Below are 56,312 nucleotides of genomic sequence, written 5' to 3' on the forward strand. Positions count from 1 at the left end.
CCGCTGCCGCGCGCGGCGCGCTCGCCGCGCTGCTGTCACCGCCGCTGGACGCCGAGCACCCGGCCAGTGCCAGGGCCGCCGCCAGGATCCCTGCGGCTACGGAGGCCCCGAGCCGGCATCTGTGGCTCCTCTTTCGCATGTGTCCGCTCCCCTCGTCGCGTACTCGCGCATTGGATGCGCGGAGCCGGCCGCGGGTTCCCGACACCGTGTCAACAAGGCGGTAACGAAAGGGTTGAGGCCCGGCCGCGGTCGGGCGCCCGGGGGCGTGTGCGAGAGTGAGGGACATGCACAGCACGACGCCCGCCCAGCCCGGCGACCCGACCGGATCCCTCCCGCACGTCCTGGTGATCGGCGGCGGGATCGCCGGCCTCGCGGCCGCGGCGCGGCTGCGCGGGATCGTCGACGGTCGCGAGCGGGCGCGCGTGACGCTGCTGGAGGCCTCGCCGCGCTTCGGCGGCAAGCTGCTCCAGGGCGAGGTCGGCGGGGTCGGCGTGGACCTGGGCGCGGAGTCGATGCTCGCGCGGCGCCCGGAGGCGATCACGCTGGCACGGGCCGTCGGCCTCGGCGACGCGCTGCAGCCGCCGACCACCGCCAAGGCGTCGATCTGGACCCGCGGCGAGCTGCGCCCGATGCCCACCGGGCACCTGATGGGCGTCCCCGGCGACCTCGACGCGCTCGCCGCCAGCGGCGTGCTCTCGCCCGAGGGCCTGGCCCGTGCCGCCGAGGACGCGACGCTGCCGCGCACCGAGGTCGGCGAGGACATCGGCGTCGGGGAGTACGTGGCCGCGCGGCTGGGCCGCGAGGTCGTGGACCGCCTGGTCGAGCCGCTGCTCGGCGGCGTCTACGCCGGTCACGCTGACGCGATCTCGCTGAGCGCGGCCGTGCCGCAGCTGCTGGCCATCGCCCAGCGCGAGCGCTCCGCGGTCGAGGGCGTGCACGCGGCCCTGGCGGCCGCTGCGGCGAACCCCGACCCGGCCCCGGTCTTCACCGGCATCGACGGCGGCATCGGCCGCCTGCCCGGCGCGGTCGCGGACGCCTGCCGCGCCGCCGGGGCGGAGCTGCGCACCGACACCCCGGTCGCGTCGCTGCACCGGACCGCGGACGGCTGGACCGTCGTCACCGAGACCGGCCCGTCCTCCGGCCGGCCGTCCTCCGGCGGCCCGTCCTCCGGGGGCCGGACGCTGACGGCCGACGCGGTGGTGCTCGCCGTCCCCGCGCCGGTCGCGGCGCGACTGCTGGCCGAGCTCGCCCCCGACGTGGCCGCCGAGCTGCGCGAGGTCGAGTACGCGGGCATGGCGCTGGTCACCCTGGCCTACCACCGCGCCGACCTCGGCCCGCTGCCCGGCAGCGGCTTCCTGGTCCCGCCGGTCGACGGTCGGGCGATCAAGGCGTCCACCTTCTCCAGCAACAAGTGGGGCTGGCTCGACAAGGCCGCCCCCGACAGCTTCGTGCTGCGCACCTCGCTGGGACGCCAGGGCGAGGAGGCGGTGCTCGACCTCGACGACGCCGAGCTGGTCGCCCGCTCCCGTGCGGACCTGCGCGAGGCGGCCGGCATCACCGCGACCCCGTACGCGCACGCGGTGACGCGCTGGCGCGCGGGCCTGCCGCAGTACCCGGTCGGGCACCCGGCGCGGGTCGCCCGGATCGAGGCGGCCGTCGCCGCGCTGCCGGGCCTCGCGCTGTGCGGCGCGGCCTATCACGGCGTCGGCATCCCCGCCTGCATCGCGGACGGCTGGCGCGCGGCGGCTGCGGTCACGACGGACCTGGTGTCCGGAGCAGAGTGAGCAAGGGAGACAATGACCCCATGAGTGACGAGCACACCGATAAGGCGAAGCCGAAGGCTCGCGAGCTGAACGACGTCATCCGCTACACCCTGTGGTCGGTCTTCCGCCTCAAGGACGTGCTGCCCGACGACCGCGCCGCGATGGCCACCGAGGTCGAGGAGCTGTTCGCGCAGCTCGCCGAGAAGGACGTCACCGTGCGCGGCACCTACGACGTCTCCGGCCTCCGCGCCGACGCCGACCTGATGATCTGGTGGCACTCCGGCGACAGCGACAACCTGCAGGAGGCGTACAACCGCTTCCGCCGCACGGAGCTCGGCCGCCGCATGGAGCCGGTCTGGTCGAACATGGCCCTGCACCGCCCCGCCGAGTTCAACAAGTCGCACATCCCGGCGTTCCTCGCGGACGAGACGCCGCGCGGCTACATCTGCGTCTACCCGTTCGTGCGCTCGTACGACTGGTACCTGCTGGAGGACGCCGAGCGCCGCGAGATGCTGGCCGAGCACGGCAAGATGGCCCGCGGCTACCCGGACGTCCGCGCCAACACGGTCGCGTCCTTCGCCCTCGGGGACTACGAGTGGCTCCTCGCCTTCGAGGCGGACGAGCTGCACCGCATCGTCGACCTGATGCGCCACCTGCGTGCCAGCCGCGCCCGCCTCCACGTCCGCGAGGAGGTCCCCTTCTACACGGGCCGCCGCCGCGCGATCGGCGAGCTCGTCGCCGGCCTGGCCTGAGACACCCGAGGCTCGGGGGACTGCGCGGCAGTCCCCCGAGCCTCAGTCTTCGCGCGGACGAACGGTCAGCGCGGCCCGGAGCCGCGGGTCGTGGATCGCCGAGGGCCCGCGAAGGACGATGGCGAGCAGCGGGTCCGCCACCCGGCGGAGACGACGGCGCCGCGGACGGAGCGCGCGCAGGACGTCCTGACCCGCCGGCGCCGCCCACGGCGTGATCGGGTGGAACTCGGCGCGGGCCATCAGCAGCGTGCCGCCGCTGAGGATCATCGGCAGCACGAACCAGGCCGCGGGCAGCAGCAGGCTTTCGTGCGCGCCGGTGAGCAGGTTGCGCGCGCCCAGCACGGCCAGCGCCGTCACCAGCAGGGCCCCCGAGGCGACCAAGGCGAACCGCACGCCGGCGACGGCCTCGGCGAGCGCCGCGCGGGCGCCCGGAGGGACCGCGAGGCCGACGTCGGCCAAGGAGCGGGCGAGCGCGGCGACGGCTGGACCGGCGGCGACCTCGCCGCGGACCTCGTCCGTACGGCGCTGGCCCTCGGGGCCGAGCGCGGCGAGGACCTCCGACTCCAGCTCGCTGTCCGGGTGCGGGCGGGCCACCGAGGTCCAGCCGGTGTGGGCGAGGTGGAGCAGGCCGCGGCCCGTCATGTCGATGAGGGTCACGTCCACGACCCGCCTAGGACCACCCGCGAGGTAGGCCGCCTCGACCGGAGCGGGCCCGCGCGGCGCGGGCGGAAGCGGTGCGGACGCGAGCAGCTCGGACGAGGGCAGCGCGGGCGGGAGCGGCTCAGGCGGCGTGCTCGGCGCCGACGCGTCGTGCGGCAGCGCCTCCGGGCCGGGGCCCGGGAACGGGTCGCTCGCCGCGGCCAGGCGGCACAGCCGGAGCGACGACAGTGCCGCGAGCAGCACCGCGGGCACCAGGAACAGGTACGGCATGTCCGCCAACCAACCCGAGCGGCGTCCCTCGCTCAAGATGCGCAGGTCGACGGATACGCAACCGTGATCCGGCGTCACTGCGGCGACATGCGGCCACGAGCCGCGCGAGCCCGGCCAGCACGGCCAGGACGACGAAGCCGGCGAGCGGCGGGAGCCCCGACGCGGGCGCCGGCTCGCCCGTCAGGACCGTGCTCGCGCCCATCGTGGCGTCGGACCAGCGGAACGTGGCCACTGCCGCCAGCAGCAGGGTCAGCAGCAGCGAGCCGCCGAGCAGCCGCCGGGCGGCGAGGAAGACCCGGGCGCCGCACCTGGATCGGGAGCTGGTCCACAGGTGCAGCGCGGCCGCCGGAACGACGGTGAGCGCCGCGGCGACGAAGAGTGGATCGAGGCTCATCCGGACACCTCCTCCAAAGAGGGAAGGAGCCAGGTCCCCCGCACCTGGCTCCATGGGGAGAGCATGTCGGCTGGGCCGTTCACCGGGAAGGGCCGGACCCCATTCTCAGAGCTAGATTTGAGCTTTCCTCACCTGCCCGGAACGGGCCCGGCGCCGAACTCCTCCGGCCCCGAACTGGTCCGATGCAGGTGGCGGCCCGATTCCGTCATCCGGTGCAGCAGGTCGTGGGCCTCGGCGGGGGAGAGCAGCCGCTCACCGACGGCCGCGGCGACCAGATCGTAGGTCTCCAGGGTGGTGATGCCGCGACGGCGGGCGTAGCGGGCGGCGTCGCGGTCGTCGGAGATCCAGACGGAGCGGCGGAACTCCGGCGCCCTGGTGATCAGCGCCAGTGTCTCGGCCTCGCCGAGGTGCTGGGTCGGACGACGCCGATCGCCGCCGAAGACGGCCCGGCGCAGGCGCTCCACCTCGACCCGAACGTCCGCGTCCGTGATCTCGATCGGCTCGCCCAGCGCGCCGCGGTCCACCAGGCCGCCCAGCGGCGGCAGTCGGCGGGCGGAGAGCCGGGCCTCCCGGGCGACCGCCTCGGACCAGCGGCCCCGTCCGTCGAGCACCTTCTCCAGCAGCGGCAGCCGGTCGACGGCCGCGAAGTTGCAGAGCACCGTGTTGTCGGGGAACCACCACTGGATCCGGCCGGTCATGGTTGGTAGACCAACTCCCCCTCGTCGGCGCGGGGTTCCGAGGGGTTCGGCGGGATCTCGGACGTCGCCAACCGGCCTTCCAGCTCCGCGGGCGCCATGCCGAGCAGCGCGGCGAGCGGACGCAGCGTCGTCTCACCCGCCTCGAAGGCGGACCAGAGGCCGTCGGCCAGGCGTGCCGGGGGACGCTCGGCGGCGGCGAGGGCGGCCTCGCGCAGGTAGGCGTCCATGGCGGCGGCGGCCAGGTGGCACTCGGCGGTGGTGCGCCGCCGCAGCCGGGCGTGCTCGGCGGCGTCGATCAGGCCGAGACGGCGCAGCCGGGCGGCGAGCGCGCTGGGCGAGACCCGGAACCGGACGACGACCTCGGCGAAGTCGAGCACGGCCGCCGCCGCGCGGACCTCCGGCTCGGGCATGAGCAGCGCGGCCGCGAAGGCGTTGGCGCGCACCTCGTCCGGCTCGGCCTGGCGGCCGGGCGCGACGGGGGACTCGGCCAGCGGCTCGACCGCGTCGCCGGCGAGCAGGTGGCCGAGCTCGTGGGCGAGGGTGAACCGCTGCCTGGTCCAGCGCTCGTCACGCCGGGCCAGCGCGAGTCGGAAGCCGTCCTCCTGCCAGGCGAACCCGTCGACGGCGGCCGGGAGCTCGGTGACGGCGAAGTCCACGCCGAAGGCGTGCTCGAGGACCGCGAGCAGGTCGCCGGTGGGCAGCAGGGCCGGGTCCGCGCCCGCCGCCGCGCGGACCCGGGCACGCGCCTCGGCGGCCAGCAGCGAGCCCTGCTCGTCGGCGCTGCCGTCGGCAAGCGGCGGCGGTTCGGGCAACGCGGGCGCGCGGCCCAGCAGTTCGAGCACGTCGTAGGCGGCGGTGAAACGCTCGGCGCGGTCGGTGAGGCTCTGGCCGTGTGCGAGGGCGTCGCCGCGCGCCGCGACACCGGCCGGGGCGTGCTGTCGGCCGGTCAGCAGCCAGTCGACGCTGACCCCGGCCGTCTCCGCGATGAGCGCGAGGTCGAGGGAGCTGAAGCGGCGGACGCCGCCGAGGGACTTGGAGAGTTTGTCGGGCGTGATTCCCGTGCGCGCGGCGAAGGCTGCCTGGCTCAGGCCGGCCGCCCGGATCACCTCGCGTACCCGCCCGGAGACGGATTCGTCCATGCCTCCACGGTACGGCCGCATTGCGAGAATCGCAACGCTGCTACGGTTCACCGGACGGGCCCGCCGACGGGCCCGCGACCGAAGGGGGAGGCGGCATGAGCACGCCCGGGTATCAGCAGGTCCAGGTCTCCGACATCGCGCGCGGCCGCCTCGACGGCTCGCGGCAGGGACGCCCCTGCTTCACCTCCGACTTGTCGGTCAACGAGTTCGTGCTGGTCACCGAGTCGGGCTTCGAGCCGCTCGGCATGGTGATGGGCACCAGCGTCTACCACGTCGGCGTCCAGTACGGGAACTGGAAGGTCAGCCAGGAGCTCGGCGTGCTCACCCAGGCCATGTACAACGTCCGCGAACTGGCGATGGCCCGCATGGAGGCGGAGGCCGCCCAGCTCGGCGCGGACGGCATCATCGGCGTCGAGCTGCGCCCGATGCACTACGGATTCCTCGCGGACGTCGTCGAGTTCATCGCGGTCGGCACCGCCGTCAAGGCCAATGACGGCGCGAGCTACCGCGCCCCGAACGGCAAGCCGTTCACCACCAGCCTTTCCGGCCAGGACTTCTGGACGCTCTGGGAGCACGGCTGGCTGCCCCGTCGGCTCGTCCTCGGCAACTGCGTCTACCACGTGGCCCACCAGACGCTGCGGCAGACCCTCTCCCAGGTCGGCCAGAACGCGGAGATGCCGCAGTTCACCCAGGCCCTCTACGACGCCCGCGAGCTGGCGATGGCCCGCATGCAGTACGAGGGACAGCAAATGGGCGCGGACGGCGTCGTCGGCACCTTCGTCGACGACTTCCGTTACTGGGGCGAGCACGCCGTCGAGTTCTTCGCACTCGGCACGGCGGTCAGCAAGGTCCGGCCGGACGCCAATCCGATCAAGCCGACGATGACCATGCCCCTCAACCGCTGACCTGCACGGACGGCCTCCTGGCGCGGCGGGCGGTGGCCGCCGCGCCGGAGCCGCGCCAGGAGCCGCGCCGGCCACGCGCGGGCGCCTTGGCCGTGGGGCCCCTGTGAACGCCTCGCCGTGCTCTCCTGGCACTGGATGGGCGTCAGGAGATCGGCTTCGAGGTCGTCAACCGGCTCAGCACCTACCCTGCCGCCCTACGCGACGGTCGCCGTGTCGCTGAGCGTCATGGTGACGGCCTGGCTGCTGCTGCACCGTCTGGTGGGGCACCCGCTCGGCCCGCTGCTCAAGCGCGGCATGGCGCGCTCCTTCGCCCAGGTCCGCTCGAACGGTCAGGCCACTGCCGGCTCCTGAGCGCCTGCCCCCACGCACGACTGCGGCCCCGGGCTTCGCCCGGGGCCGCAGTGCTTCGCGCCGCGTTCGCGGCGGTGTGGCCGTCACGCGTCCGCGGGACGCAGCTTCAGCGAGATGGAGTTGATGCAGTACCGCTGGTCGGTCGGGGTGCCGTAGCCCTCGCCCTCGAAGACGTGGCCCAGGTGCGAGCCGCACTTCGCGCAGCGCACCTCGACCCGGCGCATCCCGTGGCTGTCGTCCTCGATGTACTCGACCCGGTCCTCGGCCAGCGGCGCGAAGTAGCTGGGCCAGCCGCAGTGCGAGTCGAACTTCGTCTCCGAGCTGAACAGCTCGTTGCCACAGGCGCGGCAGGAGTAGACGCCCACCGTCTTGGTGTCGGTGAACTCACCCACGAAGGGGCGCTCGGTGCCGGCCTCGCGCAGCACCGCGTACTCGGCGGGCGTCAGTTCCTCGCGCCACTCCGCGTCGGTCTTCTCGATCTCGTAGCCCATGATCGCGCTCCTTCGGTCAGCCGAGGGTGTCCAGGCGGGAGAGGATCTCCGGACCGAGGAAGGTCACGTCCCCGGCGCCCATGGTGAGAACGAGGTCACCCGGCTTCGCGATTCCCGCGACGAGGTCCGGGACCGCCGCGAGCGAGTGGGCGCCCTGCACGTCGGCGCCCTTGGCGCGGGCCGCCTCGATGACGATCTCGCTGGTGATGCCCGGGATCGGGTCCTCGCGCGCCGGGTAGACGTCCAGCACCACGACCTGGTCGGCCAGCGACAGCGCCTCGCCCATCTCCAGGCCCAGCTCGCGGGTGCGGCTGAACAGGTGCGGCTGGAAGACCACGAGCACGCGGCCCTCGCCTGCCGCCTCCCGGATCGCCTGCAGGTCGGCCGCGATCTCGGTCGGGTGGTGCGCGTAGGAGTCGATCACCTGGACACCGGCCGCCTCGCCCTTGAGCTGCAGGCGGCGGCGCACGCCCTGGTAGGTGCTGAGCGCCGGGGCCAGCTCCGCGGCGGGAACGCCGAGCCTGACGCCCGCGGCGAGCGCGGCGACGGCGTTGTGTGCGTAGTGCCGGCCGGGGACGTTGACGGTGAAGGTCAGCTCCTCGCCCGTCGGCAGCAGCACGGTGACCTCGCTGGTCATGCCGCGCGGAGCGATCTTCACGATCCGGAAGTCCGCGTGCTCGGTCTCGCCGACCGTCACGATGTCGAACCGCCGCCCTGAGACCCGCGCGGCCAGCTCGGCCGCGCCCGCGTGGTCGATGTCGACGACCAGCGCGCCGCCCGGGGTGATGCGGTCGGCGAACGCCTCGAACGACTCGTAGATCTCGTCCATCGACGCGTAGTTGGCGTGGTGGTCCAGCTCCACGTTGAGGACGATGGCGACCTCGGGCGTGTACTTCTGGAAGCTGCGGTCGCTCTCGTCCGCCTCGGCGACGAAGATCTCGCCGGTGCCGTGGTGGGCGTTGCTGCCGGGCTCGTTGAGGTCGCCGCCGATCGCGAAGGACGGGTCGAGACCGAGCGCGGTGAGACTGACCGCCAGCATGCTCGTCGTCGTGGTCTTGCCGTGCGTGCCGGCGACGGCCAGCGCCCGGCGGCCCTCCATCAGCGCGGCCAGCGCGTCGGAGCGGTGCACGATCGGCAGGCCGCGACGACGGGCCTCCGCGATCTCCGGGTTGTCCTCGCGGATCGCGCTGGAGACGACGATGGCGCTGGCGCCGGCCGGCACGTTCTCGGCGGCGTGCCCGACGTGCACCTCCGCGCCGAGCTGGCGCAGGGCCAGCACGACGGTCGACTCCTTGGCGTCACTGCCGGAGACCTGCGCTCCGCGCAGCGCGAGGATCTTCGCGAGCCCGGACATGCCGGCGCCCCCGATGCCGATGAAGTGCGGGGCGTTGAGAGGCGCGGACGAGTCGGTCATGGTGTCGGGCTCCGGGGGTCGAGTCGACGACAGGCGGTCGCCTCGATTCTGCCGTATCGAGGCAGTCGCACCGTCCAGGGGCGCGGGGAGTTCCTCGCGCCCCTGGGGTAGCGCCTAGTCCTGCTGGGAGAAGAGCTGGAGCACCGGGACGCCGACCTTGTGCCGGGCCTGGGAGGCCCAGTCGCGGTGGAAGAGGCCCTCGACCCAGTGCGGAGCGGCAAGCACGATCACCTCGTCCGCGGAGACCTCCTTGACCAGGTCCTGCAGGCCTTCCAGCGGGTTGTGGTCCACCACCGCGCCCTCCGCGCCGGCCGCGCCGGCGTGCCGGAGCGCGCGCAGCGTGTGCTCGAGCGCCGCGTCGGCGGCGCCCAGCGCCGCCTGCCCGTGTGGCTCCTCCCTTTCCCTGGTCGCCTGTTCCAGGTAGCCGAACGCCACGTCGTCGATCGCGCGCAGCAACTCGTCCTGCTTGCCGCGCGGCTGCATCACCACGTGGAAGAAGACGTTCTCCTCGGCGTGGAGCGTGGTGACGAGCTCGACGTCGGCTTCCGACAGCGCCTTCTCGATCAACAGAACGGTAGTGAACACCTGAGTCCTTCTTCCCTCGTCAGCCGGAGAACCTGTCGTCCAACCGCCACGGCGTGCTGCTCTGCGCTGCCCCTGCATCCTCTCGCAATATCCGGAGGCAACCCCTCCGTTATTGCGCAATCTTCACGCTACGGGCGTAGCGGGCGAAGAGGAAACCTTTCGCCTCCAGCAGGCCGACCAGTTCCATACGCTGGGCGATCGACTTCGAACCGTGCGCGATCCGGGGCGCGTCCCCGGCCGCGAGCAGGGGGGCCAGGGTGAGGCAGAGTTCGTCGAGACGGTCCGCCTCCGCCAGCTGACCCAGGAGCCGGGGACCGCCCTCCGTCAACTGCCGCGTCCAGCCGCGCTCCGCGAGCGCGGCGGTCGCCCGCCCGACGTCGACGTGCTCCTCGCCGGCGACGACGACGTCCGCGACCCGCCGCGTCGCGGCCAGCGCGTCCGCCGGGGCGGCCTCCGCCGTCACCACCACGGTCGGCACCCGCGGCGAGGTGAAGAGCGGCAGGGTGAGGTCCAGTTCCAGGCTCCTGCTGACCACCGCGATCACCGGCGCCGGCCCCTGGCCCCGCGCCGCGCGCTCCGCGGCGAACTCGGCACGGGCCATGGCCGGGCGGTACCCCTCGGCCCGCACCGTCTGCGCGCCGACCAGGACCACGTCCGCGAGCGCCCGCAGCACGCCGAAGATCCGCTTGTCGTCGGCGGAGGAGAGGCCCTCGGAGAGCCCGTCCAGGCGGGCGGCGCCGTCGAGGCTGCTGACCATGTTCGCCCGCAGCCACGGCCGGCCGGCGTCGACGACCTCGGCCGGATACGCATAAGCGTCGGCCAGCGCCTCGAGGCTCCACGGGTCCTCGTCGGCACCGGCCGGTGCGGTCTCGCTCTGGCCCGGTCTGGAGGTGAGGTCCGTCACATCCGGGTCGTACGGAAGCAGTCTGCGCACATGGGGCAGTCTTCCACGCCCCCGCGGAACGTACCCTTGGGACTCGTGTCGCCTGCCCCTCACATAGCCCTGGCCGAGCGCCGGCCCGTCGTCGCCGCGGAGCGGCTGATCGCGGAGATGGTCCCGCCGCCCCGCTTCGAGCAGGCGCGCTTCAGCACCTACATCCCGGACCAGCGGCAGCCCAGCCAGGCCGAGGCCGTCCGGGTGCTGGAGTCCTTCGCCGCCGGCCTCACCCCGCGCGACGCCGCCGCCAAGCCCGCCAAGAAGCGCTGGTTCGCCCGCTCCGCACAGCCCGCGCCCACCGGCCCCGGCGGGGTCTACCTCGACGGCGGCTACGGCGTCGGCAAGACCCACCTGCTCGCCTCCCTGTGGCACGCCACCCCCGGCCAGAAGGCCTTCGGCACCTTCGTCGAGCTGACCAACCTCGTGGGTGCGCTGGGCTTCCAGCAGGCCGTGAAGGCGCTCTCCGGCCACACGCTCCTCTGCATCGACGAGTTCGAACTCGACGACCCGGGCGACACCGTCCTCGTCTCCACCCTGCTGACCCGCCTCGCCGAGGCCGGGGTCAAGCTCGCGGCCACCTCCAACACCCTGCCCGGCAAGCTCGGCGAGGGCCGGTTCGCCGCGTCCGACTTCATGCGCGAGATCCAAGGCCTGGCCTCCCGCTTCCGCAGCCTGCGCATCGACGGCGAGGACTACCGCCACCGCGGCCTCCCCGAGGCCCCGCCGCCCTACAGCGACGCCCAGGTCACCGATCTGGCCACCTCCTACGGCGACGGCGCGTCCCTGGACGACTTCGACCGGCTGCTCGCCCACCTCTCCGACGTCCACCCCTCCCGCTACGGCGCGTTGCTCGACGGCGTCGACGCCGTCTTCCTGCGCGGCGTCACGGCCGTGCCGGACCAGAGCACGGCCCTGCGCCTGGTGGTCCTGGCGGACCGGATGTACGACCGCGAGCTGCCGATCGTCGCCTCCGGCGCCGCCTTCGACTCCATATTCAGCGAGGAGATGCTCAACGGCGGGTACAAGAAGAAGTACTTCCGCGCCATCTCCCGTCTCGTCGCGCTCGCGCGCGACAGCCGGCAGATAGCCGCCGCGAGTTGATCCACCCGCTGCTGGCCGCGCGCTTCAGCCCCGACACGTTCGACCCCGCCGCCGGGCGTCGCCGTCCGCGCCGGCGAAGGTGCCGTGGCGCGCGGCCTGAGAACGGTGCAGCGGCACCCCCCAGCAGGCGGGCGGTCTCGTCGTAGGCGTCGGTGAGAACTCGATGATCTCCGACCCCACGCTCATGACGGGATGCTGCCAGCGTCGACGAGGGGCCGCCTCCCCGTTTCGCGGCCGTTTGTCAGCGGCGGGTCGTACGGTTGGTGGCGTGAGACCCATCACCGAGCTTCAGCGGTCCGTGGCGCCCTTCGAGGTCGTCAGTCCCTACCAGCCCAACGGCGACCAGCCCACCGCTATCGCGGAGCTGGAGCGCCGGATCCGCGCGGGCGAGAAGGACGTGGTCCTGCTCGGCGCGACGGGCACCGGCAAGTCCGCCACCACGGCGTGGATGATCGAGAAACTGCAGCGCCCCACGCTGGTCATGGCGCCGAACAAGACGCTCGCCGCCCAGCTGGCGAACGAGTTCCGGGAGCTGCTGCCGAACAACGCGGTCGAGTACTTCGTCTCGTACTACGACTACTACCAGCCCGAGGCGTACATCGCGCAGACGGACACCTACATCGAGAAGGACTCCTCGATCAACGAGGAGGTCGAGCGGCTGCGCCACTCGGCCACCAACTCGCTGCTCACCCGGCGCGACGTCGTCGTGGTCGCCTCCGTCTCCTGCATCTACGGCCTGGGCACGCCGCAGGAGTACGCGGACCGCATGGTCCAGCTCAAGGTCGGCGACGAGATCGACCGGGACGCGCTGCTGCGCCGGTTCGTCGAGATCCAGTACAACCGCAACGACGTCGCCTTCACCCGCGGCACCTTCCGCGTGCGCGGCGACACGATCGAGATCTTCCCGGTCTACGAGGAGCTCGCGATCCGGATCGAGATGTTCGGCGACGAGATCGAGGCGCTCTCCACCCTGCACCCGCTCACCGGCGAGGTGATCAGTGAGGACGAGACGGTCCACGTCTTCCCGGCATCCCACTACGTCGCGGGGCCCGAACGGATGGAGCGGGCCATCGCCGGGATCGAGGCGGAGCTCGAGCAGACCCTCGCCAAGCTGGAGAAGCAGGGCAAACTGCTGGAGGCCCAGCGGCTGCGCATGCGCACGACGTACGACATCGAGATGATGCGTCAGATCGGCACCTGCTCCGGCATCGAGAACTACTCCCGCCACATCGACGGCCGTACCGCCGGCAGCGCGCCCAACACCCTGATGGACTTCTTCCCGGAGGACTTCCTCCTGGTCATCGACGAGTCCCACGTCACCGTGCCGCAGATCGGCGCGATGTACGAGGGCGACGCCTCGCGCAAGCGGTCGCTGGTCGAGCACGGCTTCCGGCTGCCCTCGGCGATGGACAACCGGCCGCTCAAGTGGGAGGAGTTCGTCGAGCGCATCGGGCAGACGGTGTACCTCTCCGCCACGCCGGGCGAGTACGAGCTCTCCCGCGGCGACGGCCATGTCGAGCAGATCATCCGCCCGACGGGTCTGATCGACCCGGAGATCGTGGTCAAGCCGACCGAGGGGCAGATCGACGACCTGGTCCACGAGATCCGGCTGCGCACGGAGAAGGACGAGCGCGTCCTGGTCACCACGCTGACCAAGAAGATGGCCGAGGACCTGACGGACTACCTGCTGGAGCTCGGCATCCGGGTCCGTTACCTGCACAGCGACGTCGACACACTGCGCCGCGTCGAGCTGCTGCGCCAGCTGCGCGCGGGCGACTACGACGTCCTGATCGGCATCAACCTGCTCCGTGAGGGCCTCGACCTGCCCGAGGTCTCGCTCGTCGCGATCCTGGACGCGGACAAGGAGGGCTTCCTGCGCTCGCCCCGGTCCCTGATCCAGACGATCGGCCGCGCCGCGCGTAACGTCTCCGGCCAGGTTCACATGTACGCCGACCGGATCACCCCGGCCATGGAGCACGCGATCTCGGAGACCAACCGCCGTCGCGAGATCCAGCAGGCGTACAACACCGAGCACGGCATCGACCCGCAGCCGCTGCGCAAGAAGATCGGCGACATCCTGGACACCCTCACCCGGGAGGACATGGACACCGCCGAGCTGCTCAGCACGGGCTACCGGGGCGGCGGTGGCGGGCGCGGCCAGAAGGCGGCGGTCCCGGTGCTCGGGCTCAAGGCGGACGTCAAGGAGGCGAAGAGCCTGCCGGCCGCGGAGCTCGCCGAGCTGATCGGGGAGCTGACGGAGCGTATGCACACCGCGGCGGCCGAATTGCAGTTCGAGGTGGCCGCCCGGCTGCGCGACGAGGTGAACGAACTGAAGAAGGAGTTGCGCCAGATGCGCGAAGCCGGAATCGCCTGATAGTCGGACGCCCGCTTTTACTCCACCCCAAGCTCCCGCCGAGCGCCTATGGTGCTCGATAGGAGCTGCATGGAACGGACACAGGTCCACGGGCGTCCGACAAAGGGGAGGGCCGAGCCATGTCGGTGAGTCTGAGCACGGGCCAGAGCATCCGCCTCGACCACGCGGACGGGGAGGGCGGCCCGCCGGTGATCCGGCTCGACCTCGACTGGCAGGCGACACCGCGCCGGGGCATGTTCGGCTGGCGCCGGCGCGAGGTGGACCTCGACGCTTCCGCGGTGCTCTTCGCCGACGGGGTCCTCACCGACGTGGTCTTCTTCCAGCACCTGGTCAGCAACGACGGCTCGGTCCGGCACACCGGCGAGAGCGAGTCGATCACGGTGGACCTGGGCCGGGTGCCCGACCGGATCACGCGGATCGTCTTCACGGTGAACTCCTACAACGGCCAGAGCTTCGCCGAGCTCCAGCACTTCCACTGCGAGCTGGTGGACGAGAGCACCGGGGCCGAGCTCGCCCGCTTCACGCTGAGCGGCGGCGGTGAGCACCGCGGCCAGGTGCTGGCCAAGGTCGGCCGGGACGAGGGGGGCGCGTGGGAGCTCACCGCGATTGGCGTGCCGACGCACGGGCAGACCTTCCGGGAGATGCTGCCCGTGATCGAGAAACACCTGTGAGCACGCACATGTCGACGTCACACCCGACCCCCTCCTCTCCCGGCACCCCGTCCACCCCGGACACTCCATCTGCCCCCGACACCCCCTCCACGCCGTTCGTTCCGTCCCCGGCGCCCGCTCCCGACGCGTCCGCCGCACCGATCCCGCCCGGGGTGGCCTCCTCGGACACGCCGGTCTGGGCGGAGGAGTTCAGCGGTCCGATCGTCTGGGGCCGACGCTGGGTGGGCGACACCACCTCGGCGTACCAGTACGGCAACCACAACCCGGGCGACAACAAGCTCGACTGGCTCGACCCGAACGCTGTGTCCGTGGCCGCCGGCGTCGCCACCTTCACCGCCCGGCCCGGCCCGCACACCCTGCGGAACGGCCGGCGCGCCTGGACCACCGGCCTGCTCACCACCGAGGGCTCCCAGGAGGGCTTCCAGGTCAGCACCGGCGACTACATCCAGACCCGGGTCCAGCTGCCGACCGGTCTCGGCGCCTGGCCGGCGCTGTGGACCTGGAAGGACGGCAACGGGGAGATCGACTCCTTCGAGTACCACCCGGACAACCCGAACCTGCTGGAGCTGACCAACCACGTGGGTGGCGGCGGCGACTACTACACGGACGCGACCGCGATCCGGCCGGGCGGCTGGGTGACCATCGGCACCGCGTACGGCGCGAGCTCGGTCGACTGGTACGTCGACGGTGTCGAGGCCTACTCGGACGGCACCGGCGTGGGCCAGGACTGGTCCGCCTACCTGATCCTCAACCTCTCGGTCTGCGCCGGCCGGTACCACCCGGCGCCGAGCGGCAGCACCCCGCTCACCTTCGCGGTGGACTACCTGCGCGTCTATCGCTGACGGCGGCCTCCCGGCCGTTCCGCCTCGTTTGTTAGGCTGGCAGGGCAAGCGGAGGGGAGTACTCCCTGAAGCGGCGCATCCGTCATCACGACGATCCACGGACCGTCCGGGTGCGTCGGCCCGGCTCGTGACGAGCGGGTGGAGGAGACCTCCGGCAGACATCTGTGTCTTCTGCCGGAGGAAGAACCGTCCATGGACGTTTCCCTGACCATGTGGGTCGCCACCGTCGTGGTGCTCGTCGTCCTGATCGCCGTCGACTTCTTCGTCGGCGGGCGCAAACCGCACGAGGTCTCGCTGCGCGAGGCGGGCATCTGGTCCGCGATATGGATCGGCCTCGCCGGGCTCTTCGCGGGCTTCCTGTGGTGGCACTCGGGCTCGGCCCCGGCCGGGCAGTTCCTGGCCGGGTGGGTCACCGAGAAGTCGCTGAGCGTCGACAACCTCTTCGTCTTCGTGCTGATCATGGCGAAGTTCGCCGTCCCCCGCGTGCTGCAGCAGCGGGTGCTGCTGATCGGCGTGCTCATCGCCCTGGTGCTGCGGGCGGTCTTCATCGCCGCCGGCGCGGCCGTCATCGCCTCCTTCTCGTGGATCTTCTTCCTCTTCGGCGCGTTCCTGATCTGGACCGCCTGGAAGCTGATCAAGGAGGCCAGGGCCGGGACGAAGGACGAGGAGTACGAGGAGAACAAGCTGCTCCGCTCCGTCGAACGGCGCTTCCCCACCGCCGACGGCTACCGCGGCACCCGGCTCACCGTGGTCGAGGGCGGGCGACGGCTGATCACCCCGCTGTCGCTGGTGATCCTGGCGATCGGCACCACGGACGTGCTCTTCGCGATGGACTCGATCCCCGCGATCTTCGGGCTGACGCAGGACGCCTACATCGTCTTCACGGCCAACGCCTTCGCGCTGATGGGCCTGCGTCAGCTCTACTTTCTCGTCGGCGGCCTGCTGGACCGCCTGGTCCACCTCTCCTACGGCCTGTCGGTGATCCTCGGCTTCATCGGCGTGAAGCTCCTGCTGCACGCCCTGCACGAGGCGGGCGTCCACGGCGCGCCGGAGATCGGCACCCCGCTCTCGCTCGCCGTCGTGGTCGGCGTGCTGGCCGTCACCACCGTCACCTCCCTGATCTCCTCGCGCCGGACCGCGCGGGCCACGCGGGCCGCCTCCGGCGAGGAGGTGGAGGAACGATCAGGCGCGCGGCAGCGCTAGCTGCTCCAGCTCCGCGGCCGGCACGATCCCGGCGACGTGTGGCGGATCGGCCGGCTCAAGCAGCCGGCTGGGCTGCCCGTCGACGTCGACGGGGACGTCGCCGTCGAGGGTGATCCGGCGGACCAGCCGCGGCTCGTCGCCGTAGTCGTTGACGGCGTAGTGCTGGGTGGCCCGGTTGTCCCAGATCGCGACGTCGCCGACCTCCCAGCGCCAGCGGACGGTGTGCTCCGGCTTCTCGACGAAGCGCTGGAACAGCGCGATCAGCTCCCGGCTGTCGTCGCTGGAGAAGCCGACCAGGCTCTGGGCGAAGGCGCCGAGGAGGATCGTCCGCTCGCCGGTCACCGGGTGGACCCGCACCACCGGGTGCTCGGTCTTGAACGCCGTGGCCACGAACACCCGCCGGAACAGCTCCGCCACCTCGCGGTTCTCCGCGAGCTCCGGCCGCAGCCCGAGCCGGGCGGCGTAGTCGAAGTCGTTGGTGTGGATGGCGCGCAGGTGCTCGGCGAAGACCTTCAGCGCGCGCGGCAGCGAGGCGTAGGCGGCGGCCGTGTTGGCCCAGACGGTCTCGCCGCCGTAGGGCGGCAGCTCGATCGCCCGCAGGATCGAGGCGGCGGGGTAGGCGGGGACGAAGGTGACGTCCGTGTGCCAGTTGTTGGCCCGCACGCCCTTGGTCGCGTCGAGCTCGAACACGTAGCGCCCGTCGGCGGCGGGCACGGTCGGGTGGCCGACCGGCTGTCCGAGCAGCCGGGCGAAGTCCTCGTGGCTCGCGTCGTCCAGGTGCTGCTGGTTCCTGAAGAAGACCACCTTGTGGGCGTGGAGCGCGGCCCGGATCGCCTCCACGGTCGGGCCGGACAGCTCGCCGCCGAGCCTGACGCCCTGCGCGAGGGCGCCGATGCGACCGCCGAGTCGCTTGATCTGCAAGGGAGTTGGTGCCGTGGCCATGGCCTTCGTCCTTCCCACGAGAACGTGTTTCAGGACATCGTGGACCCGTGCTGTTGCAGAGTCATGGCCCGTGCATGAAGGATCACCCGGCGCCTTCCGCGAGGATGGGGGCATGAGCGAGAAGGAAGAGGCCCCAAGACCCGCCGCAGCCCGCCGGACCGGCCGTCGGCCGGGCGGGGCGGACACGCGCGGAGCGGTGCTGGAGGCGGCTCGCGTGGAGTTCGGCGCGCGCGGCTACGACAAGGCGAGCATGCGCGGCATCGCGCGGGTGGCCGGGGTGGACGCGGCCCTGCTGCACCACTACTTCGGCAGCAAGGAGCAGTTGTTCCTCGCCGCGCTCGACTTCCCGATCGACCCCGCCGCCGTCGTCCAGCTGATCACCTCCGGCGATCCGGACCAGATGGGCGAGCGGCTGGTGCGGTTCCTGCTCATGATCTGGGGCCGGCCGGAGGTCCTGGACCGGCTGCTGGCTGTACTGCGGACCGCCGTCGGCAGCGAGCAGATCGCCGCGCTGCTGCGGGACTTCATGGTGCGCGAGCTGGTGACCCGTCTGGCGGCCGAGCTGGATCTCGAACAGGCTGAGCTCCGGGTCGAGTTGGTGCTCTCCCAGATCATCGGGCTGGCCGTGGCCCGCTATGTGATCCGCGCGGAGCCGATCGCCTCCGCCGCGGAGGAGGAGCTGCTCCCGCTGGTGGCGCCGACCATCCAGCGGTATCTGACCGGGCCGGTGGGTTGACGGGCGCCTTCGCCGCGCGTAAAACTCAACACATGATGAATTCAGCTCCCGCCGTCGACGTGCGCGCACTGCGCGTCGTGCGGGGCGGCAGACCCGTGCTGCAGGGGATCGATCTGACCGTCGCGCGGGGCTCGGTCACCGGGCTGCTCGGGCCGAGCGGGTGCGGGAAGACGACGCTGCTGCGCAGCATCGTGGGGGTGCAGCGGATCGAGAGCGGAGAGGTGCGCGTGCTCGGGCTGCCCGCCGGAGCGCCCGCCCTGCGCGCCCGGGTCGGGTACGTGACCCAGGCGCCCTCCGTCTACGCCGACCTCTCCGTGCTCGCGAACCTGCGCTACTTCGCCGAGGTGCTGGGCGCCCCGCGCACCGATCCGGACCGCGTCCTGGACGAGGTCGGGCTCGGCGGCCACGCGAAGGACCTGGTCGGACGGCTCTCCGGAGGCCAACGGGCGCGGGTCTCGCTCGCGGCTGCGTTGCTCGGCACACCGGAGCTGCTGGTGCTCGACGAGCCGACCGTCGGGCTCGACCCGGTGCTGCGGCAGGAGCTGTGGCAGCTGTTCCACCGGCTCGCCGGGGGCGGCGCGACGCTGCTGGTCTCCAGCCACGTCATGGACGAGGCCGCGCGCTGCACCGCGCTGCTGCTGATGCGCGAGGGGCGGCTGCTCGCCCACGACACCCCGCAGGCGCTGCTCGCCGCGACGGGAGCCGCGGACATCGAGGGCGCGTTCCTGTCGCTCGTCGCCGAGACGGCGGCCACCCGCTCGGAGGGCGTGCGATGAACATCCGCCGGACCCTCGCCACCGCCCGCCGGGTGCTGCTCCAACTGCGCAACGACCCGCGGACCGTGGCCATGCTGCTGCTGGTCCCGTGCCTGCTGATCGTGCTGCTCAAGTACGCCTTCGACGGCCGCCAGGAGGTCTTCGACAGCCTCGGGGCGCCGCTGCTCGGGATCTTCCCGATGATCGTGATGTTCCTGGTGACGGCCGTCGCCACGCTGCGCGAGCGCACCACGGGGACGCTGGAGCGGCTGCTGACGATGCCGCTGGGCAGGCTGGATCTGCTGCTGGGCTACGCGCTCGCCTTCGGCCTGGTCGCGCTGCTCCAGGGGCTGTTGGCCTTCGGGCTGACGGTGGGGCTGCTGGGGCTCGGCATCGCGGGGCCGAGTTGGGCGCTGCTCGCCGTCGCCGTGGCGGACGGGCTGCTGGGGATGGCGCTCGGGCTCTTCGTCTCCGCCTTCGCCGCCACCGAGTTCCAGGCCGTCCAGTTCATGCCGGCCTTCCTGTTGCCGCAACTGCTGCTGTGCGGGCTGTTCACGCCGCGCGACACCATGGCGGGCTGGCTGCACGCGCTCTCGGACGTGCTGCCGCTGAGCTACGCCGTGGACGCGATGAACCGGTTGACCTCCGAGGCGGGCTTCGGCGGCGCGGTGGCCCTGGATCTGGTCGTCGTGGTGGGCTGCACGCTGCTGGCGCTGGCCCTCGGGGCGGTGACGCTGCGGCGACGGACTGCGTGAGCGGACGGCCGCCTGGGTAGGCGGCCTGAAGCGGACTGGCCGCGCCCTCGCGGGTGGCCTAAGGTCCGAAGAGACCGTTGGGACGAAAGGGGCCAAACGTGAAGATCCTCGAGATGATCGCATTCTCGATCGTCGTCATGGCCTTCTGCGTGGGACTGCTGGTCTTCTTGATGGGCGGCCTGAAGTTCCCGAACGAGGCCAAGCACAAGGGCACGCCCCCTCACTGAGCGAGAACGAAAGAGCCCCGCACCGGGCAGGCCGGAGCGGGGCTCTTTCGCGCGTGCTGCTGAGATCAGCCCTGCGGGACGATGTTCTCGGCCTGCGGGCCCTTCGGGCCCTGCGTGACGTCGAACTCGACCTTCTGGCCCTCGAAGAGCTCGCGGTAGCCCTGGGAGCTGATGTTCGAGTAGTGAGCGAAGACGTCGGCGCCGCCGCCGTCCTGCTCGATGAAGCCGTAGCCCTTTTCGGCGTTGAACCACTTCACGGTACCGGTGGCCATAGGTTTCCCCATTCTCCAGAGTTGGTCGGCGCGCAGGATCGCGCAGGCCGAGTCGCCGGAATGATCACCCTGGTCGGAGAGACCTTAGAAAGCACGAACGCCCGTGATCGGGACCACGGGCGGTGAAGCTTAGGGAACCACGACTGCAACTGCCGCAAGCCTACAGGATGGGCTGCTATCACTCTTCGGCGTGGCGTACCGCGAGCTTCGTGGTGACGTGATCGTCGAGCGTGTACCGTCGTGGCTTGCATCACCGCAGAACGGAGAAAGACACATCATGGCGACCGGTACCGTCAAGTGGTTCAACGCCGAGAAGGGCTTCGGCTTCATCGAGCAGGACGGCGGCGGCGCCGACGTCTTCGCTCACTACTCGAACATCAACGCCCAGGGCTTCCGCGAGCTCCTCGAGGGCCAGAAGGTCGAGTTCGACGTCACCCAGGGCCAGAAGGGCCCGCAGGCGGAGAACATCACGATCATCAACGCCTGAGCCGTCGTCCGACGGTCCGGTTCACCACGACGCCCCGCCCCGGTTCTCCCGGGGCGGGGCGTCGTCGTTGCCGCGGGGAACGCCAGGAACGCCGGGAGGGCTCAGAGCGCGTAGCGCAGGAATCCGTTGGTCGCCCGCTTGGGCAGGGCCGGGTCGGGGAGGATCGCCAGGGCTTCGAGCCCGGGCTGCCGACCGGCCCAGGCGAGGCCCTGCTCCGCGCCCATCGCGAAGGCCGCCGTCGCACACGCGTCGGTGCGGGCCAGGAGGCCCGGGCCGGAGCTGACCAGCGTCAGCGAGAGCAGACCCGTCGGCGCCTCGCCCGTGCGCGGGTCCACGATGTGCGCGCCGCGCTCCGCGGTGCCGGAGGTGGCCACGACCAGGTCCCGGCCGGCCAGCACCGCCGCCAGCCCGCCCGGCCGGAACGGATCGGCCACGCCGATCCGCCAGGGGCCGCCGACCGACTGCACGTCGCCGCCGCCGTTGACGCAGTGCTCCGTCGAGCCGGCCTCGCACAGCAGTGCACAGGCTTGCTCGACGGCCCAGCCCTTGACCCAGCCGCTCGGGTCCAGCCGGCCCTCGGGGTAGGCGCTGAACCAGCCGTCGGTGAGCGTCCCGATCTCCGCGCAGCGCTCCATGACCTCGGCCAGCTCCGGGCTCGCGTCCGCCAGCTCCGACTCGCCGCGGGCGATCCGGCTCACCTCGCTGTCGGCGCGGTAAGGCGAGAAGCGCGCGTCGATCGCGTGCAGCCGGTCGACGGCCGCGCGCAGCGCCTCGTCCACGGCCGGGCTCGGGTCGCGGACCACGAAGGAGAAGACGGTGCCCATCACGTGCTCGGCATGGCGGGTGGTCACTTGAGGCCCGCCTGGTCGAGTGCGCTCTGCAGCGACTGCGTGTACCCGTCGCTGGTGTAGGTGGCACCGGAGACGGAGTCGATCTGCGCGCTCTGCGCGGAGAGCGCCTCCTGGTTGAGGACGGGCAGCGCGTAGCTGTTGATGTCCTGGTCGCGCTGCAGCCCGTCGGGGTACTGGAGTACGTCGATCTTGCTGATCTTGCCCGCGCTCACGTCGATGCGGACCTGCACCGGACCGTAGCGGGTGTCGACGGCCTGGCCGGTGTAGCTGGCGTGGCTCGCCTTGCCCGAGGAGCTCCCGCCGCCCTTGGCGGAGGGCGAGGCGGACGGCGCGGTGGTGGCGGACGAGCCGCTGCCGGAGTTGTCGGTGCCGCCGGTACCGCTGGTGCCGCCGGTTCCGGTCGTGCTGCCGGTGTCGCTCCCCGAGCTGATCACGGGGGCCTGGGCTGACGCGGTCTGTCCGCCGTGCGGCTTGAGGGACAGCAGCAGGACCACGCCGGCCGCCGTGGCGGTGGTGGTGACGATGGCGCGGCGCATGGGGACTCCCGGGGGGCGCTGGGGCGGAACAGAAGCTTGAGCGGGTCAGAACTTGAGCGCGTCAGAAGCTGAAGGACTCGTGGTGGATGTGGTGGCGCGGGACCCGCGCCTGGCGCAGCGCCGTGACGGCCTGCTCCATGAAGGCCTCCGGCCCGCAGACGTACACGTCGTGTCCGGGCAGGCCGGGGACCAGGTTGCGCAGGACGGTCGGCTGGATCGGGTCGCCGACCTCGCTGCGGCGTCCGACGAGGAACTGCAGCCGTGCGCCGCGTGCCTCGGCGATCGCGGTCAGCTCCCGCCGGAAGAGCAGTTCCTCCTCGGCGCTCGCCCGGTAGAGCAGGGTCAGCTCGCCGGGTGCGGCCGGGAGGGTCTCGAAGAGCGCGCGCAGCGGGGTGATGCCGACGCCGGCCGCGAGCAGCAGCACCTGCCGTGAGCGACGTCGCCGCGCGGTGAACGCCCCGTACGGGCCCTCGGCGCGGACCTTGGTGCCGGGCTGGAGCCGGGCCACGGCGGCGCTGTGGCCGCCCAGGTCCTTGACCGTGAAGCGCAGGTAGTCGCGGGTCGGCGGGGCCGAGAGGGAGTAGGGGTTGGCGGCGAGGCGCAGGCCCTTGGCCTGGAACTGCAGCCGGAAGAACTGGCCGGCCTCGGCGCCCAGCTCGTCCAGGTGGCGCCCGGTCAGGAAGAGCGAGACGGTGCCGGGGCCCTCCGGGCGGACCTCGGCGACGCGCAGCTGGTGCCGCCGGTCGAGCCGCCACGGGAGGAGCAGCCGGTACCAGGCGACCAGCCCGGCCGTGCCCACGTAGAGCCCGTACCAGAGCAGCCGCTCCGGGCCCTCGCCCAGGTCGGCGCCGTTGCTGAGCTGGTGGGCGAAGCCGAGGGTGACCGCCAGGTAGGTGGCCAGGTGCAGGTAGTACCAGGTCTCGTAGCCGAGCCGCCTGCGCGCGGCGCGGGCGGAGAAGAAGCCGGTGGCGAGGAGCAGCAGGGTTCCGAAGGTGGCCTTGAGCATGTCCGGGTAGGTCAGCACCATGGTGACCCCCTCGCCGATCACGTTCTTGTGGGCGGTCAGCGAGTAGCCCCAGATGATCGTGATCACGTGCGTGGCCACCAGGCCGACCAGGTACCGGCCGCCCATGGCGTGCCAGCGGGCCAGCCGGTCCGCGCCGACCTCGCGCTCCAGCACCGGGATGCGGGCCATCAGCAGCAGCAGGACCGGCGCGGCGTACCCGGCGAGCAGGCCGGTGATCCGGCCCGCGTTGGTGAGCCACTGGTCGAGGCCGACGACGCCGAGGGTGTTCTTCCACCAGATCGCGACCACCGCGAGGGCCCCGAGGCCGATCGCGGCCAGCACCAGCCGGGGGACGGTGTCCACCGGCAGCTGTGACCCGGAGGGGGCGCCGCGGTGCGCGCCGGTCCGTGCGGCGCGCTGCTGCGTGACAGCGCTCATGGTGCGGCTCCCTCTGTCCCTGACTGTCCTGGTTCGCTACTGCGGCAACCCTGACAGCGCAGACTCAGAATTCCCTATGAGTAAGACATGGCCAGGGGGTCCACAATGTGATATCTGTGCAGGTCAGAGGCTTGTTCGCGCGGAATCTGGCAGGCGGTCCGGTCGCGGTGATCTCATTGCATTCTCATGGCACCTCGTCCGACTGCACCACAATGGCCCCCATGTCCCAGGAGACTCTCATGTCGACCCCGGCGCGACGCATCCTCGTCGTCGACGACGAGCCCGACCTCGTCGAGGTGCTGTGCGGAGCCCTGAAGTACGAGGGCTGGGAGACGCGCACGGCCGGCAGCGGGGAGGAGGCCGTGGCCATCGCGGGCCACTGGCGCCCGGACGCGATCGTCCTGGACGTCATGCTGCCCGACTTCGACGGGCTCGAGGTGCTGCGCCGCGTGCACGCCGAGCAGCCCGAGGTGCGCGTGCTCTTCCTGACCGCACGCGACGCGGTCGAGGACCGGATCGGCGGGATCGCCGCCGGCGGCGACGACTACGTGACCAAGCCGTTCAGCCTGGCCGAGGTCGTCGTTCGGCTGCGCGGCCTGCTGCGGCGGGCCCAGCCCGCCGCAGCGACGCCGGAGGCCCGCGTCGGGGGCGGCTCGGGGCCGTCCGCGGAGACGGAGACGGAGGACGTGCTCACCCTGGCCGACCTGGTCCTGGACGAGCGCGCCCACGAGGTGGTCCGCGGCGGCGAGCTGATCGAGCTGAGCCCGACCGAGTACGCGCTGCTGCGCTACCTGCTGCGGCACCCGCGCCGGGTGCTGAGCAAGGCGCAGATCCTGGATGCTGTCTGGTCCTACGACTTCGGCGGCCAGGCCCACGTCGTCGAGCTCTACATCAGCTACCTGCGCAAGAAGATCGACCACGGACGCGAGCCGCTGATCCACACCGTCCGCGGCGCGGGCTACCTGATCAAGGCCCCCCACTCGTGAGCGTCGCGTGAGCGTCCAGGCAGGCCCGAGGCCCGCGCGCCTGCGCTTGGTGCGCCTGCCGCGCACGCTGCGCGGGCGGCTCGTCGCGGGCCTGCTCGCCCTGCTCGTGCTGGCCGGCACCGCGATCGGCCTGGTCACGATCTCCGAACTGCACCGCTTCCTGGTCGACAAGCTCGACCAGCAGCTTGTCGAGACCGGCGGCCGCTACGCCATGAGCCTGGAGACGGACCCGCACGGCGACACCCGGGCCCAGGCCGTCGGCACCCTCGGCGCCGCCCTGCGGAACGGGCGGGTCGAAGCCGACGGGGTCGTCGACGGGGACGCGGACGACGCGGTCGGCGGCAGCGTGCGCGACCATCCCGTCTTCGATGCCAGGATCAAGGCCGCTCTGGCGACCATCCCGGTCAGCGGCGCTCCCACCACCCGCGACCTCGGGCCGCTGGGGAGGTACCGCGTCCTCGCGCAGCGCGGCCAGGACGGCGACACGCTCGTCAGCGGCCTGCCGCTGAACCAGGTCGAGAGCACGGTCCGCCGCCTGCTCCTGGTCGAACTGCTGGTCTTCGCCGGGCTGTTCGCCCTCACCGCGGCGGCCGGCACGTTCTGGGTCCGGTTGGCGCTGCGCCCCCTGGAGCGGGTCACCCGCACCGCCGAGCAGGTCAGCGCGCTGCCACTGGCGAGCGGCGAGGTGACGCTGCGGGAGCGGGTCCCCGACGAGAACCCGCAGACCGAGGTCGGCCGGGTCGGCGTCGCCCTCAACCTGATGCTCGGTCACGTCGAGGACGCCCTCGCGCAGCGTCAGGCGGTCGAGGAACGCCTGCGCGAGTTCGCCGCCGACGCCAGCCACGAGCTGCGCACCCCCGTCGCCGCGATCCGCGGCCACGCGGAGCTGGCGCTGCGCAGTCCCGAGCCGACGCCCGAGTCCGTGCGGCACTCGCTGCGCCGGATCGAGGCGGAGTCGCAGCGGATGGGCGCGATCGTGGAGGACCTGCTGCTGCTCGCCCGTCTGGACGCAGGCCGCCCGCTCGCCGCCGCCGAGGTCGACCTCACCCGGGTCGCCCTCGACTCCGTCAGCGACGCCCGCGCCGTCGGCCCCGACCACACGTGGCAACTGGAGCTCCCCGAGGAGCCCCTGCTGGTGCGTGGCGATGCGAACCGGCTGCGCCAGGTCGTCACCAACCTCCTCGCCAACGCCCGCGTCCACACCCCGCCGGGCACGCGGGTGGTGCTCTCCCTCCAGCCCGTCCCGGAGGGCGTCCGCCTGACCGTCACCGACACCGGCCCCGGCATCCCGGGCCACCTCACCGCCCACGTCTTCGAGCGCTTCGTCCGCGGCGACCGCGCCCGCTCCCGGGCCACCGGCTCGACCGGCCTGGGCCTCGCCATCGTCCACGCGGTGACCACGGCCCACGGCGGCACGGTCTCGGTCGAGTCCGAGCCGGGCCGCACGGCCTTCGAGGTCCGGCTGCCGGTCTAGGCAGGGCCGCCCGGGATCGTCGGGTCCGGTCAGGCCCGGCCGGGTTCAGCCGTACAGCTGGCCTTCGGCCGCTCCGGCCAGCGCGAGCAGGGCGTGGAGTTCGCGGAGGCGGACGTGCTGTGCGCCGAAGGTCTGCTCGGCGGGCGTCAGCACGGCGCGCAGCACCTGCAGGGCCTCGTCGCGCCGGCCCTGCGCGAGCAGCGCGCGGGACTGCGTGATCGCGGTGGCCGCGGCGGTCTCCGTGGTGACGCGCGGGGGACGGGGCATGACCGCGAGCAGGTCGAGGGCCTCCTGGTGGCGTCCCTGCGCGTTCAGGGCGTCGGCGAGGTTCACGTGGAGCACGTGCGCGTTCGTCGTGGCGGCGAAGCCGCTCTCCGACATGGCGATCACCAGGCCCTGCCGGGCCGCCGACTCCGCCTCCATCGCGCGGCCCTGGCCCGTGAGAGCGACGGAGAGCAGGATCAGCCCCGAGAGGCGGATGGAGACACCGCCCGGGTCGGTCCTGGTGGCCGCGGACTCGAGCAGCCGATGGCCCTCCGCCTCCGCCTCGGCGAAGCGCTCGGCGTGGCACAGCGCGGCGGCCCGCTGTGCGCCGCAGATCCGGACCAGGTCACCGCGCTCGATGCAGTTCCTGGCCAGCTCTCCGAGCCCGCCCCAGGCCTCCGCGGCCTCGTGGTGGCGGCCCTGGTTGTCCAGCGCCTCGGCGTACAGCGCCCATGCCTGCAGCAGCGTTTCGTTCGTGCCGAGCCGTTCGCGGGCGGCCACCACTGCCGCCGCGTGCTCGCCGGACTCCGCGATGGCTGCCGTCGCGCGCAGCGCGGCGGCGAGCCGGTAGCGCAGCTCCAGCGTGACCTCGTGCTCCGCGCCCAGCCCGGCGACGGCCTGCTCCAGCCAGGCCCGCAGCGGGGGCACCAACTCGCCCTGGCGCCCGGCGTCGACGTACGGCTGCGTCCCCGCCAGCTTCATCGCCAGGTCGGCCCTCAGCCGTTGCCGCGCCTGCCGTTCCTGCCAACGCCCCATGCCCACCCCTCCTTGATCCCCGGCGCGCCATTGTGCCAGTCCGGCCGGACAGCGCAGGCCGCGGAAGGTGCGGGCGTCTCAGGCCCGCGTCACGCCTCGGAGCCGCTCAGCTGAGCCCGACTCAGCAGACCGCGGAGTTCGCGGACGCGCGCATGCTCCGCGCCGAAGGACTGCTCCGCCGTCGTCAGAACGGCGAGCAGGGCCTGAGCGCCTCGTCGCGACGGCCGAGGGCGAGCAGCGTGCGGGCCCGGACGACGGCCGTGGCCGTCGCGTCGTCCACCGACGCGCGCGGGGGGACGGGGCGTCGCGGCGAGCAGGTCCAAGGCCTCGGCGGGGCTTCGTCCCGAGCACCTTGGCGGCCAGCTCCGACGCCGGCCGCTGACGCCCCCTCCAGCTCTGAAACCGGCCCATGGCCGGGGCCCTCCTCAGGACGCGGCGGACGGAACGGCGGACTCGAGGAGCGCGCGGAGTTCGCGGACGCGGGGGTGGTCCTCCCCGTAGGCACTGAGCGCGGCGGTCAGGCCCGCGCGGGCCGTGTCCTGCGCCTCCTCGTTCCGGCCGAGGGCCAGCAGCGCGGTGGCTCGCGCCTTCGCGATCGCACTGGCACCGCCCAGGTTGGCGACAGTGTCGCGGACCTCCTCGGCCTCGACGAGGGCGTCCAGCGCCTCCGCATGGCGGCCCTGGGCGTTGAGCGCGGAGGCCAGGTTGACGCCGAGCGTGCGTTGGAAGCTGCCGGCGGCGCGGCCGCAGGCGCCCGCCTCGGCGAGACCTTGGCGGGCGAGGGCCTCGGCCTCGGTCGCCCGGCCCAGGCCGGTGAGGGCCATGGCCCGCGTGTTGAGCCCCGACAGCCGGGTGCGGACGTCGTCCGGCGCCGGAACGGTCCCGGCTGCCTCGAAGACCTCCTGAGCCTGTGCGTCGGCTTCGGCGAACCTTTCCAGGAAGCAGAGTTGGGCCGCGCGGTTGGTCAGGGCGAGCATCCGGATGCGTTGGGCCGCCGGGTCGGGACCGGCGGCCCCGGCCACCGCGAGGAACTCGCGGTCGGCCTCCTCGCCCCGGCCGAGGCTGCCCAGAGCGCGGGCGTGCAACTGCCAGAGCTCCAGGGTGAGCAGGTCGCCGTCGCCGAGCTCGGCCCGGGCCCGGTCCCGGGCGGCCCGCATCCGGGGCTCCGTGAGCCGAAGCCGCTCGGCCCACAGCGCCTGGCAGAACTCGTCGTAGGCGGCCTGGAGTTCGGCTCTCCCCCGCTCGCGTCGGCGGTTGCCGAACAGTCCCATCGCCGAACCCTCTCACGCCTCTGAGCGAAGACAGCGCTGCCCGTCCGCGGCAACGGGGGAATGGCGCGGACGGGCAGGCGGGAGTCATCCTGCACGGTGGATGATCATTTGTCGAGACTCTGCGGAGCCTGATCTTCCGCCGCTGCGAAGCCGTGACATGCGCGCACCGGAAGGCGCGGGTAGCGGGGCATGGTCTCGTGGCTCGCGGCCAGGCCGCAGCGCAGGTAGGCGGTGCCGCGGCGGGTCTCGTTGAGGAGCCGGTGGCGGCAGCCCAGACAGAGGCCGGGGTGCGCGCCGAGCTTGGCGAGGGCGCTCGCGGCGTCGCTCACCAGCCCCGGGCCTCCCACTCCGCCAGGTGCGGGCGCTCGGTGCCGAGCGTGGTGTCGTCGCCGTGGCCCGGGTACACCCAGGTCTCGTCCGGGAGCGGCTCGAAGAGCTTGGTGCTGACGTCGTGGAAGAGGCTGCGGAAGGCGGCCGGGTCGCCCCAGGTGTTGCCGACGCCGCCCGGGAAGAGGCAGTCGCCGGTGAACAGGTGGGGGTGGCCCTGCGGGTCGTCGTAGAGCAGGACGATCGCGCCCGGGGTGTGGCCGACCAGGTGGCGGACGGTGAGGGCGACCTCGCCGACCCGCAGCGTGTCGCCGTCGTCCAGGAGCAGGTCGGTGGGGACGGGGATGCCGTCGGCGTCGATGCGGCCGGCCGCCGTCCGCGCGCCGGTGGCGCGGACGACGTCGGCGAGGGCGTTCCAGTGGTCCTGGTGCCGGTGCGTGGTGACCACGGTGGCCAGGCTGTCGCCGATCGACTCCTGCAGCACCGGCGCGTCCGCGGCGGCGTCGATCAGCAGCTGCTCGTCGGTGGCGCGGCAGCGCAGCAGGTAGGCGTTGTTGTTCATGGGACCGACGGCGATCTTGGTGATCACCAGATGGGCCAACTCCCGGACGTCGGGCGTCCCGCCGACCTTCACCGCTCCGTGGTACGTCATGGGATCAGCCTAGCGGCGGGAGCGCCGGCAGGGCCGTCTTCGGCTCCACGTCGAGGTCGTGCCCGTCGGAGCGGCCGGTCAGCCAGGCGAGCAGGGCCGGGGCGGTGCCGCGGACGGTGAGCTCGCGCGCGGCGGAGGGGCGTTCCGCGCCGGACGCGTGCGCCGCGCCGGTCACGGAGTCGACCAGGGTCAGATGCGGCAGCTCCGGGCGCCCGGCGAACTGCGCGCTGACGCGTGCCAGCTGCTCCCGCACGAAGGCCTCCGGCCAGTCCTTCGGCGCGTACGCGTCCGGCAGGCCGAGGTCGACGTGGTGGTACTCGACCTCCTGGAGGCGCCGGGCCGGCACACCGCTCGCGGGGAAGGCGCCGAGGCGGTGCGGCACCTCGACCGCCCACGCCGACTCCGGCATCGCGGCGATTGCCGCGTCGAAGCGGGCCGCGCTTGCGCGCAGGTCCGCGGCGTGCTCGGCGAGCGAGCCCTTCGAGCCCGCCTCGATGTCGTGCTCGCGGGCCTCGGGGCTCGCGTACATCGGGGTGGGCACGCCCGTGCGCGCCCCGGTGAGCAGGTTGAGCAGCCCGTCCGCGTTGCGGGCGATGTGGGCCAGCACGTGGCCGCGCGTCCAGCCCGGGAGCAGCGAGGGCTCGGTCAGCTGCTCCTCGCGCAGGCCGTCCACGGTGGCCAGCAGGCGGGCCGTCGCGGCGGCCAGGACGGGAATGTCAGAGGCGGGTGCGATGCTCAAAGGATGTCCCCCTAGCTGTTCTGTCGTGACTCGGAGCACTTGTCCGTCGTTCCTACGAGCGGAGCCTTCCACGCGCTAGCGTTTCATCCGTTCGGGCGAACACGGTCGATTGCCTGAAAAATCGAACACGTGATCCCATTACTCTTGACTAACGATGGTTCCCCCGTACATCCGCTTTTGAAGGGCGCAGTAGCGTGGCAGACCGCCTCATCGTTCGCGGTGCTCGCGAGCACAACCTCAAGAACGTCTCGCTCGACCTGCCGCGTGACTCGCTGATCGTTTTCACCGGCCTCTCGGGCTCCGGCAAGTCCTCCCTCGCCTTCGACACGATCTTCGCCGAGGGCCAGCGCCGGTACGTCGAGTCGCTGTCCTCCTATGCCCGGCAGTTCCTCGGGCAGATGGACAAGCCCGACGTGGACTTCATCGAGGGCCTCTCCCCGGCCGTCTCGATCGACCAGAAGTCGACCTCGCGCAACCCGCGCTCGACGGTCGGCACGATCACGGAGGTCTACGACTACCTCCGGCTCCTCTTCGCCCGCATCGGGCATCCGCACTGCCCGGAGTGCGACCGTCCGATCTCGCGGCAGTCGCCGCAGCAGATCGTCGACAAGGTGCTGGAGCTGCCCGAGGGCACCCGGTTCCAGCTGCTCAGCCCGCTGGTCAAGGGGCGCAAGGGCGAGTTCGTCGACCTCTTCGCCGACCTGCAGACCAAGGGCTTCTCCCGCGCCCGGGTGGACGGCACGACGGTCCAGCTGAGCGAGCCGCCGACGCTCAAGAAGCAGGAGAAGCACACCATCGAGGTGGTCGTCGACCGCCTCACGGTCAAGAAGAGCGCCCAGCGCCGCCTGACCGACTCCGTGGAGACCGCGCTCGTCCTCTCCGGGGGCACGGTGGTGCTCGACTTCGTCGACCTCGCCGAGGACGATCCGGAGCGCGAGCGCATGTACTCCGAGCACCTCTACTGCGTCTACGACGACCTGTCCTTCGAGGAGCTGGAGCCGCGCTCCTTCTCCTTCAACTCGCCCTTCGGCGCCTGCCCGGAGTGCACCGGCATCGGCACCCGGATGGAGGTCGACCCGGAGCTGATCGTCCCCGACCCGGAGAAGAGCCTCGACGAGGGCGCGATCCACCCCTGGTCGCACGGGCACATCAAGGACTACCACCTGCGCCTGATCAAGGCGCTGGGCAAGGAGCTCGGCTTCCGCACCGACATCCCGTGGGCGGGCCTGCCGGCGCGCGCCAAGAAGGCGCTGCTGTACGGGCACAAGACGCAGATCGAGGTCACCTTCACCAACCGCTACGGCCGCGAGCGCTCGTACACCACGGGCTTCGAGGGCGCGGTGCCGTTCGTGCAGCGCCGCCACGCCGACGCGGAGAGCGACAGCGCGCGCGAGCGCTTCGAGGGCTACATGCGCGAGACGGCCTGCCCGGCCTGTCACGGCGCGCGCCTGAAGCCCGTCGTCCTGGCCGTCCGCATGGCCGGAAGGTCGATCGCCGACGTCTCCCGCATGTCCATCGCCGACTGCGCCGAGTTCCTCGGCAGCATGGAGCTGTCCGACCGCGAGAAGACGATCGCCGAGCGGGTGCTGAAGGAGGTCAACGAGCGGCTGAAGTTCCTGGTCGACGTCGGCCTGGACTACCTCTCGCTCGACCGCGCGGCCGGCACGCTCTCCGGCGGTGAGGCGCAGCGCATCCGCCTGGCCACGCAGATCGGCTCCGGCCTGGTCGGCGTTCTCTACGTGCTGGACGAGCCCTCCATCGGGCTGCACCAGCGCGACAACCACCGCCTGATCGAGACCCTGGTCCGGCTGCGGGATCTCGGCAACACCCTGATCGTCGTCGAGCACGACGAGGACACCATCCGCACCGCGGACTGGGTGGTCGACATCGGCCCCGGCGCGGGCGAGCACGGCGGCAAGGTCGTCCACTCCGGCTCCCGCGAGGGCCTGCTGAAGAACAAGGAGTCGCTGACCGGCGCCTACCTCTCCGGTCGCAGGGCGATCCCGCTGCCGGAGGTGCGCCGTCCGCTGGACGCCAAGCGGCAGATCACCGTCCACGGCGCCCGCGAGCACAACCTTCGCGACGTCGACGTCTCCTTCCCGCTGGGCCTGTTCACGGCCGTCACCGGGGTCTCCGGCTCGGGCAAGTCGACGCTGGTCAACGACATCCTCTACACGCACCTGGCGCGCGAGCTGAACGGCGCGCGCAGCGTGCCGGGCCGCCACACCCGGGTCACGGGCACGGATCTGGTCGACAAGGTCGTCCACGTCGACCAGTCGCCGATCGGCCGTACCCCGCGGTCCAACCCGGCCACCTACACCGGCGTCTTCGACCACGTCCGCAAGCTCTTCGCGGAGACGACGGAGGCGAAGATCCGGGGTTACCTGCCCGGCCGCTTCTCCTTCAATGTCAAGGGCGGTCGCTGCGAGAACTGCGCGGGCGACGGCACGATCAAGATCGAGATGAACTTCCTGCCGGACGTCTACGTCCCCTGCGAGGTCTGCCACGGCGCCCGCTACAACCGGGAGACGCTGGACGTCCACTACAAGGGCAAGTCCATCGCCGAGGTCCTGGACATGCCGATCGAGGAGGCGCTCAGCTTCTTCGAGGCGGTCCCGGCGATCGCGCGTTACCTGAAGACGCTGTCCGAGGTCGGTCTCGGCTACGTGCGCCTCGGCCAGTCCGCGACGACGCTGTCCGGCGGCGAGGCCCAGCGCGTCAAGCTCGCCTCGGAGCTGCAGAAGCGCAGCAACGGCCGGACGATCTACGTCCTGGACGAGCCGACCACGGGTCTGCACTTCGAGGACATCAGCAAGCTGATCAAGATGCTGACGGGCCTGGTCGACAAGGGCAACACGGTCATCGTCATCGAGCACAACCTCGACGTCATCAAGACCGCGGACTGGGTCATCGACATGGGCCCCGAGGGCGGCTCCGGCGGCGGCATGGTCGTGGCCGAGGGCACGCCGGAGGCGGTCGCGGCCGTGGGCGAGAGCCACACCGGCAAGTTCCTGCGCGACATCCTCGGCGAGGAGCGGGTCTTCGACTCCGTCCCCAAGCCGCGGAAGAAGCCGGCCGCCCGGAAGAAGGCCACGGCGGCGTCGAAGGCGTAGGCCCGCAGCGGGCGCTCGGCGGGGCCCTGAGCTTCTCCACAGCCCCGCCGCATAGGGTGGTGGACGGTTCCCCGCGAGGGCGGGGCCGCCCCAGCCTGAGGAGACCCTGCCGCCGTGACCAGTGAGACTGCAAACCCCCTGACCGGCACCGAGGCGGCGGGTTGCTGCCGTCGCCAGCTGCTGCGCGGCGCGGCGGCCGTCGGGATCGCGGGCGCGGGCGTCGCCGTGCTCTCCGCCTGCGGCGGTTCCTCGTCGGGGTCGACCCAGAAGGGCCCGGTAACCCTCGGGCCGACGAGTGACGTGCCGGTCGGCGGCGGCAAGGTCTACCGCTCGGAGCAGGTCGTCGTCACCCAGCCGAGCGCGGGCACGTTCAAGGCGTTCAGCGCGATCTGCACGCACGCGGGGTGCGTCGTCGACGGGGTCGACAACGGCCTGATCACCTGCCCCTGCCACGGCAGCCAGTTCAAGACCACCGACGGCTCGGTCGCCCAGGGCCCGGCCCAGACCGCCCTGCCCTCCATCCCGGTCGCCGTCCAGAACGGCAAGCTGGTCGCGACCCTGAGCTGACGCCCCCAGGCCTCCGGCAGCCCGGGCCAGCCCGTCTGCGGCCACGCCCCTCTCGTCGCCGAGCCACGGCCGGCTCCTCCGGGCGGGAGCCCGAGAGACGGTCCGGGCGGCAACGTCGCGGGGCAGTAGCCGGGCGCGCCTCCGTTGCCCGGCGGTGCCAGGTCTCTCGGGCCGGGCTTGGGCGCAGGAGCGCCCACCTCGTGCGCGGCCCACCTCGTGCGCGGCCCACCCTGTGCGCGGCCCACCTCGTGCGCGGCCCACCCTGTGCGCGGCCCACCTCGTGCGCGGCCCACCTCGTGCGGCGCCCCACCCTGTGCGCGGCCCACCTCGTGCGGCGGCCCACCCTGTGCGCGGCCCACCTCGTGCGCGGCCCACCTCGTGCGCGGCCCACCTCGGGTGGGACTGGCCTCCCGCGGGGCTGACCTTCCGCCGTGGCGGCGGCGCAGCGGGGCGGCGGCACCGCGCGTCCGCGGGTGCGGGTGCGGGTGCGAGCAGCATGCCCGCGTGCCTCTGGGTGCGGCTACGACCGGGGCGGCAGCGTTCCGAGGAGCCGCTCCGCCGTCAGCGCCGCGCTCGTCGCCCCGATGCGGGTGTAGAGGGCGGTGGCCTCACCGAGCTCCGTAGCCGCCCGGGCGGTCTCGCCGAGGGCGGCGTGGCCGCGGCCCAGGCCCTCCAGGGCACGGGCCTCCTCCAGGGGGCTGGGGACGCGGCGGGCCAGGGCCCGTGCCTCCTCGTAGCAGGCGATCGCGGCCTCCGGGCCGGAGACGTCCGAGCGCAGCGCGCCGGTGCTGTTGAGGACTTCGGCCTCGCCGTGGGGGTCGCCGAGGTCCCGGAAGAGGGCCCGCGCCTGGGCCAGCAGCTCCGCCGCCTCCGTCGGGCGGCCCTGCGCGTGCCGGGCCCGGCCGAGGTCGTGGCGGGCGTTCGCCTGGCCGTTGCGGTTGCCGGTGGTCTCGAAGATGGCCAGGGACTGTTCCTGGAGGGCCGCCGCGCAGTCGAAGTCGCCGGCGGCGAAGCGGACCCGGCCGAGGTCCCACTGGGAGCGCGCCACCGCCGACTCCACGGCCATGGCCCGGAACAGGCGCAGCGCACGCTCGAAGAGGTCGGTCGCCGCGTCGAGTTCGCCGAGGTCCCGGTGGACGCGTCCGAGCGTCTGGCAGGCGATGGCCTCGCCGAGCTGGTTGTCGATCCCGCGGAACGCGGCGAGTGCCTGCTCGCCCAGCTCGACCGCCGCCCGCATCTCGCCGCTCAGTTGGCGCACCCGCGCCAGGTCGCACAGGACATGGCCCTCGCCCCAGCGCTTGCCCAGGGCGGCGTAGAGGCGCAGCGCGCGCTCGCCGCGCTCGCCGCCGCGCGTGAGGTCGCCGGTGAGGCGGTAGGCGCGGCCGAGTTGGAAGAGCGTGTTGGCCTGGCCCAGGTCGCTGCCGATCTCGCCGTAGAGCTCCAGGCATCGCTCCAGCAGTGGCGTGGCCGCCGCGTAGTCCCCGCGGTAGATGTGGACGGAGCCGCTCTCGTAGATCGCGTTGGCCTCGCCCAGGCGCGAGGGCAGGGCGCGGTAGAGGGCGAGCGACTCCTCGTGGGCGCGCTGCGCGTCGGCGAAGTCGCCGCGCTGCATGTGGATGCGGCCCAGCTCGGTGAGGCACTCGGCCTGGCCGAGCCGGTCGCCCGAGGCCTCCGCGGCTTCCGCGCACCGCCGAAGGAGCTTGGCCGCGTCGGGCAGCGGGCCCTCCTGGTGCAGCAGCGGCGCCAGGGCCAGGGCCAGGGCGATGCCGCCGCGAAGGCGGTGCTCGAACTGCTCGGACTGCCCGTCGGCGACAGCGGACCGCGCCGAGGCGAGCAGGTTCTCGCGCTCGGCGCGCATCCAGGACAGGGCCGACTCCTCGTCCCAGTCCGGTGCGTTCCTGTCGCTTGGGCGTGTGGTCGCCGTCGCGGCCCGGGGTGAGCGCCGCAGCAGCGCGGCGGCGCGTTCGGCGTTGCGCATGTAGTGGGCCAGGAGCCGGTCGAGCGCCGTCTGGTGCTCGTCCGCCTCCCACTGCCGCGGTTCGCGGCAGTACAGCCGGATCAGGTCGTGGAAGCCGTAGCGGCCGGGGACGTGCTGGATCAGCAGGTTCTGGTCGAGCAGCGAGTCCAGCGACTGCTCGGTGGCGAAGGCGTCCTCGTCGATCAGGGCCGCGGCGGCGGTGGCGTCGACGTCCGCGCCGGGGATCAGGGCGAGCAGGGTGAGCAGGCGCTGCTCGGCTGCGGGCAGCGCGGTGAACGAGGTCGCGAACACCGCGCTGAGACCCCGGTCCTCCGGCGCCTCCGAGGCGTCCACGGACACCGGGGCGTCGCCCGCGTCGCGTGCGTCCCGCCCCTCCAGTCCTTCCGGCCCCTCCGCGGAGGCGGGGCCGTCCGAGGGGGCGGGGCGGTCCGGGCGCGGGCCGTCCGCGTCGGAGCCGCCCAGTTGGTCGAGCCGGGGGAGCCGGTGGTGCTCGTCGCGCAGGCGCTCCACCAGGTCCGTCAGGCGCAGCGATCGGCGCCGGCGCAGCTGCGCGGCCGCGATGCGCAGGGCCAGCGGCACGAAACCGCAGAGCTCGGCCAGTTCCCGCGCCTCCGGCTGTTCCGCGGGGACGCGTTCCGCGCCCGCGACGCGACGCAGCAGGGTCAGCGACTCGGCCTCGCTGAGCACGCCCAGCGACACGGCGTGCGAGTCGTCGAGCCCGGTCAGCCGCTTGCGGCTGGTCACCAGGACGAGACAGCGGGAGGAAGCCGGGAGCAGCGGCCGGATCTGGGCGCTGCTGAGCGCGTTGTCGAGGACGATCAGCGTCCGGGTCCCGGCGAGGCGGTCGCGGAGCTGGACCGCGCGTTCGGCCGGATCCTTGGGAATCGTCTGCGGCGGTACGTCGAGCGAGCGCAGCAGCGCGTCGAGCGCCTCGGCGGTGCTCATCGGGGCGGCGTTGGGCGTCCAACCGCGCAGGTCGAGGAAGAGCTGCCCGTCGGGGAAGTCCCCGCGGACCCGCTGTGCGACGTGGACGGCGAGGGCCGACTTGCCGACCCCGGCCATGCCGTCGACGGCGGCGACCACGGCCCAGCCGGTCTCGTCCCCGTCCACGGCCTGTCGCGCACAGTCGAGCAGGCGCTCGACCTCGGCTTCCCGACCGGTGAACGCGCGTGCCTCGGCTGGGAGTTGGCATCGCGCGGGCGGAGCGGTCGGCGCGCCGCCGGCGGCCCTCGCGGGGGCGGCTTCCGGCGGGGCCGGAACCGGCGGCGCCTCCTCGGCGAGGGCCTGGAGGTAGACCTCCTGCACCGCCGCGCCCGGATCGACGCCCAACTCCTCGCTCAGGCGCAGCCGCAGGCGGCCGTAGACGTCGAGTGCCTCCGCCCGGCGCCCGTCGCGCAGCAGCGCGGTCATCAGGTCGCGCTGCAGCTCCTCCGCCAGCGGGTGCTCCGCGGCCCAGCTGGTCAGTTCGGGGATGAGGTCGTGGTGGCGTCCCGAGTGCAGCTCGGCGGCGGCTCGCCAGGAGCGCAGCTGGAGCCGGGAGTTCTCCAGCGCATGCTGGAAGGTGTCGGCGGCGTCCGCCTCGGCGAGCGCCGGCAGGTCCTCCAACAGCCGTCCACGCCAGAGCCGCAGGGCGAGTGACGCCTCGCTGCTGACGGCCTCCCAGTCGCGGCCCAGCCGGGCAAGGCGCGCGCGCTCGGCCCGGCGTTGGAACTCCTCGAGGTCCAACTCGCCGGGCTCGACCCGGATCAGGTAGCCGGAGGGGGTGGTGCGGATGCGCTCCTGCTCGGCCGGGCCGAACAGGCCGCGCAGCCGGGCGACATGGTTCTGCAGCGAGGCGCGCGCGGTCGGCGGCACGGCGTCGCCCCACAGCGCGTCGAGCAGGCCGTGCGTCGGCACTGTCTCGTTGGCGCGCAGCAGCAGCGCGCCGAGCAGCAGCCGTCCCTTGGGCGAGGTCAGCGGCACCGTGCCCGCCGTACTCTCGACCATGAGCGGCCCGAGCAGCCCGAATCGCATCTCCCACCCCTCACCTCGCCCGGCGACCTGGTGCGCGCAACGGGAGGCGCGAAGGATGCTAACAGTCCGGTTCGACTGCGGCCGACCCGCGCCCAACTGCGGTTTCGCATCCGGGGGCGTGGACTGTTGGTGATCCGTTGGCGTGTGCGTGGAATATTCCGTTATCGGCTCGGCCGACGGTCCGGGGGGAGCGTCGGCCGGCCAGACGGGGGCATGGGCGTGACTCGACGTCACCGTGGCACCGAAGCGGGGGGATCGCCGGGATCTCGGTGCTCGCTCCGGGGCGTCGGAACGCCGCCGCACGGGCTCGGATCGGGGGATACGAGCCCGTGCGGCTGAGTGCTCCGTGCAGGCCGGACAGCGCGGTTCGCACTGTCCGGCCTGCACGTGCGTGACGTGCCCGACCAGCCGCGCTACTCGACGATCGCCTCGACCGCGCCCGCCGCCACCGTGCGGCCACCCTCGCGGACCGCGAAGCCGAGCCCCGGCTCCAGCGGCACGGCCTGACCGAGCGTCACCGTCATCCGCACCGTCTCGCCAGGCAGCGCGACGGCCACGTCCTGCGGCAGCAGCACGTCGCCGACGACGTCACCGGTCCGCAGGTAGAACTGCGGGCGGTAGCCGCTGGTGATGGGCGTGCGGCGGCCGCCGTCCGCCCCGGACAGCAGGTGCACGCGGGCGGTGAACACCCGGTGCACCGAGGCGCTCCCCGCCGAGGCCACGACCATGCCGCGCCGGACCTGGCCGCGCTGGACGCCGCGCAGCAGCAGAGCGACGTTGTCGCCCGCCTCGGCGCTCTCCATGGTGCGGCCGAAGGTCTCCACCCCGGTGACGACGGAGGCGAGCTCCGAGCCGTAGCCGAGGACGTCGACCCGGTCGCCCACGCGCACGGTGCCGCGCTCGACCGCGCCGGTCACCACCGTGCCGCGGCCGGTGATGGTCAGCACGTTCTCGACCGGCATCAGGAACGGCGCGTCGGTGTACCGGACGGGCGTGGGCACGTACGCGTCCACGGCGTCCAGCAGCCCCAGCAGCGCCGCCGACCAGACCGGGTCGCCCTCCAGCGCCCGCAGCCCGGACACCCGCACGACCGGCAGCCCCGCACCGTCGTAGCCGTGGGCGGTGAGCAGCTCGCGCACCTCCAGCTCGACCAGGTCCAGCAGCTCCGGGTCGCCGGCGTCGGCCTTGTTCAGCGCGACGACGACGTGCTCGACGCCGACCTGGCGGGCCAGCAGCACGTGCTCGGAGGTCTGCGGCATCACGCCGTCCTGCGCGGAGACCACGAGGATGGCGCCGTCCAGCTGGGCCGCGCCGGTGATCATGTTCTTCACGAAGTCGGCGTGGCCGGGCATGTCCACGTGGGCGTAGTGCCGGGTGGCCGTCTCGTACTCGACGTGCGCGATGTTGATGGTGATGCCGCGGGCGGCCTCCTCCGGGGCGCGGTCGATCCGGTCGAACGGCACGAAGGCGGCCCCGCCGTGCTCGGCCAGCACCTTGGTGATGGCGGCCGTCAGCGTGGTCTTGCCGTGGTCGACGTGACCCATGGTGCCGATGTTGAGGTGCGGCTTGGTCCGCACGAAGGCCTGCTTGGCCATGACGCTTCTCTTCTCCGGGAGTTCGCTCCTGACGGGACCTCAAGGGCGGGGCCGACCTTCCCCGGCAGAGGTCCCGGGGGATCGACCCGGGGAAGGTCAGCTTCGCGCGCCGCCGAACGCGGCGGCACCGGCGAGTGCCCGTGCGCATGCGTCTGCGTGTGCGGCGGTCGCCGCCGTCAGGGCAGCAGCCATCGCGCCCGCGACTGCGGGGAACTGGGCGATGGCGACCGGGAACATGCGCACCATCGTGCCGTCCGGCGACGGCTCCCCGCCAACGGTTTTCGGCGTGGCTATTCTGAGGACATGACCTACCAGGGCGACGAGGAGCGCGAGATCCTGCGCCTGTGGGACGAGCTGGAACTGCCGGGCGGCGCCTGGGCGGAGCTGCTCGACTCGCAGATCGTGATGCAGGCGAACCCCACGCACCTGCACGACGTCCCCGGCCGGGTCTTCGTACGCACGACCCCCGAGCCGTTCCAGGCGTTCTCGGAACGCGGGATCGACATCGGCCCCACCGACAAGCCCCGGCCCGACGTAGCGATCGCCCACGGTGACGACATCCCGGAGGACGTTCGCGACTGGCCGGCCGCGATCGTCCGGGCGGTGGTCGAGACGGTGAGTGCGGGGCGCGGCGCGGCCAAGCGCGACTACGAGGACAAGCGTGCGGCGTACGAGCGCGCGGGCATCCCGGTCTATGTGATCGTCGACCCGCGCGACGGCACCTGGCTGGTCCTGCGTCTCGTCGACGGCGTCTACGCCGAGCACGCCCAGGGCGTCTTCGGGCAGCCCATCCCGCTGCCCGAACCGCTCGGCTTCCCCATTCCCACGGTGGCCTTCCGCCCGTACCCGGCCTGAGGACTCCCTGCGCCCGGACCAAGCCGGGACCAAGCCCGGACCAAGCCGGGACCAAGCCCGGACCAAGCCCGGACCAAGCCCGGACCAAGCCCGGACGAAGCCGGGACGGAGATCGCACACGGGACGCGACTCCGTCGTCACTCCTGGTCGGTACGGTAGGACCCATGGCCGACCCCTCCACCTACCGTCCCGCGCCGGGGCAGATTCCGGACTCACCCGGGGTCTACAAGTTCCGCGACGCCGACTCGCGCGTGATCTACGTCGGCAAGGCCAAGAGCCTGCGCCAGCGCCTGTCGAGCTACTTCCAGGATCTGGCGAACCTGCACCCGCGCACACGCACGATGGTGACGACGGCCGCGTCCGTGGAGTGGACCGTGGTCGGCACCGAGGTCGAGGCGCTCCAGCTGGAGTACACCTGGATCAAGGAGTTCGACCCGCGCTTCAATGTGAAGTACCGGGACGACAAGAGCTACCCGTTCCTCGCCGTCACCATGAACGAGGAGTTCCCGCGCGTGCAGGTGATGCGCGGGTCGAAGAAGAAGGGCGTGCGGTACTTCGGGCCCTACGGGCACGCCTGGGCGATCCGCGAGACGGTCGACCTGATGCTGCGCGTCTTCCCCGTCCGCACCTGCTCGGCCGGGGTGTTCAAGCGGGCTGAGCAGATCGGGCGGCCCTGCCTGCTCGGCTACATCGGCAAGTGCTCCGCGCCCTGCGTCGGGCGGATCTCCCCCGAGGAGCACCGCGAACTCGCCGAGGAGTTCTGCGACTTCATGGCCGGTCACGCCGGCACCTACGTCAAGCGCCTGGAAGCACAGATGCGCGAGGCGGCCATGGAGATGGAGTACGAGAAGGCCGCCCGGCTGCGCGACGACATAGAGGCGCTCAAACGCGCGATGGAGAAGAACGCCGTCGTGCTCGGCGACGGCACCGACGCCGACCTGTTCGCCCTGGCCGAGGACGAACTCGAGGCGGCCGTGCAGATCTTCCACGTCCGCGGCGGCCGGGTGCGCGGGCAGCGCGGCTGGGTGACGGACAAGGTCGAGCAGATCGACACCGCGTCCCTGGTCGAGCACGCGCTGCTGCAGCTCTACGGGGAGGAGCGCGGGGAGGGCGTCCCGCGCGAGGTGCTGGTGCCGGCGCTGCCGGAGCCGGTCGAGCCGGTGCTGACCTGGCTCGCGGAGCGGCGCGGCAGCAGGGTGGACCTGCGGGTGCCGCAGCGCGGCGACAAGCGCGAGCTGATGACGACGGTGGAGCGCAACGCGGCGCAGGCGCTCGCCCTGCACAAGACCAAGCGGGCCGCCGACCTCACCACCCGCAGCGTCGCCCTGCAGGAGATCGCGGACGCGCTCGGGCTGGAGACCGCGCCGCTGCGGATCGAGTGCTACGACATCTCCCACCTCCAGGGCCAGGACGTGGTCGCGTCCATGGTCGTCTTCGAGGACGGGCTGGCCCGCAAGTCCGAGTACCGGCGCTTCTCGATCAAGGGCTTCGAGGGCCAGGACGATGTCCGCTCCATGCGCGAGGTGATCACCCGCCGCTTCCGGCACCAGGAGCAGGCCCCGGCCAAGGACGAAGAGACGGGCAGGGCCCGGCGCTTCGCCTACCCGCCGCAGCTGATCGTCGTCGACGGCGGCCAGCCGCAGGTCGCCGCGGCGCAGCAGGCGCTGATGGAGGCGGGTGTCACCGATGTGGCACTCTGTGGCTTGGCCAAGCGCCTGGAGGAGGTCTGGCTGCCGGACGAGGACGACCCGGTGGTCCTGCCCCGCTCCAGCGAGGGGCTCTACCTGCTGCAGCGCGTGCGCGACGAGGCGCACCGCTTCGCCATCGCCTACCAGCGGCAGAAGCGGGGCAGGCGCGCCACGAGCAGCGCTCTCGACTCCGTTCCCGGCCTCGGGGAGTCCAGGCGTCAGGCGCTGCTGAAGCACTTCGGCTCGCTGAAGAAGCTGAAGGCGGCGACGATCGAGGAGATCTGCGAGGTTCCCGGCGTGGGGCGTCGTACGGCGGAGGCCGTTGCCGCAGCGTTGGCCTCGCGTACACCGAGTGCTCCGGCGGTGAACATGGCGACGGGCGAGATTATGGAAGAGTCGGACATCATGGGCGTCACTCCTGGGAGTCTTGTCACTCCGGAGGGTGATGAGGGGAAGCCCTAGACGACCACGCGCGTTGTTTGTACTGATTGACCGAAAGCGGGGAGAAAGAAGTGAGTACGCCTGAGAGGCTGGTGGAGACCGAGCCGCAGGACAGTTCCGAGGTGCCCGAGCTGGTGATCATCTCCGGGATGTCGGGGGCCGGCCGCAGCACCGCCGCGAAGTGTCTGGAGGACCTCGGCTGGTTCGTCGTCGACAACCTGCCGCCGGCGTTGATACCGACCATGGTCGACCTCGGCGCGCGCTCGCAGGGCGCGGTGGCCCGGATAAGCGCCGTCGTGGACGTGCGCGGGCGCAGCTTCTTCGACGACCTGCGCACGGCCCTGGACGATCTGGAGAAGGGCGGCGTGCGCCTGCGCGTCGTCTTCCTGGAGGCGTCCGAGGACGCGCTGGTCCGCCGCTTCGAGAACGTCCGCCGTCCACACCCGCTCCAGGGCGATGGCCGGATCGTCGACGGCATCGAGCGCGAGCGCGAGCTGCTGCGCGAGCTGCGCGGCGAGGCGGATCTCGTGATCGACACCTCCAACCTGAACGTGCACGAGCTGCGCGCCAAGATGGACGCGCACTTCGCCGACGACGCCGAGCCTGAGCTGCGGGCCACCGTCATGTCCTTCGGCTTCAAGTACGGCCTGCCCGTCGACGCCGACCTGGTCGTGGACTGCCGCTTCCTGCCGAACCCGCACTGGGTCCCGGAGCTGCGTGCCCACACCGGCACCGACGAGGAGGTCGCCCGCTACGTCTTCGACCAGCCGGGCGCCAAGGAGTTCCTCAACGGCTACGCGGAGCTGCTGCGGATCGTCACCGAGGGCTACCGCCGCGAGGGCAAGCGCTATATGACGATTGCCGTAGGCTGCACCGGAGGAAAGCACCGCAGTGTGGCGATGTCGGAACGGCTGGCCAAGCGCCTGATCGCCGACGGCCTGGAGACGGTGCTCGTCCACCGGGACATGGGGCGTGAGTGACGAGGCGGCGGCACGGGCGGTAACCGGGTCGCCTCTCGCCACGCTGAGGCGATAGGGGCGCGGGTTGGCGGGAACCTACGGCGGCGCGGCCGGCGGGCCGGGCGGAGCGTTCCGAGCGGCACGTCGCCGTGACAGACGGGCCCCGCGGATCGTCGCGCTCGGCGGCGGACAGGGGCTCTCCGCCTCGCTGCGCGCCCTGCGGCGGCTCACCGACGAGCTGACCGCGGTGGTCACCGTCGCGGACGACGGCGGCTCCAGCGGCCGGCTCCGCGACGAGCTGGGGGTTCTCCCGCCCGGCGACCTGCGCAAGGCCCTCGCGGCGCTGTGCGGCGACGACGAGTGGGGCCGCACCTGGTCCGAGGTCATCCAGCACCGCTTCCAGAGCGACGGCGAGCTGCACGGTCATGCTCTGGGCAACCTGCTGATCGTCGCGCTGTGGGAGAAGCTGGGCGACCCGGTCGCCGCGCTGGAGTGGGTCGGCCGACTGCTGGGCGCGCACGGCCGGGTGCTGCCGATGTCGGCCGTCCCGCTGCACATCGAGGCGACCGTGCGGGGTCTCGACCCGGCGGAGCCCGATGGGGTGAGCATCGTCCACGGTCAGGCCGAGGTCGCCGTGACGCCGGGTACGGTGGAGGCGATCAGGCTGCTGCCCGAGGATCCGCCCGCGGTCCCGGAGGCGGTGGAGGCGGTGCACGCCGCGGACTGGGTCGTGCTCGGCCCCGGTTCCTGGTTCACGAGCGTGCTGCCGCATCTGATGGTCCCTCAGCTGCGCGACGCGGTGGCCGGGACGCCGGCCCGCAAGGTGCTGGCGCTCAACCTGGTCGCCCAGCCCGGCGAGACCGAGGGCTTCTCGCCGCAGCGGCACCTGGAGGTCTTCCTGGAGCACGCCGGCGGCGTAGAGCTGGACTTCGTCCTCGCGGACTCCGCGGCGGTGGGCGCCGTCGCGGACTGCGAGGCACTGCGGGACGCGGCCAAGCGCCTCGGCGCCGAGCTCGTCCTGGCGCCCGTCGCGGCGAGCGACGGCGCGCGACACGACCCGGAGCTTCTGGCCGCCGCGTACGACCGGATCTTCAGAACGCATGGAAGGATCGCGCCATGGCGATGACGGCAGCTGTGAAGGACGAAATCAGTCGGCTTCCCGTCACCCGGGCTTGCTGCCGCAAGGCAGAGGTGTCGGCGATCCTCCGCTTCGCGGGCGGTCTGCACATCGTGAGCGGACGCATCGTGATCGAGGCCGAGCTGGACACCGGGGTAGCGGCAAGGCGGCTGCGCAAGGACCTGCTGGAGATCTTCGGACACTCCTCGGACCTGGTGGTGATGGCCCCCGGCGGGCTGCGCCGCGGCAGCCGGTACGTGGTGCGGGTGGTCAAGGACGGCGATCTGCTGGCGCGGCAGACGGGTCTGGTGGACGGGCGCGGGCGCCCGATCCGGGGTCTCCCCCCGGCGGTGGTCTCGGGCGCGACGTGCGACGCGGAAGCGGCGTGGCGTGGCGCGTTCCTCGCGCACGGCTCCCTGACGGAGCCGGGCCGGTCCTCGTCGCTGGAGATCACCTGCCCGGGTTCGGAGGCGGCGCTGGCGCTGGTCGGCGCGGCGCGCCGGCTCGGCATCCCCGCGAAGGCGCGCGAGGTCCGCGGCGTGGACCGGGTCGTCATTCGCGACGGTGATGCGATCGGCGCGTTGTTGACGCGCCTGGGCGCGCACGAGTCGGTCCTGGCCTGGGAGGAGCGGCGCATGCGCCGCGAGGTCCGGGCGACGGCGAACCGGCTGGCGAACTTCGACGACGCGAACCTGCGCCGGTCCGCCCGGGCCGCGGTGGCCGCGGGCGCACGGGTGCAGCGCGCGCTGGAGATCCTCGGGGACGACGTCCCGGAGCACCTCGCCGCCGCCGGGCGCCTGCGCATGGAGCACAAGCAGGCATCCCTGGAGGAGCTCGGCTCCCTCGCCGACCCGCCGCTGACGAAGGACGCGGTCGCCGGCCGCATCCGCCGCCTGCTGGCCATGGCCGACAAGCGCGCGAGCGAACTGGGCCTGCCGAACACGGAGCAGAGCCTGACGGAGGAGATGGTGGCCGGCTAGCGCGCCGGTCAGGGGCTCGGCCCCCTCGGGAGTCGCCTGGTGCACCAGCGGGTGCGCCAGGCGACTGTTGTTTGACGCGCCCACTGCTCCTGTCCTCTGGCTCACCGCGGCCGCCATCGGCCGCGAACTGCACTCCGCCGCCCTGGACGAGTTCCGGCGCAGCCGGCACACGGGCCTCTTCCAGTACACGGGCGTCTTCGTCACCGGCATCGCGCTCTACCTGATGCACCGCTTCGGCGCCGACCTGCTGCTGTGGCTGCTGCCCGGCTTCGCGTGGCTGCCGCCCGCGGTCGGCAGTGGATCATCCGCCGCGATCCGCAACTGTCTGTACTGCCAAAACTCACCTGTCCACAAGCCGGGCGGATGTGCTCAAGAACACCTTGCGGAGGTAGGGTCGTAACCGGTCGGGGACATCCCAAAATTTCCAGCTCGTCGGCCGGCGAAGGCCGACGTACCAGCGAGGAGATCGGTTCGTGACGATCCGGGTAGGCATCAACGGTTTTGGCCGAATCGGCCGCAACTACTTCCGAGCGATCGCGTCCCAGGGCGCCGACATCGAGATCGTCGGTGTCAACGACCTGACCGACACCAAGACCCTGGCGCACCTGCTGAAGTACGACTCGACCCTGGGTACCTTCCACGCCGAGGTCACTCACACGGATGACACCATCACTGTCGATGGCAAGACCTTCAAGGTCACCGCGGAGCGCGACCCCGCCAACCTGCCCTGGCGCGAGCTGGGTGCGGACATCGTGATCGAGTCCACCGGCCACTTCACCAAGGCCGAGGCTGCGAAGAAGCACCTCGAGGCCGGCGCCAAGAAGGTCCTCATCTCCGCCCCGGCCTCGGGCGAGGACATCACCATCGTCATGGGCGTCAACGACGACAAGCTCGACGTGGCCGCGCAGGACATCATCTCCAACGCCTCCTGCACCACCAACTGCGTGGCGCCGCTGGCGAAGGTGCTGCACGAGGCCTTCGGGATCGTCACCGGCTTCATGACGACCGTGCACGCGTACACCAACGACCAGGTCACGCTGGACTTCCCGCACAAGGACCTGCGTCGTGCCCGGGCCGCCGCGCTCAGCATCATCCCGACGTCGACCGGCGCCGCGAAGGCCACCGCGCTGGTGCTGCCGGAGCTCAAGGGCAAGCTGGACGGCACCTCGTTGCGCGTCCCGGTGCCGACGGGCTCGATCACCGACCTGGTGGTGACCCTGCAGCGCGAGGTCACCAAGGACGAGGTCAACGCCGCCTACCAGAAGGCTTCCGAGGGGCAGTTGAAGGGCATCCTCGCCTACAACGAGGACCCGATCGTCTCCCGCGACATCGTCAACTCGCCGTACTCCTGCATCTTCGACGCGCCGCTGACCATGGTCCAGGGCAACCAGGTCAAGGTCTTCGGCTGGTACGACAACGAGTGGGGCTACTCCAACCGCCTGGTCGACCTGACCGTCGCGGTCGGCAACCAGCTCTGACGAGCGAGGACGACGGGTAAGCCAGTGTGAGGCGGACAGGGTCCGGGCGATATCGTCCGGACCCTGTGTGCGTGCGCTGCACCCATTCACCGAGAATTGCCCACGCCCCCGAGAACCAGAAGAGGGATTCAGCCCGACCATGCAGACCATCGACGACCTGATCGCCGGCCCCGGTGTCGCCGGCAAGCGCGTCTTCGTCCGCGCCGACCTGAACGTGCCGATGTCGGACGGCCTGATCACCGACGACGGCCGCATCCGAGCCGTGCTGCCCACCATCGTGAAGCTGGTCGAGGCAGACGCCAAGGTGATCGTCGCCTCGCACCTGGGCCGCCCGAAGGGCGAGCCCGACCCGAAGTTCTCCCTGCTCCAGGCCGCCGAGCGGCTCGCCGAGCTGCTCGGCAAGCCGGTCGCTTTCGCCCAGGACACCGTCGGCCCGGCCGCTCACGACGCCGTGAAGGGCCTGGAGCCCGGCCAGGTGGCCGTGATCGAGAACCTGCGCTTCAACCCCGGCGAGACCAGCAAGGACGACGCCGAGCGCGGCGAGTTCGCCGACCAGCTCGCAGCCCTCGCCGACCTCTACGTCGGCGACGGCTTCGGCGCCGTGCACCGCAAGCACGCGTCGGTCTACGACCTGCCCGCCCGCCTGCCGCACGCGGCCGGCCTGCTGATCGGCACCGAGGTGGGCGTCCTCGAGCGCCTCACCGAGGACGTCCAGCGCCCGTACGTCGTCGTGCTCGGCGGCGCCAAGGTCTCCGACAAGCTGGCCGTGATCGACAACCTGCTCGGCAAGGCGGACCGGATCCTGGTCGGCGGCGGCATGATGTTCACCTTCCTCGCGGCCCAGGGCCGCGAGGTCGGCAGCTCGCTGCTGCAGGAGGACCAGATCCCGGCCGTCCGGGATTACCTGGCCCGTGCCGAGCGCGAGGGCGTGGAGTTCGTGCTTCCCGTCGACGCGCGCGTCTCCGGCAGCTTCCCCGACCTGAAGGCCAAGGCCCCGGTCGAGGACGTCGAGATCGTCGGCGTCGACGCGATGCCCGCGGGCAAGATGGGCCTGGACATCGGCCCGAAGACCGAGGAACTGTTCGCGGCCAAGCTGGCCGACGCGAAGACGGTCTTCTGGAACGGTCCGATGGGCGTCTTCGAGCACCCGGCCTTCGCCGACGGCACCCGCGCCGTCGCGCAGGGCCTGATCGACTCCGACGCCTTCACCGTCGTCGGCGGCGGCGACTCGGCCGCGGCCGTGCGCACCCTCGGCTTCGACGAGTCGAAGTTCGGCCACATCTCCACGGGTGGCGGCGCCAGCCTGGAGTACCTCGAAGGCAAGACCCTGCCGGGTCTGGCCGCACTGGAGAAGTGAGCACCACAGACATGACTGACGCTGTTCGCAAGCCGCTGATGGCCGGCAACTGGAAGATGAACCTCAACCACCTCGAGGCCATCGCCCACACCCAGAAGCTCGCCTTCGCCCTCAACGACAAGGACTACGACGCGGTGGAGGTGGCGGTGCTGACGCCGTTCACCGACCTGCGCTCGGTGCAGACCCTGGTCGACGGCGACAAGCTGAAGATCAAGTACGGCTCCCAGGACATCTCCGCGCACGACGCCGGGGCCTACACGGGCGAGATCTCCGGCCCGATGTTGGCCAAGCTGAAGTGCACCTACGCGGTGATCGGCCACTCCGAGCGCCGGCAGTACCACGCCGAGAACGAGGAACTGGTCAACGCCAAGGTCAAGGCGGCGTTCCGGAACGGCATCACGCCGATCCTCTGCGTCGGCGAGGGACTGGACGTCCGCAAGGCCGGCGAGCAGGTCGCCTACACGCTCGCGCAGGTCGACGGCGCGCTCGCCGACGTCACCGCCGAGCAGGTCGCCACGATCGTCATCGCCTACGAGCCCGTCTGGGCCATCGGCACCGGCGAGGTGGCCACGCCCGAGGACGCGCAGGAGGTCTGCGGCGCGATCCGCGCCCGCCTGGCCGAGCTGTACAGCCAGGAGGTCGCGGACGCCGTCCGCGTCCTGTACGGCGGCTCCGTCAAGGGCAGCAACGCGGCCGGCATCATGGCCAAGCCCGACGTGGACGGCGCGCTGGTCGGCGGGGCCTCGCTGGACGCGGAGGAGTTCGTCCGGATCGTCCGCTACCGGGACCAGGCGGTCTCGTAACCGACGCCATCCGTTGCAGTATCCGCGACCGCTTTCCCGTAGGCTGTCGCACGCCTAAGGTGGTAGGGCTCGGGTGTGACGCCCGGGCCCTGCTGCCAGCAGTCCCGCATCCCGAAAGATAGGTCCGGCTGTGATCCTCGGTTTCTCCATCGCGCTGATCTTCTTCAGCGTGATGATGGTCATCCTGGTCCTGCTCCACAAGGGCAAGGGCGGCGGCCTGTCCGACATGTTCGGTGGAGGCATGTCCTCCACGGGTGGTGGTTCGGCGGTGGCCGAGCGCAACCTGGACCGCATCACCATCTTCATGGGCGTCGGCTGGTTCGTCTGCATCATCGTCCTGTCGCTGCTGATGAAGGCCAAGAACGGCTGAGTTCCAGCAGCCCAGCGGGGTGAAGTCAGGACTTCTGACGGAGCGTCGCCTCCACGCCTATCATGGTGACAGTCGTCACCGACACGGGTGTGGGGCGACGCTTATGCGTTCCGTACACTAGGACGACTTCGGCCGGGGCGAGCGGCCGGGACGACTTTCGCAGCACCGCACCATCACGCAGGGAGTCAGACCGTGGCAAGTGGCAACGCCATCCGTGGCAGCAGGGTCGGGGCCGGCCCGATGGGAGAGGCCGAGCGCGGCGAGTCCGCCCCGCGGCTCCGAATCTCCTTCTGGTGCGCCAACGGGCACGAGACGAAGCCCAGCTTCGCCTCCGACGCCCAGATCCCGGACACCTGGGACTGCCCGCGCTGCGGCTTCCCGGCCGGCCAGGACGAGGAGAACCCGCCCGCGCCGCCGCGTACGGAGCCGTACAAGACCCACCTCGCCTACGTGCGCGAGCGCCGCAGCGACGCCGACGGCGAGGCGATCCTGGCCGAGGCCCTGGCCAAGCTCCGCGGCGAGATCTGACCGGTGCCCGCGAGCCTTCTTTGACGGGATGTCACATCCCTTGGGGGGAGGGCCTCTTGTTGGTGCACCTACAATCTTCTGGTGGCTGCCGACGCGCTTCCGACGACTTCGTGGGCCGTGCTCGGTCTGCTCTCCTTCGGGCGGGAGCTGACGGGCTACGAGCTGAAGAAATGGGCTGAGCAGACGCTCGCTCACTTCTACTGGAGCCCTTCGTCCAGCGACGTCTACCGGGAGTTGTTCCGCCTCGAGGCGGCGGGATACGTCGCCGTGGACACTCTTCCGGGCGAACTGGGTGCGAGGCGTCGTTACCGGCTCACTCCCTCCGGTGAGGACGCGCTCCGCGGGTGGGTCGCCCGCGCGCCGCTCCCGGCCGCGTTCCGCCTCTGGCTGGGCCACCTCCAGGATCCGGCCCGCCTGCGCGAGTCCCTGCGTGCCGCCCGCGCCGTCGCGGACAAGCTCCGGGCTCACGCCGAGGCCGACGCCCTCAGCCTCTCCGACAGCCCCGAGCTGTCCTACGCCGCCCACGCCCTCCGCCTCGCCGCCCGCGCCCACGCCGCGGAGCGTGACCGCCTCGACGCGGCCCTCGCCGACCTGGACCTCCAGGACCGCCCCTCTGACTGAGCCCCGCCGTGCAGCCCCGCCGTGCGCCCCCGCCGTGCAGCCCGGCCGTGCGCTCAGCGGCCGGCTGTTCTCTGGACGGAGCCGATCGGGAGGACCGCGACGGCGTGCCGGAGCTGCGGGCGCAGATTCTCGTCGAGCGGAACTGGTGGTGCCTCGACGATCCCGCCGCCGCGTCGGCGGCGGTCGCCGCACTGCCGGAGGGATCGCCGCAGGCGGCCTTCCTCGGCGCGCAACTCGCCTACACTCGCCTGCTGTTCGGCCTGGACGCGGAGGCGGGCGACCAGGCGACGGCCGAGGCGGGGTTCTCGGCCGCCGCGGGGGATCCGGCCACGGCCGGCTGGGGGACGTTCTGGCTCGGCGTGCTGCGCCAGAACATCGCCGACGACGACGCGGCCGCGCGGCCGTACTTCGACGAGAGCCTGAGACGCTGCCGCGGGGGGCGGCGACCTGCTGCTCGAGTCCTACGTCGTGCGCCATCTCTCCGGCTACGAGCCGGATCCGGTGCCCCTGCTGCGTCGTTCACTGCACCTGCGCGCGGCGCTCGGCGCCCGGCCGCAGGTCGCGGCGGCGCAGATGTCGCTCTGGCAGGAGCTGCCCGAGGGGCCCGAGCGCGAGCTGCTGCGGGAGGGGGCGCTCTCGACTGCGCAGGAGCTCGGGCTGACCTGGATGCTGAAGTTCCTTGGCTGACCCGCGGTCAGGGCGCCACCGGATCCGGCTCGCGCGCAGTCTCCCCAGCCGCGGTCCCTCCAGCCGCCGTCCCTCCAGCCGCCTCCTCGGCGGCCGTCGTCGGCCGCGCCGCCGCGTTGCGCCGACGGCGCCGGGCCAACGGGAAGTACAGCAGCGTGGACCCGCCCACGGCGAACAGGCAGTAGGTCACCGCCTGCGTGCCGTTCTGCACGTACTGCTGCCAGGCCGCCCACGCGCACACGCCCGTCAGGCTCAGCGTGATGAGGGAGAGCGCGAGCGCGCCGCCGGGGACACGGTACGGGCGCTCCAGCTCCGGCTCCCGGACCCGCAGCGCGATCAGCGCCGCGACCTGGAGCAGCAGGGAGATGTTGGTCAGGAAGACGTCCACGACGATCAGGTTGCTGAAGCTGCTGAGGCAGAACAGCGCGTAGATCACCGAGGAGCCCACGATGGAGACCACCGGCACCTGACGCCGCGCGCTGCGCCGGGCGACCCACCGCGGGAAGTAGCCGTCCTCCGCCAGGACGAAGGGCAGGCGGGCGTTGGAGGCCAGGAGCGCGGAGAACATCGCCACCGAGGCGAACATGCCGCCGACGGTGACGGTGATCTGCAGCCAGGGCCCGGCGAGGGCCTGGGCGACGTCCGAGAAGGAGCCGCTGTCCCAGTTCCTCCACCCGGCCGGGCCGTTCGCGCCGACGGAGAGGGAGGCGAGCGCGGGCACCAGGTAGCCGACGGCGATGAGTGCGACGGAGACGGCGAGGGCCTTGGGCAGGTGCCTGCGCGGGTTCTCCATCTCGCCGGCGACGGTCGAGACGCTGTCCCAGCCGCTGTAGTTCCACATGGCGAGGAAGAGCCCGGAGCCGAAGGCGTTCCCCATCGACTGGTCCGGCGCGCTCGTCATCGCCCCGACAGGGTCGGCGCCGTGGCTCAGCAGGTGGGCGAAGCCGACGACGCTGAGCAGCAGCATCGGGGTGAGGCAGACGATCGCGAACAGCACCGAGGAGTCGCCGACCCAGGCCGCGCCCATCAGGTTGACCAGTGTGAAGACCGCGATGACGGCGAGACAGATGAACCAGTTCAGGTCGAAGGCGAAGTGGCCGACGGTGAACAGCACGTGCCTGCCGGGAGCGACCCAGGCGGCCATGGACTGCAGGTAGCTGGTGAACAGCACCGGATAGACCGCCATGTCGACAAAGCTGCACAGCCAGCGCAGCACGCCCTGTTGGAAGCCCCAGAAGTCGCCGAGGCCGCGGCGGACCCAGTGGTAGAAGCCGCCGTCCACGGGGATCGCCGTGCCGAGCTCCGCGCAGACCAAGGCGTGCGGGATGCTGTAGATCAGCGGCGTCAGCAGGATCAGCAGCAGGCCCATCCCGGGGCCGGAGGTGGAGAAGAGCCCCTCGATGCCGTAGGCCCCGCCGGAGACGCTGAAGAAGATCAGCGCCACCAGGGGCATCAGCTTCACCCGGCGGGGCGAGGGCAGAGACGTCACGGCCGGAACTGCGGCGGTCGGCGGCATCGCCACCCCGATCTAGCAAGTGTCGAACAGAGGAGCGGAAGGATTATCTCCGCGTTTCCGCTGGTCGGGACAGTTGGCAGCCCGTCAGTCGTCCGTACGCATCTGTGACACCCTGTCGGTCGGCCGCCACATCGTCGGGATCTCCGGCGCGTTCGGCGGGAGGGCGAGGCGTCCGGTGACGGCGAAGCCGAAGTGCTCGTAGAGCGGCACGTTCGCCAGGTTGCTGGACTCCAGGTAGGCGGGCAGTCCGGCCGCGTCCGAGCGCTCCAGCCCGGCCCGCAGCAGCGCGGCGCCGACGCCGCGGCCCTGGACGTCGGGCTCCACGCCGAGGATGTACAGGTACCAGTGCGGCTCGCACGGGTGCGCCTTCCAGCAGGCCGACTGGAAGGCGCCGCCGTACCCGATCCGTCGGCCGTACCCGCGCAGGAAGCCGGGCGCGGTGAGCAGTTGCCGGCTCAGCGGGTCCCGCCAGTGGTGCGGCGGCAGCCAGACCGCACCGCCCAGGATCGTTCCCGCGCCGTCCTCGGCCAGCTGCACCGTGTCGTGCCGCAGCGCCTCGAACCGCAGGATGGTGTCGAAGATCCGCTCGATCCGCCGCAGCCGGTCCCGCTGGTCCGGCAGCGACCACAGGAACTGCGGATCCTCGTAGAACGCGCGTGCCAAGACGCGCACGAGTTCGCCCAGGTCTCCCGCCGTCACCTGACGTACCGTCACCTCATCCATGGGGGAGCAGTCTAGGCCGGGAACGCCGAACGGGGACCGGTCGGAACCGGTCCCTGTTCGGTCACAGGTCGTCAGGGTCGTGCGCTTGAGTTGCGAGGGCGAAAAAGGCCGCCTCCCGGGAACGGGAGGCGGCCTTTGTGCCGGAGCCCTACGCCACGTCCGGCGGGTAGAGCTGGGGTGGGATCTTGGACGCGGCCGCGCGGTCCAGGAGCCAGAGGGTGCGGCTGCGGCCGGTCGCGCCCGAGGCCGGCGCCTGGACGGGGCCGGGGCCGGAGAGGGCGAGGGCGACGGCGTCGGCCTTGTCGTCACCGGCGGCCAGCAGCCAGACCTCGCGGGCGTTGCGGATCGCCGGGAGGGTGAGCGAGACGCGGGTCGGCGGCGGCTTGGGCGCGCCGCGGACGCCGACGACCGTCAGCTCGGTCTCCCGCACACCCGGGTGCTCGGGGAAGAGCGAGGCCACGTGCGTGTCCGGCCCGACGCCCAGCAGCAGCACGTCGAAGCTCGGGACCGCCACCCGGTCGTGCGGCGAGGCGGCCTTGGCGAGCTCCGCCGCGTACGCGGCGGCCGCCCCCTCGGCGTCGTCGCCGAACGCGCCGCCGGAGGCCGGCATCGGGTGCACCCGCGCCGGGTCCAGCGGCACCGCGTCGAGCAGCTCCTCGCGGGCCTGGGTGTAGTTGCGCTCCGGGTCTCCCTCCGGCAGGAACCGCTCGTCGCCCCACCACAGGTCCAGCCGGGACCAGTCGATGGCGTCCCTGGCGGGGGAGGAGGCGACGGCCGCGAGCAGCGCGTTGCCGTTCCGGCCACCCGTCAGCACCACCGAGGCGGAACCACGGGCGGACTGGGCGTCCACGATCCGCGTGATCAGCCGTGCCGCCGCGGCAAGGGCCATCAGCTCCTTGTCGCGGTGGACGACCAGCTGCGGCGTCACTTCCTGGTCCGTGAGGGCGAAGCGGTCTTCTTGGCTGTCTTGGACGGAACGGGAGCGGTGGCCGGCTCCGGGGCCTCGACGACCTCGCGAACGGACGAGGCGGAGTGGAGGTTCTCCACGCCGTAGCGCACCGCCGACGCGTAGATCAGGTCCGGGTCGAGGCGGCGCAGCTCCTCGGCGATGAGCTCCGAGGTCTCGCGCCGCTTGAGCGCCACCATCCGGTCCGGCTGGCCCGGCATCGACAGCTTGGCCAACAGGCCGTCGGGACGGTCCAGGCAGACGTCGCCGTCCACGGTGTGCATCCGCACCGCCGTGATGCCCGGGCCCTCGCTGACCTTGCGCTCGACCTTGATCTTCAGCCGTTCCGCCAGCCACAGGGCCAGCAGCTCGGTCGAGGGGTTGTCCGACTCGCCCTCGACCGTCGCCGAGTCGACCTGGACGTGCTTCTGGTCCAGGGCCGCGGCCAGCATCGAACGCCACGGGGTGATCCGGGTCCAGGCCAGGTCGGTGTCGCCGGGCGCGTAGGACGCGGCCCGCGTGGCCAGCTGCTCGACCGGGCTCTCCGCCGCGACGGCGTCGGTGATCCGGCGTTGGGCCAGCGTGCCCAGCGGGTCCTTCTCGGGGTTGACCGGCGCGTTCTCCGGCCACCAGACGACGACCGGGGCGTCCGGCAGCAGCAGCGGCAGCACGACCGACTGCGCCTGCGCGGCCAGCTCGCCGTGGAGGCGGAGCACGACCGTCTCGCCGGTTCCCGAGTCGGAGCCGACCCGGACCTCGGCGTCCAGACGCGCCTGGGACCGCGCCCGCGGCGAACGCCCCGGGCGCTTGATGACGGCCAGGATGCGCGAGGGGTGCTCGCGCGAGGCGTCGGAGGCTGCCTTGAGCGCGTCGTAGGCGCTGCCCTCGTCGGTGACGATCACGAGCGTCAGCACCATGCCGACGGTCGCCGTGCCGATCGCCCGGCGGGCGTCGATCAACGTCGCGTTGATCTTGCTGGAGGTGGTGTCGGTGAGATCGATCTTCATGGCCGGCGCCAGCTCCTGCCGTCTCGTGCGAGCATCTCGTCCGCCTCGGCCGGGCCCCAGGTGCCGGCCTCGTACTGTGCGGGCTTGCCGTGGGCGTCCCAGTACTTCTCGATCGGGTCCAGGATCCGCCAGGACTCCTCGACCTCCTGATGGCGCGGGAACAGGTTGGCGTCCCCGAGCAGCACGTCCAGGATCAGCCGCTCGTAGGCCTCCGGGCTGGACTCGGTGAAGGACTCGCCGTAGGCGAAGTCCATCGTCACGTCCCGGACCTCCATCGACGTGCCCGGCACCTTCGAGCCGAAGCGCACCGTCACGCCCTCGTCCGGCTGGACGCGGATGACCAGCGCGTTCTGGCCCAGCTCCTCCGTCGCCGCGGCGTCGAAGGGCAGGTAGGGGGCCCGCTGGAAGACGACCGCGATCTCGGTGACGCGGCGGCCCAGCCGCTTGCCGGTGCGCAGGTAGAACGGCACACCCGCCCAGCGGCGGTTGTTGATCTCCAGCTTGATCGCGGCGAAGGTGTCGGTCTTGGACTTGGGGTTGATCCCCTCCTCCTCGAGGTAGCCCGGCACCTCCTCGCCGCCCTGCCAGCCGTGCGCGTACTGTGCCCGCACGGTGTGCTTGCCCAGGTCGTCGGGGATCTTGACCGAGGTCAGCACCTTGAGCTTCTCCGCCACCAGCGCCTTGGGATGGAAGGAGGCGGGCTCCTCCATCGCCGTCAGCGCCATCAGCTGGAGCAGGTGGTTCTGGATGACGTCCCGGGCGGCGCCGATGCCGTCGTAGTACCCGGCGCGGCCGCCGATGCCGATGTCCTCGGCCATGGTGATCTGCACGTGGTCGACGTAGCCGCGGTTCCAGATCGGCTCGAACATCGCGTTGGCGAAACGCAGCGCCAGGATGTTCTGGACCGTCTCCTTGCCGAGGTAGTGGTCGATCCGGAAGACCTCGT

54 protein-coding genes (1 of these 54 cut by a window edge) are annotated in these 56,312 nt (G+C 72.2%); 30 read left to right on the top strand and 24 right to left on the bottom strand.

Annotated elements, in window-relative coordinates; genetic code table 11:
* Positions 1-284 precede the first annotated feature (284 nt).
* On the top strand, positions 285-1,784 hold the full coding sequence (gene hemG, locus TR48_RS00725; RefSeq protein ID WP_042363772.1) for a protoporphyrinogen oxidase: 1,500 nt from the start codon (positions 285-287) through the stop codon (positions 1,782-1,784).
* Positions 1,785-1,804: 20 nt separating this feature from the next.
* A complete protein-coding gene (gene hemQ, locus TR48_RS00730; RefSeq protein ID WP_042363773.1) occupies positions 1,805-2,515 on the top strand; it encodes a hydrogen peroxide-dependent heme synthase in 711 nt (236 codons plus the stop codon).
* A gap of 42 nt (positions 2,516-2,557) precedes the next feature.
* Here hemQ and TR48_RS00735 read toward each other — a convergent pair whose 3' ends face one another.
* The 3 genes from TR48_RS00735 to TR48_RS00745 form a co-directional block, all read right to left on the bottom strand.
* The gene (locus TR48_RS00735) at positions 2,558-3,445 is read right to left on the bottom strand and encodes a TIGR04222 domain-containing membrane protein (protein WP_042363774.1); all 888 of its coding nucleotides are present in this window, start codon (positions 3,443-3,445) and stop codon (positions 2,558-2,560) included.
* A 522-nt stretch (positions 3,446-3,967) separates the two neighbouring features.
* Positions 3,968-4,537: a PIN domain-containing protein gene (locus TR48_RS00740; protein WP_042363775.1), complete on the bottom strand. Its 570-nt coding sequence runs from the start codon at positions 4,535-4,537 to the stop codon at positions 3,968-3,970.
* Positions 4,534-5,676 (bottom strand): XRE family transcriptional regulator, encoded by a 1,143-nt coding sequence (locus TR48_RS00745; protein WP_042363776.1) that lies wholly within the window; start codon positions 5,674-5,676, stop codon positions 4,534-4,536. The genes TR48_RS00740 and TR48_RS00745 overlap by 4 nt, the downstream gene beginning before the upstream one ends.
* A gap of 95 nt (positions 5,677-5,771) precedes the next feature.
* Between TR48_RS00745 and TR48_RS00750 the strand changes: the two genes are divergently transcribed.
* Both TR48_RS00750 and TR48_RS42850 read left to right on the top strand, forming a co-directional pair.
* Entirely contained in the window at positions 5,772-6,581 is an 810-nt protein-coding gene (locus TR48_RS00750) for a heavy metal-binding domain-containing protein (RefSeq protein WP_084728656.1), read from the top strand.
* Positions 6,582-6,791: 210 nt separating this feature from the next.
* Positions 6,792-6,932, top strand: coding sequence for a hypothetical protein (locus TR48_RS42850; RefSeq protein WP_161789761.1), 141 nt, complete (start codon positions 6,792-6,794; stop codon positions 6,930-6,932).
* Between the two features lie 83 nt (positions 6,933-7,015).
* On the opposite strand, the gene msrB is transcribed toward TR48_RS42850, so the two are convergent.
* From msrB to TR48_RS00770, 4 genes are all read right to left on the bottom strand, one after another.
* On the bottom strand, positions 7,016-7,423 hold the full coding sequence (msrB, locus tag TR48_RS00755; RefSeq protein ID WP_042363777.1) for a peptide-methionine (R)-S-oxide reductase MsrB: 408 nt from the start codon (positions 7,421-7,423) through the stop codon (positions 7,016-7,018).
* Positions 7,424-7,439: 16 nt separating this feature from the next.
* A complete protein-coding gene (murC, locus tag TR48_RS00760; protein ID WP_042363778.1) occupies positions 7,440-8,837 on the bottom strand; it encodes a UDP-N-acetylmuramate--L-alanine ligase in 1,398 nt (465 codons plus the stop codon).
* A 114-nt stretch (positions 8,838-8,951) separates the two neighbouring features.
* Positions 8,952-9,422 carry a hypothetical protein gene (locus tag TR48_RS00765; protein WP_042363779.1) on the bottom strand — a complete coding sequence of 157 codons (471 nt, stop codon included), beginning with the start codon at positions 9,420-9,422 and terminating at the stop codon, positions 8,952-8,954.
* Positions 9,423-9,531: 109 nt separating this feature from the next.
* Positions 9,532-10,356: a pyrimidine reductase family protein gene (locus TR48_RS00770; protein ID WP_042363780.1), complete on the bottom strand. Its 825-nt coding sequence runs from the start codon at positions 10,354-10,356 to the stop codon at positions 9,532-9,534.
* Between TR48_RS00770 and zapE the strand changes: the two genes are divergently transcribed.
* The 5 genes from zapE to TR48_RS00795 all read left to right on the top strand — a co-directional run bounded on the left by zapE (position 10,357) and on the right by TR48_RS00795 (position 16,550).
* Positions 10,357-11,460 carry a cell division protein ZapE gene (zapE, locus tag TR48_RS00775; protein WP_042363781.1) on the top strand — a complete coding sequence of 368 codons (1,104 nt, stop codon included), beginning with the start codon at positions 10,357-10,359 and terminating at the stop codon, positions 11,458-11,460.
* A 268-nt stretch (positions 11,461-11,728) separates the two neighbouring features.
* Positions 11,729-13,834, top strand: a complete 2,106-nt coding sequence (gene uvrB, locus TR48_RS00780; protein WP_042363782.1) for an excinuclease ABC subunit UvrB — start codon at positions 11,729-11,731, stop codon at positions 13,832-13,834.
* Positions 13,835-13,953: 119 nt separating this feature from the next.
* The gene (locus TR48_RS00785) at positions 13,954-14,505 is read left to right on the top strand and encodes a TerD family protein (RefSeq protein WP_042363783.1); all 552 of its coding nucleotides are present in this window, start codon (positions 13,954-13,956) and stop codon (positions 14,503-14,505) included.
* A complete protein-coding gene (locus tag TR48_RS00790) occupies positions 14,502-15,347 on the top strand; it encodes a glycoside hydrolase family 16 protein (RefSeq protein WP_236651943.1) in 846 nt (281 codons plus the stop codon). The genes TR48_RS00785 and TR48_RS00790 overlap by 4 nt, the downstream gene beginning before the upstream one ends.
* 192 nt (positions 15,348-15,539) lie before the next feature.
* Complete coding sequence (locus TR48_RS00795) at positions 15,540-16,550, top strand: TerC family protein (protein WP_042363785.1); 1,011 nt, start codon at positions 15,540-15,542, stop codon at positions 16,548-16,550.
* Here TR48_RS00795 and TR48_RS00800 read toward each other — a convergent pair.
* The gene (locus TR48_RS00800; RefSeq protein WP_042363786.1) at positions 16,530-17,492 is read right to left on the bottom strand and encodes a TauD/TfdA dioxygenase family protein; all 963 of its coding nucleotides are present in this window, start codon (positions 17,490-17,492) and stop codon (positions 16,530-16,532) included. The genes TR48_RS00795 and TR48_RS00800 overlap by 21 nt on opposite strands.
* 112 nt (positions 17,493-17,604) lie before the next feature.
* On the opposite strand from TR48_RS00800, the gene TR48_RS00805 reads away from it, so the two are divergent.
* Genes TR48_RS00805 through TR48_RS00815 form a run of 3 tightly spaced genes read left to right on the top strand, consistent with a single transcriptional unit; the run spans position 17,605 to position 19,738 of the window.
* The gene (locus TR48_RS00805) at positions 17,605-18,228 is read left to right on the top strand and encodes a TetR/AcrR family transcriptional regulator (protein WP_042363787.1); all 624 of its coding nucleotides are present in this window, start codon (positions 17,605-17,607) and stop codon (positions 18,226-18,228) included.
* A gap of 32 nt (positions 18,229-18,260) precedes the next feature.
* Complete coding sequence (locus tag TR48_RS00810) at positions 18,261-19,004, top strand: ABC transporter ATP-binding protein (protein ID WP_042363788.1); 744 nt, start codon at positions 18,261-18,263, stop codon at positions 19,002-19,004.
* Positions 19,001-19,738 (top strand): ABC transporter permease, encoded by a 738-nt coding sequence (locus tag TR48_RS00815; RefSeq protein ID WP_042363789.1) that lies wholly within the window; start codon positions 19,001-19,003, stop codon positions 19,736-19,738. The genes TR48_RS00810 and TR48_RS00815 overlap by 4 nt, the downstream gene beginning before the upstream one ends.
* 292 nt (positions 19,739-20,030) lie before the next feature.
* Here TR48_RS00815 and TR48_RS00820 read toward each other — a convergent pair whose 3' ends face one another.
* Positions 20,031-20,237, bottom strand: coding sequence for a cold-shock protein (locus TR48_RS00820; RefSeq protein ID WP_042363790.1), 207 nt, complete (start codon positions 20,235-20,237; stop codon positions 20,031-20,033).
* 277 nt (positions 20,238-20,514) lie between these two features.
* On the opposite strand from TR48_RS00820, the gene TR48_RS00825 reads away from it, so the two are divergent.
* The gene (locus TR48_RS00825) at positions 20,515-20,724 is read left to right on the top strand and encodes a cold-shock protein (protein ID WP_042363791.1); all 210 of its coding nucleotides are present in this window, start codon (positions 20,515-20,517) and stop codon (positions 20,722-20,724) included.
* A 101-nt stretch (positions 20,725-20,825) separates the two neighbouring features.
* On the opposite strand, the gene TR48_RS00830 is transcribed toward TR48_RS00825, so the two are convergent.
* From TR48_RS00830 to TR48_RS00840, 3 genes are all read right to left on the bottom strand, one after another.
* On the bottom strand, positions 20,826-21,548 hold the full coding sequence (locus TR48_RS00830) for an FAD:protein FMN transferase (protein WP_042363919.1): 723 nt from the start codon (positions 21,546-21,548) through the stop codon (positions 20,826-20,828).
* A gap of 23 nt (positions 21,549-21,571) precedes the next feature.
* Positions 21,572-22,111 (bottom strand): FMN-binding protein, encoded by a 540-nt coding sequence (locus tag TR48_RS00835; protein WP_042363792.1) that lies wholly within the window; start codon positions 22,109-22,111, stop codon positions 21,572-21,574.
* A 61-nt stretch (positions 22,112-22,172) separates the two neighbouring features.
* Complete coding sequence (locus TR48_RS00840; protein WP_052442306.1) at positions 22,173-23,555, bottom strand: ferredoxin reductase family protein; 1,383 nt, start codon at positions 23,553-23,555, stop codon at positions 22,173-22,175.
* A gap of 212 nt (positions 23,556-23,767) precedes the next feature.
* Between TR48_RS00840 and TR48_RS00845 the strand changes: the two genes are divergently transcribed.
* Both TR48_RS00845 and TR48_RS00850 read left to right on the top strand, forming a co-directional pair.
* The gene (locus tag TR48_RS00845; protein ID WP_042363793.1) at positions 23,768-24,541 is read left to right on the top strand and encodes a response regulator transcription factor; all 774 of its coding nucleotides are present in this window, start codon (positions 23,768-23,770) and stop codon (positions 24,539-24,541) included.
* A 7-nt stretch (positions 24,542-24,548) separates the two neighbouring features.
* Complete coding sequence (locus tag TR48_RS00850) at positions 24,549-26,015, top strand: sensor histidine kinase (RefSeq protein ID WP_236651945.1); 1,467 nt, start codon at positions 24,549-24,551, stop codon at positions 26,013-26,015.
* Between the two features lie 45 nt (positions 26,016-26,060).
* On the opposite strand, the gene TR48_RS00855 is transcribed toward TR48_RS00850, so the two are convergent.
* The 5 genes from TR48_RS00855 to TR48_RS00875 all read right to left on the bottom strand — a co-directional run bounded on the left by TR48_RS00855 (position 26,061) and on the right by TR48_RS00875 (position 30,024).
* The gene (locus TR48_RS00855) at positions 26,061-27,035 is read right to left on the bottom strand and encodes a tetratricopeptide repeat protein (RefSeq protein ID WP_042363795.1); all 975 of its coding nucleotides are present in this window, start codon (positions 27,033-27,035) and stop codon (positions 26,061-26,063) included.
* 425 nt (positions 27,036-27,460) lie between these two features.
* Positions 27,461-28,306, bottom strand: a complete 846-nt coding sequence (locus TR48_RS00860) for a tetratricopeptide repeat-containing protein (RefSeq protein ID WP_042363796.1) — start codon at positions 28,304-28,306, stop codon at positions 27,461-27,463.
* Between the two features lie 104 nt (positions 28,307-28,410).
* Entirely contained in the window at positions 28,411-28,635 is a 225-nt protein-coding gene (locus tag TR48_RS00865) for a hypothetical protein (RefSeq protein WP_152627730.1), read from the bottom strand.
* Complete coding sequence (locus tag TR48_RS00870) at positions 28,632-29,285, bottom strand: MBL fold metallo-hydrolase (protein WP_042363798.1); 654 nt, start codon at positions 29,283-29,285, stop codon at positions 28,632-28,634. The genes TR48_RS00865 and TR48_RS00870 overlap by 4 nt, the downstream gene beginning before the upstream one ends.
* 4 nt (positions 29,286-29,289) lie before the next feature.
* A complete protein-coding gene (locus TR48_RS00875; RefSeq protein ID WP_042363799.1) occupies positions 29,290-30,024 on the bottom strand; it encodes a maleylpyruvate isomerase family mycothiol-dependent enzyme in 735 nt (244 codons plus the stop codon).
* A gap of 194 nt (positions 30,025-30,218) precedes the next feature.
* Between TR48_RS00875 and uvrA the strand changes: the two genes are divergently transcribed.
* Together uvrA and TR48_RS00885 are read left to right on the top strand one after the other, a co-directional pair.
* Positions 30,219-33,137 (top strand): excinuclease ABC subunit UvrA, encoded by a 2,919-nt coding sequence (gene uvrA, locus TR48_RS00880; RefSeq protein ID WP_042363800.1) that lies wholly within the window; start codon positions 30,219-30,221, stop codon positions 33,135-33,137.
* Between the two features lie 114 nt (positions 33,138-33,251).
* A complete protein-coding gene (locus tag TR48_RS00885) occupies positions 33,252-33,704 on the top strand; it encodes a Rieske (2Fe-2S) protein (RefSeq protein ID WP_152627731.1) in 453 nt (150 codons plus the stop codon).
* A 520-nt stretch (positions 33,705-34,224) separates the two neighbouring features.
* Here the strand turns inward: TR48_RS00885 and TR48_RS38505 are convergent.
* A complete protein-coding gene (locus TR48_RS38505) occupies positions 34,225-37,695 on the bottom strand; it encodes an AfsR/SARP family transcriptional regulator (protein WP_052442307.1) in 3,471 nt (1,156 codons plus the stop codon).
* Between the two features lie 413 nt (positions 37,696-38,108).
* Positions 38,109-39,290 (bottom strand): elongation factor Tu, encoded by a 1,182-nt coding sequence (gene tuf / locus TR48_RS00900; protein WP_042363802.1) that lies wholly within the window; start codon positions 39,288-39,290, stop codon positions 38,109-38,111.
* A 303-nt stretch (positions 39,291-39,593) separates the two neighbouring features.
* Between tuf and TR48_RS00905 the strand changes: the two genes are divergently transcribed.
* The 13 genes from TR48_RS00905 to TR48_RS00965 all read left to right on the top strand — a co-directional run bounded on the left by TR48_RS00905 (position 39,594) and on the right by TR48_RS00965 (position 51,174).
* A complete protein-coding gene (locus TR48_RS00905) occupies positions 39,594-40,145 on the top strand; it encodes a Uma2 family endonuclease (protein WP_042363803.1) in 552 nt (183 codons plus the stop codon).
* A gap of 164 nt (positions 40,146-40,309) precedes the next feature.
* On the top strand, positions 40,310-42,295 hold the full coding sequence (uvrC, locus tag TR48_RS00910; RefSeq protein WP_042363804.1) for an excinuclease ABC subunit UvrC: 1,986 nt from the start codon (positions 40,310-40,312) through the stop codon (positions 42,293-42,295).
* A 50-nt stretch (positions 42,296-42,345) separates the two neighbouring features.
* On the top strand, positions 42,346-43,254 hold the full coding sequence (gene rapZ / locus TR48_RS00915) for an RNase adapter RapZ (protein ID WP_268873554.1): 909 nt from the start codon (positions 42,346-42,348) through the stop codon (positions 43,252-43,254).
* Positions 43,255-43,318: 64 nt separating this feature from the next.
* A complete protein-coding gene (locus tag TR48_RS00920; protein WP_042363806.1) occupies positions 43,319-44,359 on the top strand; it encodes a gluconeogenesis factor YvcK family protein in 1,041 nt (346 codons plus the stop codon).
* A complete protein-coding gene (gene whiA, locus TR48_RS00925) occupies positions 44,350-45,330 on the top strand; it encodes a DNA-binding protein WhiA (RefSeq protein ID WP_042363807.1) in 981 nt (326 codons plus the stop codon). Before TR48_RS00920 ends, whiA begins: the two co-directional genes overlap by 10 nt.
* Positions 45,331-45,397: 67 nt before the next feature.
* Complete coding sequence (locus TR48_RS45090; RefSeq protein ID WP_042363808.1) at positions 45,398-45,730, top strand: hypothetical protein; 333 nt, start codon at positions 45,398-45,400, stop codon at positions 45,728-45,730.
* 73 nt (positions 45,731-45,803) lie between these two features.
* Positions 45,804-46,808, top strand: coding sequence for a type I glyceraldehyde-3-phosphate dehydrogenase (gap, locus tag TR48_RS00935; RefSeq protein ID WP_042363809.1), 1,005 nt, complete (start codon positions 45,804-45,806; stop codon positions 46,806-46,808).
* A gap of 139 nt (positions 46,809-46,947) precedes the next feature.
* A complete protein-coding gene (locus TR48_RS00940; protein ID WP_042363810.1) occupies positions 46,948-48,165 on the top strand; it encodes a phosphoglycerate kinase in 1,218 nt (405 codons plus the stop codon).
* Positions 48,166-48,176: 11 nt separating this feature from the next.
* Positions 48,177-48,968, top strand: coding sequence for a triose-phosphate isomerase (gene tpiA, locus TR48_RS00945; protein ID WP_042363811.1), 792 nt, complete (start codon positions 48,177-48,179; stop codon positions 48,966-48,968).
* Between the two features lie 130 nt (positions 48,969-49,098).
* Positions 49,099-49,338, top strand: a complete 240-nt coding sequence (secG, locus tag TR48_RS00950; RefSeq protein WP_042363812.1) for a preprotein translocase subunit SecG — start codon at positions 49,099-49,101, stop codon at positions 49,336-49,338.
* Between the two features lie 192 nt (positions 49,339-49,530).
* Complete coding sequence (locus TR48_RS00955) at positions 49,531-49,866, top strand: RNA polymerase-binding protein RbpA (protein WP_075003839.1); 336 nt, start codon at positions 49,531-49,533, stop codon at positions 49,864-49,866.
* A gap of 81 nt (positions 49,867-49,947) precedes the next feature.
* On the top strand, positions 49,948-50,487 hold the full coding sequence (locus TR48_RS00960; RefSeq protein ID WP_052442308.1) for a PadR family transcriptional regulator: 540 nt from the start codon (positions 49,948-49,950) through the stop codon (positions 50,485-50,487).
* A 468-nt stretch (positions 50,488-50,955) separates the two neighbouring features.
* Positions 50,956-51,174 (top strand): hypothetical protein, encoded by a 219-nt coding sequence (locus TR48_RS00965; RefSeq protein ID WP_042363815.1) that lies wholly within the window; start codon positions 50,956-50,958, stop codon positions 51,172-51,174.
* A gap of 7 nt (positions 51,175-51,181) precedes the next feature.
* Here the strand turns inward: TR48_RS00965 and TR48_RS00970 are convergent, their stop codons facing one another.
* The 5 genes from TR48_RS00970 to zwf form a co-directional block, all read right to left on the bottom strand.
* A complete protein-coding gene (locus tag TR48_RS00970) occupies positions 51,182-52,663 on the bottom strand; it encodes an APC family permease (RefSeq protein ID WP_236651946.1) in 1,482 nt (493 codons plus the stop codon).
* Positions 52,664-52,774: 111 nt separating this feature from the next.
* Entirely contained in the window at positions 52,775-53,413 is a 639-nt protein-coding gene (locus TR48_RS00975; RefSeq protein WP_042363816.1) for a GNAT family N-acetyltransferase, read from the bottom strand.
* A gap of 148 nt (positions 53,414-53,561) precedes the next feature.
* Positions 53,562-54,302: a 6-phosphogluconolactonase gene (gene pgl, locus TR48_RS00980; protein ID WP_042363924.1), complete on the bottom strand. Its 741-nt coding sequence runs from the start codon at positions 54,300-54,302 to the stop codon at positions 53,562-53,564.
* 35 nt (positions 54,303-54,337) lie between these two features.
* Positions 54,338-55,366 carry a glucose-6-phosphate dehydrogenase assembly protein OpcA gene (gene opcA, locus TR48_RS00985; protein WP_042363817.1) on the bottom strand — a complete coding sequence of 343 codons (1,029 nt, stop codon included), beginning with the start codon at positions 55,364-55,366 and terminating at the stop codon, positions 54,338-54,340.
* Positions 55,363-56,312, bottom strand: partial view of a glucose-6-phosphate dehydrogenase gene (gene zwf / locus TR48_RS00990; protein ID WP_042363925.1) — the 3' portion only. It continues 571 nt past the right edge of the window; 950 of the gene's 1,521 nt are visible here — the last part of the coding sequence; its start codon lies beyond the right edge, outside the window; its stop codon occupies positions 55,363-55,365. The genes opcA and zwf overlap by 4 nt, the downstream gene beginning before the upstream one ends.

It is taken from the genome of Streptacidiphilus neutrinimicus, assembly GCF_000787815.1.
In the GTDB taxonomy this organism is placed as follows: domain Bacteria; phylum Actinomycetota; class Actinomycetes; order Streptomycetales; family Streptomycetaceae; genus Streptacidiphilus; species Streptacidiphilus neutrinimicus.

What these genes read in the sequence shown, in the direction of transcription:
- tpiA (WP_042363811.1), top strand. Translation starts at nt 48,177, where the DNA reads ATGACTGACGCTGTTCGCAAGCCGCTGATGGCCGGCAACTGGAAGATG.
- TR48_RS00940 (WP_042363810.1), top strand. Translation starts at nt 46,948, where the DNA reads ATGCAGACCATCGACGACCTGATCGCCGGCCCCGGTGTCGCCGGCAAG.
- TR48_RS00825 (WP_042363791.1), top strand. Translation starts at nt 20,515, where the DNA reads ATGGCGACCGGTACCGTCAAGTGGTTCAACGCCGAGAAGGGCTTCGGC.
- opcA (WP_042363817.1), bottom strand. Translation starts at nt 55,366, where the DNA reads ATGAAGATCGATCTCACCGACACCACCTCCAGCAAGATCAACGCGACG.
- TR48_RS00820 (WP_042363790.1), bottom strand. Translation starts at nt 20,237, where the DNA reads ATGGCCACCGGTACCGTGAAGTGGTTCAACGCCGAAAAGGGCTACGGC.
- TR48_RS00835 (WP_042363792.1), bottom strand. Translation starts at nt 22,111, where the DNA reads ATGCGCCGCGCCATCGTCACCACCACCGCCACGGCGGCCGGCGTGGTC.
- TR48_RS00905 (WP_042363803.1), top strand. Translation starts at nt 39,594, where the DNA reads ATGACCTACCAGGGCGACGAGGAGCGCGAGATCCTGCGCCTGTGGGAC.
- TR48_RS00750 (WP_084728656.1), top strand. Translation starts at nt 5,772, where the DNA reads ATGAGCACGCCCGGGTATCAGCAGGTCCAGGTCTCCGACATCGCGCGC.
- TR48_RS00735 (WP_042363774.1), bottom strand. Translation starts at nt 3,445, where the DNA reads ATGCCGTACCTGTTCCTGGTGCCCGCGGTGCTGCTCGCGGCACTGTCG.
- TR48_RS00745 (WP_042363776.1), bottom strand. Translation starts at nt 5,676, where the DNA reads ATGGACGAATCCGTCTCCGGGCGGGTACGCGAGGTGATCCGGGCGGCC.
- TR48_RS00870 (WP_042363798.1), bottom strand. Translation starts at nt 29,285, where the DNA reads ATGACGTACCACGGAGCGGTGAAGGTCGGCGGGACGCCCGACGTCCGG.
- TR48_RS00795 (WP_042363785.1), top strand. Translation starts at nt 15,540, where the DNA reads ATGGACGTTTCCCTGACCATGTGGGTCGCCACCGTCGTGGTGCTCGTC.
- TR48_RS00855 (WP_042363795.1), bottom strand. Translation starts at nt 27,035, where the DNA reads ATGGGGCGTTGGCAGGAACGGCAGGCGCGGCAACGGCTGAGGGCCGAC.
- pgl (WP_042363924.1), bottom strand. Translation starts at nt 54,302, where the DNA reads ATGGCCCTTGCCGCGGCGGCACGGCTGATCACGCGGATCGTGGACGCC.
- TR48_RS00975 (WP_042363816.1), bottom strand. Translation starts at nt 53,413, where the DNA reads ATGGATGAGGTGACGGTACGTCAGGTGACGGCGGGAGACCTGGGCGAA.
- murC (WP_042363778.1), bottom strand. Translation starts at nt 8,837, where the DNA reads ATGACCGACTCGTCCGCGCCTCTCAACGCCCCGCACTTCATCGGCATC.
- TR48_RS00810 (WP_042363788.1), top strand. Translation starts at nt 18,261, where the DNA reads ATGATGAATTCAGCTCCCGCCGTCGACGTGCGCGCACTGCGCGTCGTG.
- TR48_RS00800 (WP_042363786.1), bottom strand. Translation starts at nt 17,492, where the DNA reads ATGGCCACGGCACCAACTCCCTTGCAGATCAAGCGACTCGGCGGTCGC.
- TR48_RS00845 (WP_042363793.1), top strand. Translation starts at nt 23,768, where the DNA reads ATGGCCCCCATGTCCCAGGAGACTCTCATGTCGACCCCGGCGCGACGC.
- TR48_RS00785 (WP_042363783.1), top strand. Translation starts at nt 13,954, where the DNA reads ATGTCGGTGAGTCTGAGCACGGGCCAGAGCATCCGCCTCGACCACGCG.
- zapE (WP_042363781.1), top strand. Translation starts at nt 10,357, where the DNA reads ATGGGGCAGTCTTCCACGCCCCCGCGGAACGTACCCTTGGGACTCGTG.
- TR48_RS00830 (WP_042363919.1), bottom strand. Translation starts at nt 21,548, where the DNA reads ATGGGCACCGTCTTCTCCTTCGTGGTCCGCGACCCGAGCCCGGCCGTG.
- msrB (WP_042363777.1), bottom strand. Translation starts at nt 7,423, where the DNA reads ATGGGCTACGAGATCGAGAAGACCGACGCGGAGTGGCGCGAGGAACTG.
- TR48_RS00840 (WP_052442306.1), bottom strand. Translation starts at nt 23,555, where the DNA reads ATGAGCGCTGTCACGCAGCAGCGCGCCGCACGGACCGGCGCGCACCGC.
- whiA (WP_042363807.1), top strand. Translation starts at nt 44,350, where the DNA reads ATGGCGATGACGGCAGCTGTGAAGGACGAAATCAGTCGGCTTCCCGTC.
- TR48_RS00860 (WP_042363796.1), bottom strand. Translation starts at nt 28,306, where the DNA reads ATGGGACTGTTCGGCAACCGCCGACGCGAGCGGGGGAGAGCCGAACTC.
- tuf (WP_042363802.1), bottom strand. Translation starts at nt 39,290, where the DNA reads ATGGCCAAGCAGGCCTTCGTGCGGACCAAGCCGCACCTCAACATCGGC.
- TR48_RS00815 (WP_042363789.1), top strand. Translation starts at nt 19,001, where the DNA reads ATGAACATCCGCCGGACCCTCGCCACCGCCCGCCGGGTGCTGCTCCAA.
- TR48_RS00805 (WP_042363787.1), top strand. Translation starts at nt 17,605, where the DNA reads ATGAGCGAGAAGGAAGAGGCCCCAAGACCCGCCGCAGCCCGCCGGACC.
- TR48_RS38505 (WP_052442307.1), bottom strand. Translation starts at nt 37,695, where the DNA reads ATGCGATTCGGGCTGCTCGGGCCGCTCATGGTCGAGAGTACGGCGGGC.
- TR48_RS00740 (WP_042363775.1), bottom strand. Translation starts at nt 4,537, where the DNA reads ATGACCGGCCGGATCCAGTGGTGGTTCCCCGACAACACGGTGCTCTGC.
- uvrC (WP_042363804.1), top strand. Translation starts at nt 40,310, where the DNA reads ATGGCCGACCCCTCCACCTACCGTCCCGCGCCGGGGCAGATTCCGGAC.
- hemQ (WP_042363773.1), top strand. Translation starts at nt 1,805, where the DNA reads ATGAGTGACGAGCACACCGATAAGGCGAAGCCGAAGGCTCGCGAGCTG.
- hemG (WP_042363772.1), top strand. Translation starts at nt 285, where the DNA reads ATGCACAGCACGACGCCCGCCCAGCCCGGCGACCCGACCGGATCCCTC.